Source organism: Paenibacillus sp. FSL K6-1217, from assembly GCF_045040735.1.
Classification (GTDB): Bacteria; Bacillota; Bacilli; order Paenibacillales; family Paenibacillaceae; genus Paenibacillus_AQ.
Genome location: NZ_CP150271.1, coordinates 5,646,294 through 5,703,964 on the forward strand (window position 1 = coordinate 5,646,294; position 57,671 = coordinate 5,703,964).

46 protein-coding genes, 1 tRNA gene and 2 riboswitches (1 of these 49 only partly in view) are annotated in these 57,671 nt (G+C 54.2%); of the genes, 34 read left to right on the forward strand and 13 right to left on the reverse strand.

The genetic code is table 11. The annotated features are described in order from the left end of the window. The 7 genes from MHH28_RS24965 to MHH28_RS24995 all read left to right on the forward strand — a co-directional run. A protein-coding gene (locus tag MHH28_RS24965) for a cellobiose phosphorylase (protein WP_405106510.1) crosses the window boundary here: on the forward strand, positions 1-166 show its 3' end. Its footprint begins 3,062 nt before the window's first position; the window shows 166 of its 3,228 coding nt (coding positions 3,063-3,228); the start codon falls outside the window, past its left edge; it ends in the stop codon at positions 164-166. A gap of 270 nt (positions 167-436) precedes the next feature. Continuing rightward, on the forward strand, positions 437-1,102 hold the full coding sequence (locus tag MHH28_RS24970; RefSeq protein ID WP_405106512.1) for a hypothetical protein: 666 nt from the start codon (positions 437-439) through the stop codon (positions 1,100-1,102). Between the two features lie 205 nt (positions 1,103-1,307). Beyond that, complete coding sequence (locus tag MHH28_RS24975; protein WP_405106514.1) at positions 1,308-2,297, forward strand: ABC transporter permease; 990 nt, start codon at positions 1,308-1,310, stop codon at positions 2,295-2,297. Positions 2,298-2,315: 18 nt separating this feature from the next. Then, positions 2,316-3,206, forward strand: a complete 891-nt coding sequence (locus tag MHH28_RS24980) for a carbohydrate ABC transporter permease (protein ID WP_405106516.1) — start codon at positions 2,316-2,318, stop codon at positions 3,204-3,206. A 99-nt stretch (positions 3,207-3,305) separates the two neighbouring features. Continuing rightward, the gene (locus MHH28_RS24985; RefSeq protein ID WP_405106518.1) at positions 3,306-4,988 is read left to right on the forward strand and encodes an ABC transporter substrate-binding protein; all 1,683 of its coding nucleotides are present in this window, start codon (positions 3,306-3,308) and stop codon (positions 4,986-4,988) included. Positions 4,989-5,054: 66 nt separating this feature from the next. After that, a complete protein-coding gene (locus tag MHH28_RS24990; protein ID WP_405106520.1) occupies positions 5,055-6,953 on the forward strand; it encodes a sensor histidine kinase in 1,899 nt (632 codons plus the stop codon). Continuing rightward, positions 6,950-8,533 carry a response regulator gene (locus tag MHH28_RS24995; protein ID WP_405106522.1) on the forward strand — a complete coding sequence of 528 codons (1,584 nt, stop codon included), beginning with the start codon at positions 6,950-6,952 and terminating at the stop codon, positions 8,531-8,533. Before MHH28_RS24990 ends, MHH28_RS24995 begins: the two co-directional genes overlap by 4 nt. On the opposite strand, the gene MHH28_RS25000 is transcribed toward MHH28_RS24995, so the two are convergent. Beyond that, entirely contained in the window at positions 8,530-8,745 is a 216-nt protein-coding gene (locus MHH28_RS25000) for a hypothetical protein (protein WP_405106524.1), read from the reverse strand. The two genes, MHH28_RS24995 and MHH28_RS25000, sit on opposite strands and share 4 nt — an antisense overlap. 82 nt (positions 8,746-8,827) lie before the next feature. On the opposite strand from MHH28_RS25000, the gene MHH28_RS25005 reads away from it, so the two are divergent. The 4 genes from MHH28_RS25005 (at position 8,828) to MHH28_RS25020 (ending at position 11,182) form a co-directional block, all read left to right on the forward strand. Next, positions 8,828-9,631 (forward strand): aminoglycoside N(3)-acetyltransferase, encoded by an 804-nt coding sequence (locus MHH28_RS25005; RefSeq protein ID WP_405106525.1) that lies wholly within the window; start codon positions 8,828-8,830, stop codon positions 9,629-9,631. A gap of 96 nt (positions 9,632-9,727) precedes the next feature. After that, complete coding sequence (locus tag MHH28_RS25010; protein ID WP_405106527.1) at positions 9,728-10,363, forward strand: histidine phosphatase family protein; 636 nt, start codon at positions 9,728-9,730, stop codon at positions 10,361-10,363. A gap of 75 nt (positions 10,364-10,438) precedes the next feature. Then, positions 10,439-10,720 carry a hypothetical protein gene (locus MHH28_RS25015; RefSeq protein WP_405106529.1) on the forward strand — a complete coding sequence of 94 codons (282 nt, stop codon included), beginning with the start codon at positions 10,439-10,441 and terminating at the stop codon, positions 10,718-10,720. 225 nt (positions 10,721-10,945) lie between these two features. After that, positions 10,946-11,182: a hypothetical protein gene (locus tag MHH28_RS25020; RefSeq protein ID WP_405106531.1), complete on the forward strand. Its 237-nt coding sequence runs from the start codon at positions 10,946-10,948 to the stop codon at positions 11,180-11,182. Positions 11,183-11,478: 296 nt separating this feature from the next. Here MHH28_RS25020 and MHH28_RS25025 read toward each other — a convergent pair whose 3' ends face one another. Together MHH28_RS25025 and MHH28_RS25030 are read right to left on the reverse strand one after the other, a co-directional pair. Further along, positions 11,479-12,750 (reverse strand): MFS transporter, encoded by a 1,272-nt coding sequence (locus MHH28_RS25025; protein WP_405106533.1) that lies wholly within the window; start codon positions 12,748-12,750, stop codon positions 11,479-11,481. 5 nt (positions 12,751-12,755) lie between these two features. Continuing rightward, positions 12,756-13,661 carry an ArsR/SmtB family transcription factor gene (locus tag MHH28_RS25030; RefSeq protein WP_405106535.1) on the reverse strand — a complete coding sequence of 302 codons (906 nt, stop codon included), beginning with the start codon at positions 13,659-13,661 and terminating at the stop codon, positions 12,756-12,758. A gap of 205 nt (positions 13,662-13,866) precedes the next feature. Here MHH28_RS25030 and MHH28_RS25035 point away from each other — a divergent pair, with 205 nt between their 5' ends. Then, positions 13,867-14,466 carry an RNA polymerase sigma factor gene (locus MHH28_RS25035; RefSeq protein WP_405106537.1) on the forward strand — a complete coding sequence of 200 codons (600 nt, stop codon included), beginning with the start codon at positions 13,867-13,869 and terminating at the stop codon, positions 14,464-14,466. Beyond that, positions 14,453-15,598, forward strand: coding sequence for a DUF4179 domain-containing protein (locus tag MHH28_RS25040; RefSeq protein WP_405106539.1), 1,146 nt, complete (start codon positions 14,453-14,455; stop codon positions 15,596-15,598). The genes MHH28_RS25035 and MHH28_RS25040 overlap by 14 nt, the downstream gene beginning before the upstream one ends. Before the next feature lie 95 nt (positions 15,599-15,693). On the opposite strand, the gene MHH28_RS25045 is transcribed toward MHH28_RS25040, so the two are convergent. Continuing rightward, the gene (locus MHH28_RS25045; RefSeq protein WP_405106541.1) at positions 15,694-21,996 is read right to left on the reverse strand and encodes an S-layer homology domain-containing protein; all 6,303 of its coding nucleotides are present in this window, start codon (positions 21,994-21,996) and stop codon (positions 15,694-15,696) included. A gap of 253 nt (positions 21,997-22,249) precedes the next feature. Then, complete coding sequence (serS, locus tag MHH28_RS25050; RefSeq protein WP_405106543.1) at positions 22,250-23,545, reverse strand: serine--tRNA ligase; 1,296 nt, start codon at positions 23,543-23,545, stop codon at positions 22,250-22,252. A gap of 408 nt (positions 23,546-23,953) precedes the next feature. On the opposite strand from serS, the gene ssuE reads away from it, so the two are divergent. Further along, positions 23,954-24,523 (forward strand): NADPH-dependent FMN reductase, encoded by a 570-nt coding sequence (gene ssuE / locus MHH28_RS25055; protein WP_405106545.1) that lies wholly within the window; start codon positions 23,954-23,956, stop codon positions 24,521-24,523. Positions 24,524-24,710: 187 nt separating this feature from the next. Here the strand turns inward: ssuE and nrdG are convergent, their stop codons facing one another. Then, positions 24,711-25,238, reverse strand: a complete 528-nt coding sequence (gene nrdG / locus MHH28_RS25060; RefSeq protein ID WP_405106547.1) for an anaerobic ribonucleoside-triphosphate reductase activating protein — start codon at positions 25,236-25,238, stop codon at positions 24,711-24,713. Next, positions 25,235-27,220 carry an anaerobic ribonucleoside triphosphate reductase gene (locus MHH28_RS25065; RefSeq protein WP_405106548.1) on the reverse strand — a complete coding sequence of 662 codons (1,986 nt, stop codon included), beginning with the start codon at positions 27,218-27,220 and terminating at the stop codon, positions 25,235-25,237. The genes nrdG and MHH28_RS25065 overlap by 4 nt, the downstream gene beginning before the upstream one ends. Positions 27,221-27,558: 338 nt before the next feature. Then, positions 27,559-27,790: riboswitch (cobalamin riboswitch) on the reverse strand. A gap of 340 nt (positions 27,791-28,130) precedes the next feature. Here MHH28_RS25065 and MHH28_RS25070 point away from each other — a divergent pair. The 3 genes from MHH28_RS25070 (at position 28,131) to MHH28_RS25080 (ending at position 29,978) form a co-directional block, all read left to right on the forward strand. Continuing rightward, positions 28,131-28,436 carry an MTH1187 family thiamine-binding protein gene (locus MHH28_RS25070; protein ID WP_405106550.1) on the forward strand — a complete coding sequence of 102 codons (306 nt, stop codon included), beginning with the start codon at positions 28,131-28,133 and terminating at the stop codon, positions 28,434-28,436. Between the two features lie 173 nt (positions 28,437-28,609). Then, positions 28,610-28,681: transfer RNA gene (locus MHH28_RS25075), tRNA-Thr, on the forward strand. 148 nt (positions 28,682-28,829) lie between these two features. Beyond that, a complete protein-coding gene (locus MHH28_RS25080; RefSeq protein WP_405106552.1) occupies positions 28,830-29,978 on the forward strand; it encodes a hypothetical protein in 1,149 nt (382 codons plus the stop codon). Here MHH28_RS25080 and MHH28_RS25085 read toward each other — a convergent pair. Next, a complete protein-coding gene (locus tag MHH28_RS25085) occupies positions 29,957-30,706 on the reverse strand; it encodes a DUF2278 family protein (RefSeq protein WP_405106554.1) in 750 nt (249 codons plus the stop codon). The two genes, MHH28_RS25080 and MHH28_RS25085, sit on opposite strands and share 22 nt — an antisense overlap. Before the next feature lie 97 nt (positions 30,707-30,803). Between MHH28_RS25085 and MHH28_RS25090 the strand changes: the two genes are divergently transcribed. Further along, the gene (locus tag MHH28_RS25090; RefSeq protein ID WP_405106556.1) at positions 30,804-31,226 is read left to right on the forward strand and encodes an ASCH domain-containing protein; all 423 of its coding nucleotides are present in this window, start codon (positions 30,804-30,806) and stop codon (positions 31,224-31,226) included. A 416-nt stretch (positions 31,227-31,642) separates the two neighbouring features. Here MHH28_RS25090 and MHH28_RS25095 read toward each other — a convergent pair whose 3' ends face one another. Further along, complete coding sequence (locus MHH28_RS25095) at positions 31,643-32,020, reverse strand: hypothetical protein (protein WP_405106558.1); 378 nt, start codon at positions 32,018-32,020, stop codon at positions 31,643-31,645. Positions 32,021-32,742: 722 nt separating this feature from the next. After that, a riboswitch (cyclic di-GMP riboswitch) is annotated at positions 32,743-32,835 on the forward strand. 81 nt (positions 32,836-32,916) lie between these two features. Between MHH28_RS25095 and MHH28_RS25100 the strand changes: the two genes are divergently transcribed. From MHH28_RS25100 to MHH28_RS25150, 11 genes are all read left to right on the forward strand, one after another. After that, positions 32,917-35,808, forward strand: a complete 2,892-nt coding sequence (locus MHH28_RS25100) for a collagen-binding domain-containing protein (protein ID WP_405106560.1) — start codon at positions 32,917-32,919, stop codon at positions 35,806-35,808. A gap of 859 nt (positions 35,809-36,667) precedes the next feature. Further along, the gene (locus MHH28_RS25105; RefSeq protein WP_405117243.1) at positions 36,668-37,633 is read left to right on the forward strand and encodes an alpha/beta hydrolase; all 966 of its coding nucleotides are present in this window, start codon (positions 36,668-36,670) and stop codon (positions 37,631-37,633) included. A gap of 495 nt (positions 37,634-38,128) precedes the next feature. After that, positions 38,129-39,664: an HD-GYP domain-containing protein gene (locus MHH28_RS25110; RefSeq protein WP_405106562.1), complete on the forward strand. Its 1,536-nt coding sequence runs from the start codon at positions 38,129-38,131 to the stop codon at positions 39,662-39,664. Between the two features lie 203 nt (positions 39,665-39,867). After that, positions 39,868-40,257: a NusG domain II-containing protein gene (locus MHH28_RS25115; protein ID WP_340757413.1), complete on the forward strand. Its 390-nt coding sequence runs from the start codon at positions 39,868-39,870 to the stop codon at positions 40,255-40,257. Next, a complete protein-coding gene (locus tag MHH28_RS25120) occupies positions 40,241-40,804 on the forward strand; it encodes a Gx transporter family protein (RefSeq protein WP_036700635.1) in 564 nt (187 codons plus the stop codon). The genes MHH28_RS25115 and MHH28_RS25120 overlap by 17 nt, the downstream gene beginning before the upstream one ends. A gap of 19 nt (positions 40,805-40,823) precedes the next feature. Beyond that, the gene (locus tag MHH28_RS25125) at positions 40,824-41,690 is read left to right on the forward strand and encodes an ATP-binding cassette domain-containing protein (protein ID WP_405106565.1); all 867 of its coding nucleotides are present in this window, start codon (positions 40,824-40,826) and stop codon (positions 41,688-41,690) included. Next, a complete protein-coding gene (locus tag MHH28_RS25130; RefSeq protein ID WP_405106567.1) occupies positions 41,666-42,574 on the forward strand; it encodes an energy-coupling factor transporter ATPase in 909 nt (302 codons plus the stop codon). Before MHH28_RS25125 ends, MHH28_RS25130 begins: the two co-directional genes overlap by 25 nt. After that, positions 42,561-43,358, forward strand: coding sequence for an energy-coupling factor transporter transmembrane component T family protein (locus tag MHH28_RS25135; RefSeq protein WP_405106569.1), 798 nt, complete (start codon positions 42,561-42,563; stop codon positions 43,356-43,358). Before MHH28_RS25130 ends, MHH28_RS25135 begins: the two co-directional genes overlap by 14 nt. Positions 43,359-43,379: 21 nt before the next feature. Continuing rightward, complete coding sequence (locus tag MHH28_RS25140; protein WP_405106571.1) at positions 43,380-45,305, forward strand: peptidase U32 family protein; 1,926 nt, start codon at positions 43,380-43,382, stop codon at positions 45,303-45,305. A gap of 168 nt (positions 45,306-45,473) precedes the next feature. Next, on the forward strand, positions 45,474-46,763 hold the full coding sequence (locus MHH28_RS25145) for an aspartate aminotransferase family protein (protein WP_405117245.1): 1,290 nt from the start codon (positions 45,474-45,476) through the stop codon (positions 46,761-46,763). Positions 46,764-46,781: 18 nt separating this feature from the next. Next, a complete protein-coding gene (locus tag MHH28_RS25150) occupies positions 46,782-47,666 on the forward strand; it encodes a UbiA-like polyprenyltransferase (RefSeq protein ID WP_405106573.1) in 885 nt (294 codons plus the stop codon). A gap of 580 nt (positions 47,667-48,246) precedes the next feature. Here MHH28_RS25150 and MHH28_RS25155 read toward each other — a convergent pair. The 4 genes from MHH28_RS25155 to MHH28_RS25170 all read right to left on the reverse strand — a co-directional run bounded on the left by MHH28_RS25155 (position 48,247) and on the right by MHH28_RS25170 (position 52,767). Next, on the reverse strand, positions 48,247-49,227 hold the full coding sequence (locus tag MHH28_RS25155; RefSeq protein WP_405106575.1) for a polyprenyl synthetase family protein: 981 nt from the start codon (positions 49,225-49,227) through the stop codon (positions 48,247-48,249). 18 nt (positions 49,228-49,245) lie between these two features. Further along, entirely contained in the window at positions 49,246-49,695 is a 450-nt protein-coding gene (locus tag MHH28_RS25160; RefSeq protein WP_405106577.1) for a hypothetical protein, read from the reverse strand. Positions 49,696-49,934: 239 nt separating this feature from the next. Continuing rightward, positions 49,935-51,812, reverse strand: coding sequence for an FAD-dependent oxidoreductase (locus MHH28_RS25165; RefSeq protein ID WP_405106579.1), 1,878 nt, complete (start codon positions 51,810-51,812; stop codon positions 49,935-49,937). A 49-nt stretch (positions 51,813-51,861) separates the two neighbouring features. Then, positions 51,862-52,767: an FMN-binding protein gene (locus tag MHH28_RS25170; RefSeq protein WP_405106581.1), complete on the reverse strand. Its 906-nt coding sequence runs from the start codon at positions 52,765-52,767 to the stop codon at positions 51,862-51,864. A gap of 482 nt (positions 52,768-53,249) precedes the next feature. Here MHH28_RS25170 and MHH28_RS25175 point away from each other — a divergent pair, with 482 nt between their 5' ends. The 5 genes from MHH28_RS25175 (at position 53,250) to MHH28_RS25195 (ending at position 57,661) form a co-directional block, all read left to right on the forward strand. Next, entirely contained in the window at positions 53,250-53,453 is a 204-nt protein-coding gene (locus MHH28_RS25175) for a CsbD family protein (RefSeq protein ID WP_173140837.1), read from the forward strand. 230 nt (positions 53,454-53,683) lie between these two features. Beyond that, complete coding sequence (locus tag MHH28_RS25180; protein WP_405106583.1) at positions 53,684-55,099, forward strand: ATP-binding protein; 1,416 nt, start codon at positions 53,684-53,686, stop codon at positions 55,097-55,099. 102 nt (positions 55,100-55,201) lie between these two features. Continuing rightward, complete coding sequence (locus tag MHH28_RS25185) at positions 55,202-56,476, forward strand: MFS transporter (RefSeq protein ID WP_405106585.1); 1,275 nt, start codon at positions 55,202-55,204, stop codon at positions 56,474-56,476. Positions 56,477-56,501: 25 nt separating this feature from the next. Then, on the forward strand, positions 56,502-57,164 hold the full coding sequence (locus MHH28_RS25190; protein ID WP_405106587.1) for an NAD(P)H-binding protein: 663 nt from the start codon (positions 56,502-56,504) through the stop codon (positions 57,162-57,164). Between the two features lie 116 nt (positions 57,165-57,280). Next, positions 57,281-57,661, forward strand: coding sequence for a RidA family protein (locus MHH28_RS25195; RefSeq protein WP_341014872.1), 381 nt, complete (start codon positions 57,281-57,283; stop codon positions 57,659-57,661). Positions 57,662-57,671 lie beyond the last annotated feature (10 nt).

Consider the following 57,671-nt stretch of genomic DNA (forward strand, 5'->3'; position numbering starts at 1 on the left):
GCGTCATGCGGACACCTTCGGCGGCAGCAAGGCGCTTATTCAGCAGATGAAGCTGGAATTCCGCAGCGGCGAAGAGCGTAGTGTATCCGGCGGCTTGCTGCGCGGCGCGGATGCCGAGGCCTTACGGCGCGGGGAGATTGCCGCGATCCGTGCGGTGATGGAATAACGTAACTGGCGTAGATAGTGGTGGAGAGGAGGTCCTTGGGGGCCTCCTTTCTGATTGTCTGTTGTGAATAAGGCGAGTAGGCCGAATGTACGTGGGAAACTGATCACATTGGGCGGGCGGAGGGTCTACGGACCAAATGTAATCGAAAAACCGAACACAATCGCAATGTGCTGACGCGGAGGCCTGCATAAGCGCAAATCCTGTCGAACAGTAAATTAGCTTATAATAATGGGTATAGATCTGTTAAACAGGAAAGGAGCATCATTAAGAATGAGTGAGCTGAAAATGGGACTGATTGAGAAATACTCCATGATTGTTCCGGCCGCGCAGCGGGAGGCGTGGGAGTCCAAAGGCTGGATTGAAGAAAGTACATTCAGGGACTTCCACTATGAGGCGGAAGAAGGCGAGGCGATGATGACCGCCAGGCCGCAGACTATGAAAGAGGTGGACACGGACTCGCTGATGGGCAGCCGGGTGGCCGGATTTCACCGCCATTTGGGGACTTACGGGATGGGCGGCCCCGGGTTCTTCGGACTGCTGTTGGAGAAGGAAGGCAGGAGACAGTATCTTGTGTATGCCGTCTGGGCATCGGGCCAATATATTCTGCTGGACGGCAGGGTTATTGAATGTCATCTGAATTACAACCGGAGCCACCGGCCTTGGGTATCCAGCTGGGCCGGGGAGCCTGAGGAAGAACAGTGGGATGAGCTGACAGCAGCGGTAACGGGTAGCCTTATTACCGCTGTCCATCTGGCCGATGAAGCGCTGCAATTGGAGCTGACGCGGGAGGGTGTAAGACGTCAGCTTGTTTTCTACCGGTACCATGAAGATCTGCCGCCGATGGGGAGCGGCCAGCCGCGCAAGCCTGCCTTCGAGGACGGTGTGATCGGTGACTATCTTGTATTGTCGGAGGAACATGCCGTTCTGCATGTGTAACCGGCTCCGGCAGATGATCTAAGGCGCATTCCGCGAAGGAGGCGGAGTGTGCCCGGGGAGGGGGATGCGAAGAGTCCCCCAGCCGAAATATGAGCCCCTAAATACGAAATATGAGGCCTTTTACCGGGAACCTAAAACACATACAATACATACATAGAGATGAAAACGCTTCACAATAAAGATAGGTATTTTGGAGGTCCATACGATGGAGAACAAACGTAATACCAAGCCGGACCCGGCAATGGGGCCGCTAATTCCGGCGTCAATCGAAACCGGTTCAGGTCGCAAAAACGTACTGTGGAGAAAGTTTGTAGCCCAGCGTCATCTGCAGACCATGGCCCTGCTCGGCGTAGTCTGGATGATTATATTCAACTACATCCCGATTTATGGCTTGATTATTTCCTTCAAGGAATATAACATCGTCAAGTCGATTGCCGAAGCCCCGTGGGTAGGGCTGGAGCATTTCAGGGAGCTGTTCGCGGATGAGGATCTGCCGAATGTTATCCGCAATACGCTCGGGATCAGCTTGATTAAGCTGTTCATCGGTTTTCCGCTGCCGATTATATTCGCCCTGTTTCTCAATGAGGTCCGTTCCATCAGGTACAAGAAGGCGATTCAGACGATCTCCTATCTGCCGCATTTCCTGTCCTGGGTAGTGCTTGGCGGGATTCTGGCCACCTGGCTGGCTGATGTAGGGATTATCAATAATATTCTGCTTGCACTCAATCTGATTGACAAGCCGATTACGTATCTGGCTGAGCCCAGTTACTTCTGGACGATTATCATTACTTCCGACATTTGGAAGGAGCTTGGCTGGTCCGCCATTATCTATCTCGCGGCCATCGCCGGCGTATCTCCGGAAATGTACGAAGCGGCAACGATTGACGGAGCGGGACGCTTCCAGAAAATGTGGTTTGTCACACTGCCGGCTATCCGGGCCACGATCAGCATTCTGTTCGTTCTGGCCGTCAGCGGGGTGCTGAATTCCAACTTCGACCAGATTCTGGTCCTGCGGAACTCGCTCAATGACAGTGCTTCTAATGTAATCGACTACTATATCTATCAGACGGGTATTGTCTCCAACCGCTTCTCCTATTCTGCGGCGGTCACCCTGGTCAAAGCGGTTATAGCCCTGATTCTGCTGCTGATTGCCAACCAGGTATCCAAAAAAATCAACGACACGTCGCTGTTCTAGGACAAGGAGGACCTATATATGTTTGCTCTAAAACGTAAAACCAAAGGTGAAGCCATCTTTGATATCGTCAATAATCTGGTTATGCTCTGCGTCTGCTTCCTGACGCTCTATCCGATCTGGTATGTGCTGGTCAATTCCTTCAATGACGGGAACGACGCCATGCTGGGCGGCATCTACTGGTGGCCGCGGATGATCACGCTGAAGAATTTCGAGGCGGTATTCGCAAGCCCGGGCATTATGCTCGCCATGGGGATCACGGTAGCCAAGACACTGATTGGTGTCGTTGTCCATGTATTCTTCACCGCAATGGTGGCGTACGCTTTATCCCGCAGGGATCTGGTAGGCGGCAAAATCTACATCCTGATCGGCACCATTACGCTGTTCTTCAACGGCGGTCTGATTCCGACCTTCCTGCTGAACCGCGATCTTCATCTGCTGGATAACTTCCTGGTCTATATCATCCCGGTGATGTTCAGCTTCTTCGATCTCATTATCTTCATGACCTTCTTCCGGGAGATTCCCGAGGGTCTGGAAGAGGCAGCCCGGATTGACGGGGCCAACGACTGGTCCATCTTCCTGCGGATCGTTCTTCCGGTCTCCATGCCGGTCATTGCTACCATTGCGCTGTTCCACGGCGTGTATCAATGGAATGATTATTTTGCGGGGATTATCTACATCAACAATGTGGACCTGCAGCCGATTCAGACGTATCTGTTCCGTGTAGTCGCCCAGTCCAGCTCCAATACTATGATGGTCGCTGTCCAGGGCAGCGCGGCAACAAGGTCGGTAACGTCCCAGTCCATCAAGCTGGCAACCATGGTTGTCACTACGCTGCCTATCGTATTCGTCTATCCGTTCCTGCAGCGTTATTTCGTCAAAGGCATGATGATCGGTTCCATCAAGGGCTGATGATCTGCATGTTATCAGGTAACTCCTCCAGCGCCCGGGTGTCTTATGGGCAACGGGGTTGAGCTTATAATTATTATTTTCTAGAAAAGGGGTAAACAAATGGGCATGAAACATAAGCCAAAGAAAACGGGACTGCTGCTCGCGGGACTATTGCTGACCTCCTTGGCGGCAGGCTGCTCCAGCAGCAATAACGCAACGGGAAGCAACACACCGGCAAATACGGAAGCTACCAAAGCACCAGCCACAGAAACAACAGCACCTGCAGTGAACGCAGATGAGCCGGGCTGGAAAAGCGATACTTCACCGATCACCTTCGACTGGTATCTGAACTTTGCCTGGTTCGCCAACAAGTGGGGCGTTGACCCGACTTCGCAATATATTACCAAGAAGACCGGCGTTAACGTGAACTTCATCGTTCCTGCCGGCAATGAGAATGAAAAGCTGAATACGCTGATTGCTTCCGGCAAGCTGCCTGACTTTATCACGCTCGGCTACTGGGAAGATGCGATCAAAAAAATGGTGGAAGGCGAGCTGGTGCTTCCGCTGAACAAGCTGGCTGAGGAATATGACCCGTACTTCTTCAAGGTCTCGGATAAAGATAAGCTGGGCTGGTACACACAGCCGGACGGCAATGTATACGGCTATCCTAACTCCTCCTCTTCTCCTGCCGACTACGAAAAGTATGGCGACACTTATGTTTCGAACCAGACCTTCGCGGTCCGCAAGGATATCTATGAAGCGATCGGCAGTCCGGATATGCGCACACCGGAAGGCTTCCTCGGCGCCCTGAAGGCAGCCCAGGAGAAATTCCCTGAAGTGAACGGACAGCCGCTGATTCCGCTCGGCCTGCATGAATTCACCGAGAACGGAAATGATTCCCTTGAAGGCTACATCCAGAACTTCCTGAACATTCCTTGGGAAAAAGACGGCAAGGTCTATGACCGTGAGACGGACCCTGAGTATGTCCGCTGGATGAAGACTCTCCGCCAGGCGAATCAGGACGGCCTGCTTGCGAAGGATATCTTCATTGACAAGCGTGCGCAGATGGAAGAAAAAATCGTACAGGGCCGCTACTTCGCAATGCTCTATCAACGTACAGACTTTGCTTCCCAGCTCGGTACGATTTTCCAGAAGAACCCTGAGCAGGTGTACATTGCTGTAGACGGTCCGGCTAACACCAAGATGGATCAGCCTGCACTGAACGGCCCTGGGATCTCCGGCTGGACCGTAACCCTCATCTCGAAGGATGTTAAGGATAAGGCGCGTGCGATCAAGTTCCTCAGCTATCTGAACAGTGAGGAAGGCAACAAGGATCTTTATCTGGGCGAAAAAGGGGTCAGCTATGATACAATTGACGGCAAGGACCAATTCTTGCCTGAAGCGTTGAAGCTCATGAACTCCGACCGCGGAGCCTTCGATAAGCAATACGGCTCCTCCTTCACCTTCTGGATGCTGCAAAATACGAATATTACCGACCAGTGGAAGCCGGAATCCGTTGAGCCGTTCAAGCAACTGGAAGACTGGACCAAAGGCAAATCGATCAATACTTCGGAGTTCCAGTTAATTGATCCTACGGGCAACTCACCGGAAGGCATTATTGCCACCAAGCTGAAACAGCTTCGCGGCAAGACGATGCCGAAGCTGCTGATGGCCGATTCCGATGCGGAATTCGACAAGATCTGGTCGGATTATATCGCCAAGAAGGAAAAGGAAGGTCAAGCAACCTTCGACGCCTACCGCCAGACGAAATATGAAGAGAACAAGAAAAAACTCGGAATGTAAGTGTTAAAATAAAAGACCCAATGGCCCGCATACTGCGGGCTTTTGGGCTATTTTCAAGAGGTGAGCATGCGCGAGAGAACAGGAGCATTATGGCACTCCTTCCACTACTGGTGGGGGCGGAGGTCACTGCAGAGCCGGCTGATTGCGGCCTATATCTTCATTATTCTGGGACCCAGCCTGCTGGTGTCCTTCTATTCGTATAAGGAAATCAACAACACCTATATGCGGGATTCGATCGAGAAGAACAGCTATCTGCTGCAAATGGAGCGGCTGCATGTACTCAATCAGATTGAGGCGATGGAGCGGGCCCTGCAGATGGCGTATAATGATAAAAGTGTAAGGGATTACCTGATCAGTGAGGATGATCCGACCCTCGGCGAGCTGATTGATTTCAATACGACTACCTTTTTGAATTTCAGCCAGATTCAGTTCAATAATCCGAATATCGAGCATCTGTATCTGTTCTCTGCCAGTCCGAATGTGTATGAGATATGGCCGGTTATTTTCCGTGAATCCCGGGTGTCGATGGAGCCGTGGTTCCAGCAGGCCATGAAGCTGGAAGGAAGGCGGAATCTCTGGTCCTTCCAGAATTCGGACATAGATCTGATGCAGCGCTCCTCGGGGGGAGCCGGGCAAGGCCAGCCGAAGGTATCCGTGTTGCGTGAGATCAGCATTCCGGCAGGGAATCATATCGGGATGGTCCAGGTAGATATGCTGCTGAGTAAGTTCACGCCCAAGACCTATACCTCTGTGCAGGATAACGAATCCCAGATGGTGATTGTGGATGATGCGCTGAATCTGTTCACGCGTACCGATAACTCCTTCCTGACCCTTGATTCCGGGCTGAGCGCAGCGATCAAGGAGCGGCTGGCCGTCTACCGCAAGACCGGGGAATGGGAGATGGATTACAAGGAGAACGGGAATTCGTTCCTGCTGATTCAGGCGCCGGTGGAGCAGATTGATGCCTCCCTGGTTACTGTGGTCTCCATGAAGGGCTTAATGAAGGATATTTCGCGGACCCGTAATTTGATTATCGGGGTGAATATCGGGTTTATCTTCCTGGTTACAGCGATTACTTATGTGCTGAATGCGTTCATTCTGAAGAATCTCCGCCGCCTGACAGAGACGATGAAGAAGGTGCGCCGGGGCGAGCCGTACGGCAGCATCCGGGTCAGCGGGGGCGGCGAGGTCGGGGAGCTGGCGCATCATTTCTCCAAGCTCATGAATACGATCAATACGCTGGTTGCCCAGGCGGTCTATAAGCAGGCGCTATCCAAGGAAGCGGAGCTAAGGACCCTGCATAATCAGATCGATGCCCATTTCCTCTACAATACACTGGAGAATATCAAGATGCTGGCCGAAATTGAGAACCAGCGGACGATCTCGGATGCACTGACCCGGCTGGGCGGGATGATGCGTTATAATTTCAAGTGGACCGGGGAATATGTGAAGCTGAGAGACGAGCTGCGCCACATCGAGAACTATATCGAGGTCATGAATATCAGGTTCGAACACACCATCCAATTGGAGCTCCATATTGACAGCGCTTATCTGGAAGTGGAGGTGCTTAAGATGTCCTTGCAGCCGATTGTAGAGAACAGCGTGAAGCATGCCTGGAATGCAGACGGCGTGGAGTTAACGGACCGGACGATAAGGATTGAGCTTACGGAGGCAGAGGGCGATATCTTCATTGTCCTGCGCGATAACGGGCTGGGGCTGACTCAGGAGCGGCTGATGGAGCTGCATGAGGCGATCTATGCGAAGGAGGAGCCTGGAGCGGATGCTTCCGGGATCAGCAGCGGAGGCTATAAGGCGGGCGGCGTTGGGCTGCGCAATGTGCATCAGCGCCTGCAGCTCTTTTACGGGGAAGCCTATGGACTGGAAGTGCAGAGCGAAGCAGGAAAGTGGACAGCGGTGTATATGTCTCTGCCCAAAGTTCTATTAACGGGGGATAACCAGCGATGACAAATCTGATGATTGTAGATGATGAGAGAATGATCCGTCAAGGTCTGAAGGCGATGATCGAACGGGAATATCCGTCGGTCTACAATATATCGATGGCGGGCAACGGTGCGGAGGCACTGGAGCAGTACAAGCAGGAGCGGCAGGATGTGATTATCACCGATATAAGGATGCCGATCATGGACGGGATTACGCTGCTGGCGCGGCTGTCTGCGGAAGCAGGGGCGGGTGCCGCTCCGGCTGTCATTATACTCAGCGGCCATGATGACTTCGAATATGCCAAAAGCGCGATCCGCTACCGCGTCAAGGATTATCTGCTGAAGCCGATCCGCCGCGAGGAGCTGTTCGAGATTCTGGAGCGGATAGCTAAGGAGGGGGCAGAGCAGGAATCCAGCAGCCACAAGCAGCTGCAGGAAGCAGAGGGTTACCGCCGCGAGCTGCGGGCGGCCCGCCTGCGCAGCCTCCTGATGCAGCAGGAGGGCGAGATATCGGCGGTGCAGGAGGAGGAGCTTGCCGGGCTTGCGCTGCCTTTTACCGTAGGGGTGCTGAGCTATTATCACAGTGACGGTACGCGGATGAAGCCCGGTGAAGTGCAGGGACTGCTGGAGCAGCTTATCGGACCGCTGGAGCACAAATTCACGGAGATCCTGACAGACGGGGAAGGAAAGCTGGTGCTGGTTGGCGGCGGGGAGAGCTTCCTGGAGCTGGCAAGGAAGGCCGAGGCCAAGGAGCTTACACGGCTGCTGCTTGGAATCAGCAGGGAGAGCCGCAGTGCGGAGCAGTTCCGCGCCTGTTATCTGGAAGCCTGCCGGGCGCTGCAATATACCTTCCTGTCGCCGCAGGCCAGCTTCGTGGACTACACGGATATTCAGGCTGGGCGGCTGAGCTTCCCGCTCCCGGAGGAGGAGCTGCGTAAGCTGCTCAATATGCTGGGGACCGGGCGGGAGAAGGAGATCAAGGCGCTGCTTGGCGTTGTTTTTCAGACGGAGCACTTGTTGAGGCTGGATCTGAGTTACCTGGAGAATGTGGGACGGAGTATGAATGAACGTGTGCTGGATGAGGTGTTCCGTACGCATGGCGAAGCTTCGGTGGAGGTGCTGAAGCTCTACCGCCAAGTGGGCAACCTGCACAACTTCCGCCATTTCCACGACTATTACCGTGCGCTTGAGCATCTGCTCCTGAGCGTCAACGATTATATTATAGGCATCAAATCCGCCCACACGGAGCATGCCGATATGGAGGAAGCGCTGGCGTATATCGAGGCGAATTATGCCCGTCCGCTGAATATGGCGATGGTCAGTAATTATGTGTCGCTCAACTACTCTTATTTCAGTGAAGCGTTCAAGGCCTATACCGGGGAGAGTTTCGTGCTGTATCTCAAAAAAGTCCGCATCCGCCACGCCAAAGAGCTGCTGGCCGATAACCGGGTCAAGCTGGCCTCCGTCTCCGAGTCCGTCGGCTTCGAGAACAGCAAGCAGTTCGCCCGGGTATTCAAGGAGCTGGAGGGCATCTCTCCCGGGGAATACAGGGCGAAGCTGCTGATGGGGCGTTATCCCGGCCAGGCCGAGGATAAGGAGTCTTAACGCTGGTGCAGGTGCAAGTGCAGAGCAGGTGCAGGTGTAGGAGCAGGAGCAGGTGCAGGAGCCTGTGAAGGTGCAGGTGCAGGAGCAGGTGCAGGTTCAAGTGCAGGAGCGGGTGCTAGTGCAGGTGTAAGTGCAAGTGCAGGTGCAAGTGCAGGTTCAAGTGCAGGAGCAGGTGCTAGTGCAGGTACAAGTGCAAGTGCAGTAGTAATCACGGGCGCAAGGTGTGGGCAGGGTGGCAAGGCTGCCGGTTCTGGTCTATGATAGGAGAGATGAACGGCTGGGAGGTGACTTACAATGGAGGAAGTACAAGGAACACTGATTACAGTAGACAGGCTTGCCGCCGACTTCAGGCGATTGGGCGTGCAGGAGGGGATGACGCTGCTGCTGCACTCCTCCTTCAAGTCACTCGGGCAGTGGGTGGCCGGCGGACCGGTTGCTGTGATTCTGGCGCTGGAGCAGGTGCTGGGTGAAGCAGGCACGCTGGTGATGCCGACGCAATCCTCGGATCTGACCGATCCGTCAGGCTGGAGCAGACCGCCGGTGCCGGAGGACTGGTGGCAGGGCATCCGGGAGCATATGCCGGCGTACGACCCGGACCTCACGCCGATTCGCGGCATGGGGATTATCCCGGACTGCTTCCGTAAGCAGCGGGGGGTGCGGCGCAGCGGCCATCCGATTGACTCTTTTGCTGCCTGGGGGAAGCACCGGGACGTCATTATTGACGGCCATAGCCTGGAGTATGCGTTCGGGGAGCAGTCACCGCTGGCCCGGATCTATGAGCTGGGAGGAAGCGTGCTGCTGCTCGGTGTAGACCATGGGAACAACACCTCGCTGCATCTGGCGGAGCACTGGGCTGACTATGCCGGGAAGCAGGAGGTTATCGCAGGCGCTCCGATGCTGGTGGACGGTGCCCGGCAATGGGTGGAATTCAGGGATTACAACTGGAATTCGGATGATTTTGCTGAGCTTGGCGCGGACTTTGACAAGGAGACCGGACGGATTGCCAGGGGCTTCATTGCAGCATCGGCAGCACAACTGGTCCCGCAGCGGGAGATAGTCGATTATGGGGTACAGTGGCTGGAGCGCAGCCGCAGGTAGACCCTGCGGGAGACGATGGGCACATGCTTGTGTCATAGCGTTGCCGGGATGATCTAATCTATCGATACATACTTGGGTGAAGGGGAATCGGAATTCATGACTACTACGGTGTATATTACAAGACACGGGCAGACGGAATGGAATGTGCAGAAGCGGATGCAGGGCCATCAGGATTCGCCGCTTACGCCGCTTGGGGTTCAGCAGGCGGAGTGGTTAAGAGAGGCTATGCAGGAGGTCCATCTGGACGCGGTATACGCCAGCTCCAGCCCCCGGGCGCTGCGGACGGCAGAGATTATCCGGGGAGAGCGGGAGATTCCGCTTACCGCCTATGACGAATTCAAAGAGATTAACCTCGGCGTCTGGGAAGGCCGTGAGGCAGGTGAGCTGGAGGAGCAGTACCCGGAGCAGCACCAGCTATTCTGGGGCGACCCGGCGCTGTTCAGCATCAAGGGCGGGGAGACCTTCGCCGCCGTGCAGGAGCGTGCGCTCGGCAAGCTGCGTGAGCTCATCGACCGGCATGAAGGCGGCACGATCCTCATTGCCACCCATACAGTAGTGGTGAAGGTGCTGATGGCTTATTTTGAAGACCGGGCGATGGACAAGCTATGGGATCTGCCCTACATCCACCCTACCTGCCTATGCAGAATTGACATTACAGACGGCGTGCCGGAGATTGTGCTGCACGGGGACACTAGTCATTATGTGACCACCGAGGGCGGGCTGGAGTCCTAAGCATTCCGGGATAGCAGCACAGCAGGTACGGCAGGGTTACAATAAACAGGCGATGCGCATGTTGGCATCGCCTGTTTGGCGTGGGGCTTCGTGCGGCGTGTATCGTGCGAGGGAATCCTGCACGAAATGCAGCACTGCGGCTCGATAGGGGCTGCCTGGGCGGAAATGCTGCATGAAATGCAACACTGCGGCTCGGCAGGAGCGGCGTGTGCGGAAATCCTGCACGAAATGCAACATTGTGGCTCGATAGGGGCGGTGTGTGCGGAAATCCTGCACGAAATGCAACAATCCAGCTCCGGCCAGCGCCGAATCGCCGGAATTCCTGCAAAAGTTGCAACAATGTGCCATAAACAGTAACAAATTTAGTGAAATCCTGCAAAATATGCAACACTGTGGCTCGATAGGGGCGGCGTGTGCGGAAATGCTGCACGAACTGCAACAATCCAGCTCCAGCCTGGGCGGAATCGCCGGAATTCCTGAAAAAGTTGCAACAATTCGCCATAACCAGTAACAAATTTAGTGAAATCCTGCAAAATGTGCAACACTGCGGCTCGTTAGGAGTGGCGCGTGTGGAAATGCTGCATGAATTGCAACAATCCAGCTCCGGCCAGCGCCGAATCGCCGGAATTCCTGAAAAAGTTGCAACAATTCGCCATAATCAGTAACAAATTTAGTGAAATCCTGAAAAATATGCAACATTGTGGCTCGATAGGGGCGGCGTGTGCGGAAATCCTGCATGAATTGCAACAATCCAGCTCCGGCCAGCGTCGAATCGCCAGAATTCCTGCAAAAGTTGCAACAATGTGCCATAAACAGTAACAAATTTAGTGGAATCCTGCAAAATATGCAGCACTGCGGCTCGATAGGGGCGGCGTGTGTAGAAATACTGCATGAATTGCAACAATCCAGCTCCAGCCTGGGCGGAATCGCCGGAATTCCTGCAAAAGTTGCAACAATCCAGCTCTCACCAGCGCAGAATCGTCGGACTTCCTGCAAAATGTGCAACAATGCGCGATAACCACCAGCCGCAAAAGGTAATCCCCGTAGAATCCCATCCGCAGACGCGTTCTCAGCGCGCCGCCCCAAGCCCATAACCCCTAATAAGTGTGTTTAATTTACAAAGAGATGTCGCCTGCCAGCGCAGCGTCCTTCCGCAGCAGGTCCCGCTGCTCGATTACAGACAGATCGCCGTCCAGCGACTTCAGCCCGGGCAGGCGCAGGGCCACTCCGGCGTACAGCGCCGGAAGAAGGCCTGCGGCAAGCAAAAGAACAGGAACGCCATACAGCTCGGCGACCGCACCGGCTGCCAGAGCGCCAATCGGCGACAGGCTCCCGCCAATCAGGAAGCGGACCGAATTCACCCGGCCCTGAAGCTGACCGGGTACGAGCCGCCCGTGCAGGGAGGAGCTTAGGGAACTGAAGAACGGCCCCATCAGTCCGGCGGTGAATACGGCGAACAAGGCGAAGCTATAGCTGGGGATGAAGCCCCACAGCATGGTAACGATGCCCGACAGGCCCAGGCTGCCGAGCATGACGGAACGCCGCTGCTTAATCTCGCCCATGATGGAGATGGCCCCGAGTCCGGCAAGGTAGCCCAGCGCAGAAGCTGTGGACAGCGTGCCCACGGCCGCTGCATCGCGGCGCAGCACCTCGCGGACATACGGGACCATCATCGTCCATATGGCTGTGGAGCTAAGATTGCTGACGGCGGCCATCATCATGATCGTCAGCATGGCGGGGAACCGGCGGTAGAACGAGAAGCCTTCGGCTACCTCCCGCAGATAGCCGGGGACCGAGAAGGCTGCGGGAGGCGGTCCAGCCGGCTTGCCCAGCCGGGGCAGCCACAGCAGCATGGCAATTGCAGCCATATAACAGACGGCGTTGACCCCGAGCGCCGGCAAGGCCCCGCTGGCCGCGGTCAGGATACCGGCTAGCGCCGGGCCAAGCAGCGCGGCAGCGCCCTTGCAACCGTCAATGATGGCGAAGGCGCGCATCAGCTTGCCGGTCCCGGCGATCCCTGGGATGACGGCCATGGCCGTCGGCAGGAACAGCGCGGAGCAGGCACCGCTCAGGCTGGCAGCTGCGAACAGCTGCCAGAGCTGGAGGTGGCCGGCGAGGCCCATGCCGAGCGGAAGCAGGAGCGCCAGCAGGCGCAGCACGGCGAGGCAGGCCATGAACCGCACGCGGGGCAGCCGGTCGGACAGCGGCGAGCCGAGCAGGCGCAGCACCAGCTCGGGAATCATGGAGCTGAGCGCAAGCGCACCCATCGCCACCTTGGAGCCGGTCAGCTCATAGACCAGCCACTCCATGGCCAGCAGTCCAAAGGCATCGCCGAAGGCGCTGAGTGAAACCGTGGATAACAATCCGTAATAGCTCCGTTTCTGCAATCCTCTCACCCCTTCAGGTAGTCCTCAATTTGCCCGGTCAGATCGCTCAGCGCCTCCAGCCGCAGGCTATAGGAGACACTTTTGCCGCTGGTGTGAACGATGATCAGACCTGCGGCGCGCAGCGTGATCAGGTGGTAGTGGATCGTGCTTTTGGACAGCTGAACCGCCTTCACAATCTCTGTGAAATTCATCTGGCTGCCGGTCAGCTGCCGGAGAATGAACAGCCGGGTCTCATCCGACAACGCCCGGGTAAGCCGCAGCAGCGCGGCAGCGGGACGTCCTTCTCCGGGAGGAAGCGCATCGCAGGAGTAGCTGGTGAACACAAACTCATCATATTGGGAGGAGATGACCAGCGGACGGGCATGATACTGCGGAGTGATAATAACCTGCTTCAGCGTCTTGGACGGATAGAGCCGCATCCCTTCGGTGGCTGCTTCATAGATGGCCCTATCATTCGTGCCGTCCAGCAGCGCCGCCCTCGCATCGGCCTCCTGCCGCAGCCCTTCAATGATGGCCGGATCAATGCTGCTGAAATAGCCGTCATTCCACACCCGGATCACTTCAGCCGCAGCATCCCGCAGCCCGGCAAGATTCGCAGGGACACTCTGCCCGAACCGCCCGGCAATGTCGTACAGTTCTCCCGGAGACAGCTCCTCGAACCAATGCAGGAATTCTTCCGCCGTACGCTCCCCGGGGCAGCTCCAGATGTAAGGAGAGAGACTGAAATTGTCCGTGAGCTTCAGCACTTCCTTCATGCGCTGGAGCATGACCGGGGCGAACTGCGTCTGTACCTGGCGGACCCAGGAGGTCCCGGCATCCATAGCTGTATGATTTTGCTTGCCGATAAAAGCGTTCAGGCTGGTAATACATTCATAGACAGGCGCGAAGTCTACGGTTACTTTATAATCCATAAGAAATTCCTGCTTTCTGGTGTAGTAGAGTTAGGCAAGAGAGATAATAGACAATGATGATATCTGTTTTTGTTCTATAAATATAGAACTTTTATTAGTTTTATAATAAACGAAAAATTTTAATTTGGCAAATGATTCTTTTTTGGCGGGTTTGTCACAAAACACAGCTTTTTGCAGTTATACAGGCAGAGGGGAGAGAGTAGCTGTGGATAAAGCAGAAATCAGCGGGCCGGGTAACCGGCCAGAGCAGGAAGCGGCACCGGAGCAGACGGTAAAGCAGGTGCAGCAGGGCGATGTACAGGCCTACACCCTGCTCATCAGACATTTTCAGCGGCCGATCTACTTGTACTGCTATTACTTGCTGGGGAACCGGGAAGAGGCGGAGGATGCGGCGCAGGATATTTTTATCAGGGCATTGGAGCGGCTGCAGCAGTATTCGGAGATAGTCTCTTTCTCGGCTTGGCTGTACACTATTGCGCGCAACCATTGCCTCGACCGGATTAAGCGCAGGAATAAGAGCTTCAAGCTGCTCAGTCTCTACAGGCAACATCATCAGCAGGAGCAGGAGGAAGAGCAGGCCGGAGACACAAGATATACAGAGGTTGTCCACGGTCTGCTGGAGAAGCTGAGTATGGAGGAACGGCAGATACTGCTGCTGCGGGCGCTGGAGGAGCATAGCTTCGAGGAGATAGGGATCATCATGGACATGAAGGCAGGGACGGTCCGCAAAAAATATGAACGGCTGCGCAAAAAGCTCGGACGCCGTCAAAATAGTGGAAGGAGAATCGCACATGAACCAAGTTGAACGGGAGGAAGCCGAACTGGAGCGGATTGGACGCATGATCCGGGAGACCCCGGTTCAGATTGATCTGGAGGAACGCATCATGCGCCGGGCGCATGGCGGACAACTGTCAGGCGTTAAGGCAGAGCCTGCAAAGCTAAGAAGAACAGGCCGGATGCTGCGGAAAAGCGCGGGGATCGCAGCGGCTGTACTCCTGCTTACCCTGCTGATTGCAAGCACTGAATGGATCTCGCCTACGCTGGCGGCATCCATTAAGCAAATTCCGGGGATGAATTCGATCTTCCGGCTTGCCGGGGATCTGGGGCTCCGGAGTGCGGATGAGCAGGGGCTCGCAGCAGTGCCGGAGCGCAGCGATACCCACGGCGGGTTAACGCTCAAGGTGTCTGAGGTAATGTATGACGGAATTCGCGTATCCCTGGGAATCGAGCGCCATACGGATGTGGAGAAGCTGGGGCGAGGCGATATCAGCGACCTGATGACAGATATCAAGCTATCGGTGGACGGTGAAGATATTAGTAACTATGGTCCGCTTGGCGGCAGCGGCGGCGGTTCCTTTGGTCCGTTCTTGCTGCGCGGGAAAGATGCCGATTCGAGGATCATTCAGTTCACGGATCTGCAGAATCAGGGCGGGCGGGCCTTCCCGGATACCTTCGAGCTGACGCTGACCGTTGATATCCAGGGCATCGCGGAGCCTTTTGAAATCACGCTGCCTGTGGTCAAGAAGACCTATCGTAACAGCATTGCGGAGCCCATTGTCCGCAGCAGCTCCGGCATGACCTTCACGCTGGAGACGCTGGAGCTTACGCCGATCACTACAAGACTCACCACACGGGTTGAACAGCCTGCGGGGCAGCCTGTCGATGCGGTGAAGGACTTCTTGGGCTATGACCTTGTAGATGATGAGGGCCACATATTGCAGGAGATTAATGGGGGTACCGGCTGGAGCGCCTCGGGAGGAAATACTCTGCTGTCAGCAGCCCTATTCGAACCGCTGAAGCATCCGGGCGGACAGCTTACGGTCAAGCCCTTCCGGACACTGTCCATCAACAAGGACGGAGTGCGGGAGAAGGAGTATATCCCGGAATTTGAAGTGAAGGTGCCGGTATCTGTGCCAGTACCAGTGACCGAGAAGTAATCTTATGTTTACAAAAAAGGCGGTTCCCGTCAGCGCATCATGCGCCTTGGGAACCGCCTTTTTGGACTTAAACCTTCTATAACACTGGGCGTGAGTTAGTTAATGAATTGCAGAGACTTCAAGGTCTTCTCCAGCATCGTAGCCGCTTCCGCGCGGGTAGCCAGCTTCGCCGGAGCAAACGCACCGTCAGGGGTTCCCTGGATGATGCCTGCGGCGGCAATCTCTGCTACCGCTGCCTTGGACCAGGCCGGGATGCTTGCGGCATCGCGGAATTTGGCCAGTACAGCCGGATCGGCCGTCAGGGTTGTGCCGGTGTATTTCATGGCTTTGGACAGGACGGCTGCCATCTCCTGACGGGTAATCGGACTGCCCGGTTTGAAGCTGCCATCCGTATACCCGGTAATCAGACCTGCGGCAGCGGCTGTCTGTACAGCATCCGTGTACCATGCGCCTGTACGGACGTCACTGAAGGCCGTTCCTGTTGCTGCTGGTGCAAGCCCGAGGGAACGGGTGATCAATGCCGCGAACTCCGCCCGTGTGATGGACTGTGCAGGCGAGAAAGCCGTGCTGCTGGTGCCGGTAATCACCAGCTTCGAGGCCAGCTGTTCAATGGCGGATTGTGCCCAGTGCCCGGCAGTGTCACCGAAGGTCTTGGACGATTTCACCACAGTATAATAGCTGTTGCTGTTGCGCTTGATCGTTACTTCCGTATGGCCGCCAGCAGGACTTGCGAAGACCGAGGGCACGAAGGACAGCTTGCCTGTGGCCGGGTCAAAGGCGACACCTGTCGCACCCTTGGCATCAAGTGCACCAGTGGCCGTGATTGTCCGCTTCACATAAGTGCTGCCGAAGCTGTTCAGCGGCACGCTGGTGGTGCCTGCCTGGGCACTGATGCTGAATTCAATGACAGGCGCAGCAACAGCGATCGTACCGGCCTGTGCGGCGATGGCCTTGTTCAGGCTGTCCAGTATAGCAGTATCTGCCTGAAGCAATGAGACGGTAATTGTGAAATCACTGGTGCCAAGCCGGGCGGCCAGGGCCGTTCCGTTAATAAGATTCAGCGGCAGAGAATAGGAAGCACCGCCGGTAGAGATGAGGGTCAACACTGTATCCGGATGTGCCGCTGCCTGCTGCACCAGCACACTGCCTGGCAGCACAGCCTGTGCGCCGCCTGCTGAAGCCGTGAGCGGGAGCTTCAGCTCATTCGTGCCGGCAGGCAAGGCTGCAAACTGAGCGGTGAGATCCGCTGTAGTAAACGTGGTAACCTGTGGCGCTGCCGCACTGGAAGCAGGAGTCGGACTTGGTGCAGGCGTTGCCGTAGGAGTCACACCCCCGGTTCCCCCCGGATTAGATCCGCCCGGATTGGTGGTTGGTGCTGGTGTTGTAGTCGGACTTGGGTTTGGAGCGGCACCCTTCAGATCCGTGATCCGTCCTTCAACGCTCGAAGTCACCGGTTTATGGTTCTTCAGGTAAGCCAGCAGCACCTCGAAGTCAGGGAGGCCCAGCTCATAATAACGCCCGTCTGCCTTGGCTGAGGCTAGAGCGCGGTAGAAGTCCCCGCCGCCAGCCATGAAGGAATTCGTAGACAGAATGTAATAGCCTGCCGGATCAATCGGCAGATAAGACCCGTCTGCCTGCTTGATCTCTACAGAGATGATCCGTTCCCCGGCCTGGGTCACCTGACCGGTCAAAGAACTCACAATCTCCGGCTTTTTGGTCGAATCATACGTATACTTCATCCCCGAGACATGGGCGAACCGTCCCTGGTCGGACTCCAACCCGCTGACTGCATTCTCCAGGGAGGAGATGATCTCTGCGCCAGTGACCTTCAGGGCTGCCAGGCTGTTATTGAATGGGAGTGTGGTCAACACCTCACCCATCGTAATATCGCCCTTGTCAATCGCTGCACGAATGCCTCCGCCGTTCTGGATGGCGACGACGCCTTTGATCGTACTTTGGTCCTCCTTGGATACGAAGTTAGGCATTAGCTCGGTTACTTTCTCCGCAATACTGTCAGCAATCATATTGCCGATTGGCGTCTCTTCCTTACGCACCACACGGACGGATTTCCCGTCAATGTCGCGGTTGGTGTAAAGGTCAACGTCCGAGTAGCCTACCTTCTCAGCCCGAACGGCGGAGAGCTTAGAATCGTATTCAGAAGCCAGCTTGGCTTTGGCCGCCGGATCTTCAGCGTATTTGGCTACATCCAGCAGCTTACCGTTATACGATACAATGTCGCCGTTCTTGTCAAAGACAACGTTCAGCTCACCCAGATTTTGACCGTATTCTCCCGTCTGGACCACCAGTACGGGCTTACCTGTACCAACGTTCGTAACCGGCTCAGGAGGGTTGTCAATTTTGGTATGAGAATGCCCGCCCACAATGATGTCAATGCCTGAGGCGGCTGCAGCGAGATTCTTGTCTACGGTATACCCCAGATGGGTTACCGCGATGATTTTATTAACCCCTTTGGCTTCGAGCATCGCTACAGTGTTCTTCGCGCTCTCTACATGGTCCTTGAAGCTGATCTTATCCCCCGGAGAAGATAAGCCGACCGTATCCTCAGTGGTCAGGCCGAAGATACCGACCTTCTCCCCGTAGACGTCTTTGATTACAGCCGGATAGATGTTGCCGTTATACGCGGTGTCACCTCCGGCGGTGGTAACGATATCGTTGTGGTACCGGTCCGCCAGCTCGCTGTTCTTGGTAGTGAAGTCAATATTGGCACTGGCGAACGGGAACTTAGCTGCTTCCACGAAATTTCTCAGGTACTCAGGATGCTCCTTATTCTGGTCAAATTCATGGTTGCCGAAGGTCATCGCATCATAGCCGAGGTCGTTCATGAAATCGACATCCGCCATGCCTTTAAAAGTGGTGGAATACAGTGTCCCCGAGAACACATCTCCCGCATCCAGCAGCAGCGTATTGGGATTGCGTTCCTGCTTGATCGCTGTAGCACGCTTGGCAATGGTCTCCAAATGTCCGTGCGTGTCATTCGTGTGCAGCACACGCAGAGCGAAATCGGACAGATCGAACTGGGCGACCACCGGATCATGGTCGGATGCCCGTCCACGCGATGCCGGGAAATCTGCATTCAGATGGACAACGTCCACTTCTGCGGATTCTGCAATATTTTTACTCGCTAAAATATGGTCCAGTACCTGTGAATTTCCGTCATACGTATAGGTGTACTGCTCATTAAGCGGCAGCTTGTCAATCAGATTGTCCAGCTCATTGCCTTTGAGAATCTCTGCGGTCCTGGTGAATTGGAAATCATTCAAGTCGCCCATGGCAATAATATTCGCCGACGGGTTGGCTGCGAGTACATCCTTGACGAAGCCGTTCACGATGGCGGCAATCTGATGGCGTTGTGTTTCACTGGATAATACCGGAGGCTGAACGTTCTCAAACGGGCCGTTGTCCCCCGACTTGGAATTGAAGTGATTCGCAATTACAATGACCTTCTTGCCTTTGAACTCGAATTGTGCGGCAAGCGGCTTGCGGGAAGCGTCAAAAGCCTTGTTCGCCGGATCAATTCTTCCCGGATTATAGGTGAGCTTGTCCGCAGCCGCATTGTAGCTGACCGCTTGCAGCGCGGAACCCTTCTGTCCGCTGATGCTGTCCGACAGCTTGACTCTGGCCGGATTATAGAAGAACCCGACCCGGATATTGCCGCCGGGAGCACCGCCGTCTGCTTTATCCGATGGAGCAATATCAATATACTTGTAAGCCGGGCCTCCGGCGGTCTGAATCGCTTCGATCAGTTCGGCGGCATTGGCTTCCACGATACCGTTGTCAGTCTCGCCGTTGCTGTCCTGCATTTCAACGACGCTGATAATATCCGGTTGTTTGAGATTCACAGCGATGGACTGAGCCAGCTTCTGAATCTTCGCAGCCCCTACGCCAGGGTAATAGTTCTCAATATTGTAGGAGGCCACCAGCAGCTTGTCCTCAGCTACAGCAATCGTAGAGGTCTCCTGTGTGAAGCTGCTTTGGGTAATGCTTGGCAGGCTTTCATTCGCCGGAATAACCTTGAAATTCCCATTGTTGTAGCCGATTACTCCGGTAACATCGCCATTGAATTTATCGCCTGTACCGACCTCCTGGCCGGGATTGCCATAGGCGATCAGCAGCCGCTGCGGGTTAAGGTTCTTTGCGTCCTTTAGAACAAGTCCCCCAGCCGGTGTAATAACATCGTCCATCGCATTGTCCACTCTCGTAGGAATGTTGTATACGGTAGAGGTACCGCCGCCGCTGGTCCAGTACGGACTGAGAATCACAGGGGTTGGCAGCGTGACGAGCATCCCCTCAAGCGATTCATAGAAGTCCATAGCATCCTCAGCGGGCTGGAATTCGGTTAGCTTATCATCGTCGATAACGGAGGAAGGGATGATCCTCCCGCCCTTGCCCAGCACAACAGGTTCAGGCAGTTTCACGTTTTTGGCAACCGTTTTAAGTGTACTGAGTGTAATTTGGGTGGAGGTCAGATTCTTGCTGCTGCCTTCATTGTATTCGGACACCGTGCCCGATACAGTCACATGATCTCCGATATCAGGCTTCAGGCTGGCATTCGTGCTGTATACGAATATGCCCTCAGAGGTATTGTCATTGGTATCGGGATTAGGGTCCTGTATGAAAAAGCCTTTATAATTGCCGTTCGCAAATGTATATCCATATTGGGTAACAATCCCCTCGACATCCGTAACGGTCTGGCCGGCATATTCAGAGGCATGGGATTCCCCTTGAATATCATGGATACGCGGCGGCGCGGCAGCCGTATAGGTGAAGGTGTATACTTTGCTGGTCTGCTCCGGAATGGAGGCGATTGCCTTAATTACAGTATCCTTGGTGATTGTAATTGGAGCTGTATACGGTGTGCTGGATAGGGTTGGCTCTGATCCGTCGAGCGTATAATAAATCGCTGCTCCATCTGTGGGACTCGACAGCGTGACTGTGCCTCCAGTGATAATCCGGCCGGAGCCGGGGCTGGCGGTGACAGAGAAGAGCTCTTCTACCAGACTCTCTGCATTCAGCGGAACGAATTGATAGACATTATTAAACTGTTCAATCACACCTGTGATTCTATCAAAATGCTTGCCTGCAATCAGTTGAGGCAGATCGGAGTAGATTATGAAGGTCTGGCCGCCTTGGCTGGCAATGACGTTCTTTCCTTCCTTACTGTTGATCGTTACATCCTCAAGGGTAACCAGCCGCGCCTCGTAAGCTTCGCCTTTGGCTGCCGTCAGATCTGCAGCGGTAATGAGCTTAGGGGCGGGGACGCCGGCATTCGGGGTAGCTACACTGTAGTTAAGCCCGGCAGACGGCTTCAGTTCCTGCAGGTTGCTGTAAATATCCATAACCCCTTGCACATTAACGGTATCCCCGACCTTGGCGAAATCCGGGAATCCGTACAGCACGATTGCTGACGCGGCATCCTGAATGTACATTTTTGCACCGTCGATGTGTGTAACCGTTCCGTCCGTCCATACGTTCTGGCCCTTAGGTGCCGGGCGGACGGAGGCAATATCCTGTTGCTCAAGCAGGGTGTAATCATAACTCGATACCGTACTGTACACTGAATCTGATACGGCAGCATAGGTCTTGATGGTTGTGGGTGCATTCAGCAGAATGGGTCCGCTGTATGGCTTAAATTCCGTTTCTGCGCCGTTTGTGTAAACTGCGGCGTACACGGATGCGCCTACGGTTGATGTACTAAGGGAGATGACGGTGCCTGCGGGCCAGGCATTTGCCGCCGGTGAGGCAGTGACCGGTTCTACAGCCTGAGTCTGGCCATAGCTGCTGTTGCGGGGGTCAGGGGGCTGGACGGTGAAGTCCGTGGTGTTATTATCGGTATCCAAGGCGCGGTTATCGGCAGGGGCGCCTGGTAGAGCAAGGCGGATCGCTGCCGTGGAGTTGGAGAGAGCGGGTACGGCTGCAGTCTCATAGGCATTCGCTGTTCCGTATCCTACCAAGTCGATGACTTGATCTGAGCTGTTTATCAAATCAACTTTGCCGCTAGTACCACTTAAAGCTAATGTGCCCGTCCAGTCAGGAGCAGGCAGGCTGACTCCGTTACCGTTATCTCCGGCCATTTGTTGAATAAGGAAATAACCGCCTGGCTGAATCGTTCCATTCAGCGCGGTAACGTTGGAGCCAAAACCGCCTGTGGCACTGGCATAACGCACCTTCCATCCGGTCAGATCAACCGGCTGCTCCGTGGGATTGTATAATTCAATGAAGTCGTTTTTGTATTGAGCGCCGCCGTTGCCGCCGCCCCCGTAGACTTGTGAGATTACAATATTACTGTTATCCGCTGTTGCCTGAGCACTTTGTCCGGCAGGCGTTACCAGTCCGAGCAGCATCAGCACGGATAGTCCTGCAGACAGCCATCTTCGCATACTGTGAGAAATAAACATTATCCTAAACCCACTCCTCTCAAAACTATGATAGACACTCCCCATTATTCTACCATTTAATTGTTAAATAAAGGGTTGCTTCATATAAATATATATTAAATTAAGACCAATTCAACATAAATTAAGAGGATTTCATTCATAGAAACAAAAATAGCAGATTTATTTAGTAGAAACGCTAGACAAACAGCCATGTCCCCAAGTAACAAGGAATGGCTGTTTGATGATCCGTATAGAGTTATTCCGCTGGGAGACTTCTGGCTTCAATCCGCTCCGCCCCGCCCATATAAGGCCGCAGCGCCTGCGGAATATAGATCGATCCGTCCTCCTGCTGGTGGTTCTCCAGCAGCGGGATCAGGATGCGTGGCGTGGCTACCGCCGTGTTGTTCAGGGTATGGCAGTACTGCAGCCGTCCGTCTTCATCACGGTAACGGATGCCCGAGCGGCGGGCCTGGAAGTCGAGCAGGTTGGAAGCCGAATGGGTCTCCCCGTAGGCCTCTCTGCCAGGCATCCAGGTCTCGATGTCATACTGCTTGTGGGTCTTCATCGCCATGTCCCCGCTACAGACGGCGACTACCCGGTAAGGCAGTTCCAGCAGTTGAAGAATATGCTCGGCATTGCCGAGAATCTCCTGAAGCATCTGCTCCGATTCTGCAGCATCGCTGCGGCACATGACCACCTGCTCAATCTTCGAGAACTGGTGGACGCGGTAGAGTCCGCGCACATCGCGGCCGGCCGAGCCGACTTCGCGGCGGAAGCAGGCCGACATCCCGGCCAGCCGCAGCGGCTGATCCAGCTCCAGGATCTCATCGCTGTACAACGAGACCAGCGACACCTCCGAGGTCCCGGCCAGCCAGCGCTTCTCGCCCGTCAGCTCGTAGGTCTGATCCCGGCCGCCGGGGAAAAACCCGGTCCGCTCCAGCGCCTCCGGGCGGACGATCACGGGCACGTCCATCGCGGTGAAGCCGCGCTGCATCAGTACATCCAGGGCCAGCCGCTGCACGGCGAGGTGCAGGAGCACCCCGGTCCCCTTCAGCACATAGCTGCGGGGTCCGCCTGCCTTGACGCCGCGCGGAAGGTCCATCATGTCGTGCAGCTCTCCGAGCTCGACATGGTCCCGTGCGCGGAACCCGAAGACCGGCGGCGCGCCATGCCGCCGCAGCTCCACATTCGCGCTGTTATCCGGTCCGATCGGCGTATCCGCCGACACGGGATTCGGCGCAAGCAGCAGCAGCTCTCCGCAGCGGCGTTCTGCCTCCAGCAGCTCCGCCTCCAGCAGAGTCAGCTGGCCGTTGATCACCCGCACCTGCTCCTTGGCCAGCTCGCCCCCCGAAACGTCGCCCCCGCGCAGCAGGCGCTCCACTTCCTTCGTCAGCGCATTGCGCTCCGCGCGGCGCTGCTCCGTCTCCCGGCGGGCCAGCCGCCGCCGGTCATCCCACTCCAGAAGTTCCTCGAGGGGGAACTTCAATCTTTTCCACTCGGCCGTCTTCCGTACAATGTCCTCATTCTCCCTGATCCAATTCATATCCAGCATCTGCATCCGCTCCTTAAGTTTGGGTAAAAAAACGCAAAAAACGCCCTCATCCATGGGACGAGGAGCGTCAGCTCGCGGTGCCACCCAGGTTGACCTCATTCGCGTTATAGCAGCTATGCAGCGCGGAATCAGGCCCTCTTTGGTCTTCGCGGTAACGGGCGAAACCCGGTAAACTTAGGGAACAGGAATCTGCTCCGGTCGCAGACGCCTCGCGGTTGGATGCCGGTCGTTGGCCTGGTCGGGATATAGGTTTGACGTTCATTATAACCAGAGCGGCAGCGGTTTGCAAGCATAAGAGGGGTTTGACAATATTCCTTGTACTCTGCTAGGATTATTACTAATTTAAAGTATTGATGCCCGGCGAAGCAGCCCGGTTTATCTTATTATGCGGACGGAAGAGGTGCGGAAATGGCCAAAATAGTCGTAATTAACGGAACACCCTCCCTGGTCTCACGGATTAATGCCGTGATTGAGTATGCAGAGAGTGCCCTGCGGGAGCGCGGGTATGAAGTGGAGCGGATCAATGTGGCGGAGCTTCCGGCGGAGGATCTGATTCACACCAAGTTCGAGAGTGAAGCCATCGTCAAGGCGAACGGGCTTGTGGCGGAAGCCGATGCGGTAATCGTAGTCAGCCCGGTGTATAAGGCCTCCTATACCGGAGTGCTGAAGACCTTCCTGGATCTGGTGCCGCAAAAAGGGCTGGCCGGCAAAATCGTGCTGCCGCTCTTCATGGGCGGAAGTCTCGCGCACTTGCTGGCGATTGACTATGCGCTGAAGCCGGTGCTGTCGGTGCTTGGCGCCCGCTACATTCTTGGCGGCGTCTACGCGGTAGACTCGCAGGCCGTGCGTAACGACCAGGGCGTGGTCGAGCTGGCGGAAGAACTCAAGCTGCGCCTGAACAGCGTGCTGGAGGAGCTGGCGGAAGAGACGGAGCATAAGGTGGCACGTAAGGCAGGGCAATCAACAGCCGTAGAATAACGTTAGGCTGCTGCCTCCATCTGCCCGGTACAATCAAAAGGCACTACTCTACCCGAATGCGGGAGTAGTGCCTTTTTGTAAAATAAAAGAATTTATATGTTTCACACGATAACTTATCCTTCTATTTCTCGCTGAAATGGTACCATCCTTTAAAAGGACGGCAATGCCGTTTCCACTTGTATGAATTTTATACCCCTTGAAAGCTCAGCTCCGGCTCCCACAGAACGACCCTATCTCCCGCCAGACTCGCCGGAATATCGATGATCCGCTGGTTGCTGCTGCCCCGGTAGGAGAGGGTAAGGTCTTTGAGCTCTTCGACGAACCGTCCGTCGATCACGACCTGGCACAAGGCCAGCAGATTCCATTCCGCAGAGCCCGGGGAAGCCGTAAGCTCCTCGTACGTATAGCCCGTATAGATCCAGACCGGGAAGCCCGGCAGCTCGGCGCGCAGCTCGTGAATGAAGTCTGCAGCCTCCCCAGCCGAGAAAAAAGGGTCCCCGCCCGCCAGCGTCAAGCCGTCCAGCAGCGGATTGCCTGCAATCTCTTCTATAATCTCCCGCCGCCGCTCCGGGGTGAAGACCTCCCCGTAGTTAAAGTTCCAGGTCTTCGGGTTGAAGCAGCCGGGGCAGCGGTGGCGGCAGCCGCTGAAGAAGAGGACGGCCCGCAGGCCTTCCCCTTCATTGATCGACTCCGGGTAATAGCCGCAAATGTTCATAGATGCTTAACACGGTCCCGGACTTCGGCTTGCTTGGCAGCATTGAAGCGGGTCTGATAGTCACCGGTCAGATACCCGGTAACCCGGCGCAGACGGCGGATATGGGTGGTATCCTCATGGGCATTGCAGGTCGGGCAATTCGTGCCGATGACCCCTTCATAGCCGCAGCCGGAGCAGCGGTCAATCGGATGGTTAATGCTGAAGTAGCTGATGTCCTGCTCCAGCGCGTATTTGATGATTTTGACGAAGGCTGACGGATTGCTCCGGGCATTGCCGTTCAGCTCGACATAAGAGATCGCTCCGGCGTTGCAGTATTCATGGAACGGCGCTTCCAGGCTGATCTTCTTGGCAGCGCTCAGCTCATGATAGACCGGAATATGGAACGAGTTCGTATAGTATTCCCGGTCGGTTACCCCAGGGATAGAGCCTAGCACCTTGCGGTCGATCTTGGTGAACTTGCCGGAAAGACCCTCGGCGGGCGTTGCGAACAAGGTGATGTTGAGGTTAAGCTCCTCGCTCTTACGGTCGCAATATTCACGCATGTGGCGGACGATGGCTACAGCCTTGGCGTGGATATCCATGTCTTCGCCATGGTGCTTGCCGTACATGGCTTTCATGCATTCCGCCATGCCGATGAAGCCCAGCGACAGGCTGCCGTGCTTCAGCAGTTCGCCTACGCTGTCATCGGGGGCAAGCTGCTCGCCGCCTTCCCACACGCCTTCGCGCATCATGAAATCGGAGGCTTTGGCCTTCTGGGCAGCCTGAATACGGAAGCGGTGCAGGAGACCGTCGAGCGCAATATCCATATAATGATTCAGGTCGTCGAAGAATCCTTCTTCGTCAGCGGCCAGTCGGCGGCCGGTTACTGTACCATGGGCCAGTCCAAGACGCACCAGGTTGAGCGTATTGAAGGACAGGTTGCCTTTGCCGGAGCAGTGGTTGCGTCCGAAGCGGTCGCCGAGCACACGGGTACGGCAGCCCATTGTAGCGAATTCGGTATCCGGGTCAGCCGGATCATAATATTGCATGTTCAGCGGAGCATCCAGATTGGCGAAGTTCGGATAGAGTCTGCGTGCAGAGCACTCAGCCGCCTTCAGGAACAGTTCATAGTTAGGGTCGCCCGGCTGCTGGTTGATGCCTTGCTTACATTTGAAGATCTGAATCGGGAACACCGGTGTCTCCCCGCTGCCCAGTCCGTTCATGGTGGCCGTCAGGAGCGAGCTGATCACAAGCTGGCCCTCCGGGGAGGTACAGGTGCCGTAGTTGATGCTGGTAAAAGGAATCTGTCCGCCGGAGCGGCTGGACATCGTATTCAGGTTATGTACCATACTCTCTGCGGCCTGCAGGGTCTCGCTCTGCGTCTCCTTCAGGGCAAAACGGAAGGCGCGCGGATACTGCTCAGCCAGATCGCTGCGGCTCATCGTAATCTCCCCAAGCTCAGACACTTCTGCATTTTCCTCGAAATACTCCAGTCCTTTGCGGAAGAGCTTGGAGAAGGATTTGGTCACATAAGGGGCCAGGTCATAATCCAGCTTGTTGGCGGATACGCCGCCGTATTGCGCATTTTGCTGTGACTGGAAAATAATCGCCACCAGCGACATCGCCGTCATAATCGAGTTGGGAGGCCGTACGCTGCCGTTGCCGGTGTTGAAGCCTTCACGGAGAAGCCGTTCAAACGGAATGAAGATGCAGTTCGTGGTTCCGATAGCATATTGATCCAGGTCATGTACATAGACGACATTATCCAGGGTAGCCTGTACCAGCTGCGGCGGCATGGTGAAGTTGCGGGCGTACCATTTGGAATATTCACTGCCGAACTTACTCATTTTGCCGGAGAAGCTCTCCCCGTTCAGGTTGGCATTCTCGCGCAGCAGATCCAGATCCCGGCTGTCGATAATATCCCGTCCCAGATGAATGACCTCTTCTAATAGAACCTCTTGTGCAGCTTGTCCTTCGTTATAACGTTTCTCCAGCAGCGTCATTATATAACTCTCTCCTCTCGGGTATTGTAAGCGTGATATGTAATATAGAACGGTCAGGACATCATTAAAAAAGCACCTCCGGCCGGGAAGGCCGGAAATGCCCGAATGCAGGATGCAAAGATCCGGGAAGCGGAAATTTGCCTGTGGTCTGGGTGGAATATACGAGCAGACAAGGGGCGAATAGCTGAAGCCCGTTCTGGTATATTCCGCAGAGCCGATACCTGAAGGTAATCACCGATCGTCCTCAGGTATCGGCAGCCTCTGGCCCGATTGACGGGAGGCTGACTCTGCTATTGCAGGCCGCATACGGACACCTCCCCTGTTCCTCGCAGGAGTCTAAGCGGTGCCGCGAAACAGGCAGGTCTCCTGGCTTCCGGCAACTCCTCCGGCGCCTTCCCGGGGGGCGTATTCAGCCCCTTAGTGGCAGTTAGCCGGAGAATGCCGCCCTGGGGCAGCTAGCCCGGGGAGCATCCGGTTACAGTGGCGGGACCGCAGCGGTTTTGCACCGCGCTTCCCTATTAAGTCTCCTCTCTATTGAGAGAGTGAAACACCTGTTTCTACTATATTTTGTTGTTATTCATTAAAGCTACCGCAATATATTGTGTTTGTAAATGATTTTTTGCAATCCCGCACGGGGAGCGGGTTCCGCGCTTTTACTCACAGCTGATCCACAGTTAGTCCACAGGTAATCCACAACTTTCCTATCGATTTGGCCGAAATGATTCATAAATTCTCCGAAAATACGCCACAAAGAATCCATAAATAGAGTGCGTCTAATCCTCGTAATCTTTGTAACGAATAGTAAGAAAATAACGGGGTGGGCAGGAGATTTGTGGGAAGCCTGCCGAAGCGGTACAATAAGAGGATAAGCAAGGGGCAGGCAGATCAGACAATCAGGAGGGTGATTACGATGGCAATTGGCGAAGTGACCGTTATTCCGGTTGGCACAGGCAGCACCAGTCTCAGCAGCTATGTGGCCGAGATGCAGCGCGTGCTGGAGACGGTGGAGGGCATAACCTATGAGCTTACTTCTATGGGAACGATTATTGAAGGACCGGTAACGCGGATTCTGGCTGCGGTAGAAGCGCTGCATGAGTCGCCGTTCACCGCCGGGGCGCAGAGAGTCTCAACCTCGCTCAAAATCGATGACCGGCGCGACAAGCCCTCCACCAGCCGCAGCAAGCTGGAATCCGTGGAGCGCAAGCTGCAAGGATAGTAACCACTTATAGTATCTTATCAGAATCAACCGATAAGGAGCAGATTCCTGCCGGGCATATGCTGGCTGAGTTTGATCTGGGCTGGGTATACAGCAACCAGCGGAAAAAGGGGTTGCGTTTTCCGCTGGAAGAGTTATAATATTTTTTGTTTGGCAGACACAGAGGTCTGTAGGCTGGTGTAGCTCAGGGGTAGAGCAACGCACTCGTAATGCGTAGGCCGGGGGTTCAATTCCCTTCACCAGCATATTTGTGAAGTCGATAGTGGCGCGGGTTTCCGGTTTTTTGGAACTGCGCCTTTTTTCTATGCAAGCATCAACATCTGCCATTCTTCTAACCTTTAGTTAAGTAAAGTGGGGAGCCTATGGTTGGATGCTAGGAGGCAAAGATCTTATATGGGAAACCGGACATTCCTGATTGTTACCAGTGCCGATTCAGATTTAATTGATTATGAGAATACAGCTTTCGAGACGAATAATTTTCTCGCTCCAGTATGGTTTTGTCTGGTCAGCCAAGACCAGTTCCAGCGCTATAGCAGGCAGCTAATGCAAGCTTGGAGCAAGATTCAACCCCATATGGGCCAACCGGATGTGGAGGATTTGGTGGAGTGGGAACATTTTTCCGAGGCCTTCCAATGGCAGATTCCATGGGCGGATGCTGCAGAGCAGTTGCGCCTGAGTTTACCGGGCACGCTGGCCCGTTTCCCGGCGCTTGCCACTCCTGTACAGGAGTGGCTGGAAACCTTATCGACCCATGTACAGCGTTATTCTGCTGCCGTTATTCATCTGGAGCTTTCGCAATATTTCTCGTTCACGGGCGATCCCGCCCTCTATCTGAGAGACATTCAAGAATACGTTACCCTCTGGCAGTCGCCGCATCCCTCGCAGGAGAAGGTCTGGCAGGGAGCAGCTGATAACTTTTATATGCTGAATGGGGAGCATTTGCCATGGAGGGAACGAACGGCAGCTCAACCGGAGCAAGCTGCCGATATTCAGCCAGCACAGTCCATTCCTCCAGCATCCGGGATGCGCCAGTCCAAATGGCGGCAGGAGCTCTACATCTGGTTGCTTGCGATTCTATCCGCAGCCCTCTTTTTTGCCGTCTATGTCAAGACCTCCAGTGGTTGGTTGGCGGTGCTCTGCTTCTTCATCCCCTCCCTGTGTATCGTTTTGTGGAATATAATTATCGGTCCTGCACGAACCTCCCGCCGTCAGCTGGAAGCGGCTAGGACTTTGAAGAGGAACAGTCCCCCTTCTGAGGCTGTGCTAAGGATTGAGTATTTCGACGGGCGTTCACCTATTGGGATGGATGGCATGGAAATGGGTCCTTCAGAGGATAAAGCGTTACCGGATCTTATCCCCTGGCTGCAAATCCTGCAAGCAAAGGTGCTTTCATCTCATGAGGTTGAGCTCATCGTTTCTGCTAACCACTCACCAGTCTCTACCTTACAACTTCATTTGAGGCTGGATGAACAGTTGGATGTCAAGGATATCGTATCAGCGGTTAATGCGATGGTGTTGGCTCATGACAAAGCATTGGTATGATTACATTCACTAACCGGCTTAGTGGCATCTCCCTGGTCGTTAGTGCACCAGGATTGGGACTGGAAGGCCAGGAAGATAGCCACCCATCTGTTCGCGTTCTGGAAATGAATAAGCACTCCGCCGTCCTGCCATGTACCATTTTCTCGGGAATACCCGCCGGCATTGCCTTGATTCATGTGGATATTATGAACGCCCTGTCCAGGAGAGAAGCCGAAGTATTTGTCGGGTTTATCCACAGGCCCCCAAGGTTCGCCGAACGCATACAGGGTGGCCTTCTGCTTGTGTGCTTCCTCGATGTAAGAGGTGATTTTGTCATAGAGATTGTTGTGGGGATCGTTGTCTTCCTTGTCATCTTGGTTCGTATTAGGCAGGGCTACCATCTTACTGGGAATCACCAGGTTTCCTCTGATATAATCTAGGGCAAGGCTCCGGTTCTCCCTGGTGATCTTCGTGAAGCCGGACTCAAGCTTGAGCCAGCGGGCTGTTTCTTCCGATTTTAAATCTTCACCCACATAATACAGCACCTGATTGGCAGTGTCTTCCGGTAAATGCTCGGCTTTATTGCTTGATCGGATGTTGATGGCCAATCTATACTTTTTGTGGTCATCGTCTTCAACGTCAACCAGCACCTGAATATGATTGTTTTTGTAACCTAGCTTATAGACATTATCCTCATTGGATATTTTGCATTTTAATACCCCATACCCTTGATCTAATCCGTTACCCATCGCTCATCAGTCCTCCTTCATAGCTATTATTCTTTCCCATAGGAGGCCGTAGTAATTCTGACTAGTAAGGTGTTCATCAGAGGAGGCAAGCTACATTATGAAGGTTCTGACGATTCGCCAGCCGTGGGCAACCTTAATTGCGCTGGGAGAAAAGCAAATCGAAACCCGCACCTGGCGGACCGCCCACCGGGGAGCATTGGCCATTCATGCCGGGATGCAGGTAAATAAGGCGATCTGCCGGACAGAGCCTATTCAGTCGTTGCTGGCCCGTCATGGCTTCACGGCGGACAATCTGCCAACCGGCCGGATCATTGCCGTCAGCCGAATTGCGGATTGCTGTGAAGTTACGCCTGAGCTTGTGCAGCAGGGCTGGCCGGGCGGGAATGAATATGTGTTCGGGAATTATACCGTAGGAAGGTACGCCTGGAAGCTGGAGGAAGTTGTGCCGCTGGTACATCCCATACCCGCGAAGGGACGTCTGGGATTCTGGGAATATCCTGTGCTGGAGAAGGAATTTTGAATCGCCTGATCGCATTTTGACTAAAAATTTGCTCCGGACTGGCACTCAGCTGGTATAATTGGGATATTCGGCGGGAAATCTTCCTATATATTAGGATAGTGTGCTCTACAGCGGTCAACGCTGGAGATGAAGCAGAATTGCCGGGAAGGAGCGTATGCATAATAGATGGGAAGCCTTCTAATTGCATGGCTTTGTATGCTTTGTTTGTTTCTTGTGTTCAGGGATCAGGTCAGCCGGAGAATCCTGTACCCGGTAGCTGTAGTGGTTATATGCGGGACGTTGGGGTATTGGACGTTGTTAATGTAACCGCATCCGGGTCATCGTGTAATGCAGAAGTCTGCCGCTTGCGGCAGGCTTCTTTTGTAGGTACTGCGCCCTGCATGAACAGGTTCAATAAAAGTACTTCTCCCGCTGGCTTATCCCTCCGCGCCGCCCTGCTCCGTCTTCTCCATCCCCAGATATCTGCGCATATGCACAGTGGCCTGGGCGGCAATCACATCATCCAGCAGCAGCATCCGCTCGTGATAACCCCTGCAGACGAATTTGGCTTCGACGCCAGCTTCCAGGCGCTGCTGTTCATAGACCTTCAGACCACGGGCCCGCATTCCGGCACGGACCTCCCGCAGATCGGCAGCGGCAGCCTGGACGGCAGTCTGGATCACCTCCAGATAAGGCGCAGGCGTGCGCAGCTCTAAGGACATCACGGATGCATCACGCTCGAAGGCGGATAGAATTAGCGGCAGCAAAATATAAGATTTGACCAGCAGGTTGTCCTGACTCTCTGCTCTATGCATCCCTCTCAACCCCTCTAAGAGAACGTATATTCGCATTGTAACTCATCATTCAAAAAATAATCAATGGGTATTATCAACTGACAGTAACAATGTGACATAATTCACAATAAAATTCGAAGAATTATTTTATATTAAAATTGAAATAATAAAGATTGAAAAAATAAATCAGCTCAAAGGAGAATGGCAATGAGTCATGAAGGAAGTCTCCGCCGCGGTGTGGTATTCGGGATCATTCTAAGTGTTCCGCTCTGGGTATCGATGATTGGTTGGGTTCAACTGTTCATGTCTGCTTAGGCGACATTTTATTTAATAATAGATGAATCCTTGTAGCGGGTGTCGTCCATCACGGGCGGCACTTTTTTTCGGAGCGGGGTGTCTGTGAATAGGTAAAATGGCATCGAATAGGAGCAAGCTAGGAGTTAAACAGGGAGGAACAGCGACGAAGTAGGCCATATGTATCAAATTTTAATAATGTAAATTAATATTATTATAGAGCCAGGTAGCCAATGACAGTTGTAGGGGTGAGAAGGATAGTATGCATAAACCCATGGGGGACAAGGGATTGTGGGATTGGGGTTCTGAGATTTTTTCAAAAATTATACTTGGAATGGATTGACAACAGGGCGGGGGAGCGGATAAACTGAAAATAGTACAAAAGTAACAAATGTCATAGACTCAACAACGAATATACATAAGCAAAATCAACAATTTCATACCGAAATCATGTACAAACGCAAACCGTATCGAAAGAACGGGACGCAAAGTCAGGAATCTACTGTCTCTAAAGTTGAGGCTATGGTCGTCCGGCCGCCGTGAAGCTAACCCTTCGTGGCGGTCTTTTTGTTGTTATAGTCGGGTGAAAGATTCATAGAATAGTAACTAGGAGGTGTGGACTATTGAACAAAAGAGTGCGTAAAACAGCCGCCATTCTTATGGCAGGCCTATTGACCGTATCCAGTGCCTTCACGTGGGGGATGGATGTTAGAGCAGCTTCAGGGGTGCCGTATACGCCAACACCAATTTTGGGGGTCGCAGGCAATTTTAATGCTTTTATCTTAGGGGATTTCACACAAGGCGGTGATCAGATCGAAGGCCGCCTTGCAGCGGCGGGGAATATTACCCTCTCTGGAGGTTACGGAGTTGCCAGAGCATATAGGGATGCTGCACCGACGGATGTACTTGTGGCCGGCAGGAATTTTGTACATTCAGGCAGCGGAGAGATCTACGGGAACGTGGTATACGGGGATAACATTACAGCCAATGAACCTAGTGTCAATATTAAAGGCACGAAGAAGAAAGGCAATCCGATAGATTTTACGGCCGAGCAGGAGGTTCTGATCTCGCGTTCTGCAGAGTATGGGGCCTTGGCCGACACGAATGAGATTGGGAATAATCATTATGGACAGCTTACGATAAATGCACCGGATCGCTTCAATGTGGTTCATCTGGATGCCTCGACACTGGCGAGTACGAATTATATTCAGTTCAACATTGCCCAGAACGCTACGTTGATTATTAATATAAGCGGGTCTACAGTCAATGTGCCAAGCTTTTCAATGAATAACGGCAGAGCAAGCCAGGTATTATTCAATTTCTACGAAGCAACTAAGGTAGATATCGCTTATACCTCATTCTTCGGGACGATCCTCGCACCTAGAGCGGATGTCCATTATTCCGGAGCGGAGCTGTATGGGACTCTGATTGCAAAATCTTTTAGCGGCGGGGTTGAGATGCACCTTGGAATGTACGAGGGAGAGGGGCCGCCGCCGAGTCCGACACCAACGGCAACACCGACGCCGACTGTGAAGCCGACACCGACGGTAACGCCGACACCGACAGTGAAGCCGACACCGACGGTAACGCCGACACCGACTGTGAAGCCGACACCGACGGTAACGCCGACGCCGACGGTAAAACCAACACCGACGGTAACACCGACACCGACAGCAACGCCGACACCGACGGTAACGCCGACACCTACGGTAAAACCAACACCGACCATAAAACCGTCACCTACACCTGTGTGTACTCCAACTCCAAAGCCAACACCGACCGTGAAGCCAACACCGACGCCGACCGTAAAGCCGACGCCAACTGTGAAGCCAACGCCGACGCCGACCGTAAAGCCGACGCCAACGCCGACTGTGAAGCCGACGCCAACGCCGACTGTGAAGCCGACGCCAACGCCAACCGTGAAGCCGACGCCGACACCAACCGTGAAGCCGACGCCAACGCCAACCGTGAAGCCGACGCCGACACCAACTGTGAAGCCGACACCAACGCCGACTGTGAAGCCGACGCCGACGCCAACCGTGAAGCCAACACCGACGCCAACCGTGAAGCCGACGCCAACGCCAACGGCGGTGCCAACACCAACGCCGACTGTGAAGCCGACGCCGACACCAACGGCAGTACCGACGCCAACGCCAACGGCAGTACCAACACCTACACCAACGGCAGAACCGACACCAACACCAACGGTAGAGCCAACACCAACACCGACGGCAGGGCCGACACCAACACCAACGGTTGAGCCAACACCAACACCGACGGCAGTACCAACACCGACACCAACGGCAGAGCCGACACCAACACCGACGGCAGGGCCAACACCGACACCAACGGTAGAGCCAACACCAACACCGACGGCAGTACCAACACCGACACCAACGGCAGAGCCGACACCAACACCGACGGCAGGGCCAACACCGACACCAACGGCAGAGCCGACACCAACACCGACGGCAGGGCCAACACCAACGCCGACGGCAGAGCCAACACCAACACCGACACCAACGGCAGAGCCGACACCAACGCCGACGTCGACACCGACACCAACGCCAACGGTAGAACCAACACCAACACCAACGCCAACGGCAGTACCAACACCGACACCAACGGCAGAGCCGACACCAACGCCGACGGCAGTACCAACACCGACACCAGATCCAACACCGACACCAACGCCAACGGCAGTACCGACGCCAACGCCAACGGTAGAGCCGACACCAACGCCAACGGCAGAGCCAACACCAACGCCAACGGCAGTACCGACGCCAACGCCAACGGTAGAGCCGACACCAACGCCAACGGCAGAGCCAACACCAACGCCAACGGCAGTACCGACGCCAACGCCAACGGCAGAGCCGACACCAACGCCAACGGCAGAGCCGACACCAACGCCAACGGCAGAGCCGACACCAACGCCAACGGCAGAGCCGACACCGACGGCAACGCCGACACCAACACCGACGGCAACACCGACACCAACGCCAACACCGACACCGACGGCAACACCGACACCAACGCCGACGCCGACATCGACACCAGATCCGACGGCAGCGCCAACACCGACACCAACACCAGCGCCGACACCAGTAACAACGCCAGATCCAATATCGCCGCCGTTCAGTTTCCCGCCAGTGCCAACGCCGACTCCGATTATCGGATTTATCGTGAGCAATGATGTGGTTGTAGATGATGACCCGCTGCCGCTTGGACCTGTAGCAACTCCAACAGCTACCACAGTACCGGCACCATCGCCGACAACGGCTGTAGCGGTTGGGCCATTAGTAGCGACACCGGCGCCAACGCCGTTGCCATCGGCAGAACCGGCACCCGATGTAGTCGTTATCGATGATGAAGTTCCTCTAGGCGGTGTGCCTGCGGATGGAACCCTGCCTAAGACGGGCGAGTCCAGTCCTGCTCCATATTATTTTGCCGGTTTGGCACTCGCTGGTCTGGGCTTGATTCTTAGAAGAACCACCAGAAACGGCAAACGTAAGTGAGTCACCCGAACTGAGATGTATGCAAACAAACAATGATCCTGTGATTTGACAAGGGCTGCTTTCGGAGAAGACGTTCTCCTGGAAGCAGCTCTTTTTTCGTTGTTTAGGAAATTTTGGTTCCCGTCTATTGTGTATAAGATGTGTATAGATTTGTGTATAAGTGTTCTTAGAATGATTCGTAGAGTGAATTTGTTGCTGAACATGGCTGAAGGGTGGCCCCTGAGGAGCCTGGACCTGATATTAATGGTCAAAGGCTGGGTGTTTGCGAAAAACCGAATACAAATTGAGGAAAAGGGATATTAGGATTTGATACTCCTACTCTTAAACAGCGGAGCGGGCGGAATGATTGTGGAGAAGCGGAGCGGTCGCCTTTGTATCCGGATTTTCACCGACTAGGGGAATGAAAAAATCTGGATACAAGAGCGATTGGAACAACGTTCCGTTTGCGGAGCGTGCTCCCAAGCGTCGCCGTAATTCATACTCCATCCGTACACAGACTGAATGAGAACGAGAGTGGATTAATGTATGCTAAAAAGCGAACACAATGTGCTGCGAGAAGGCGATAGGAGCAAATGTATGCGAAAACCGAACACAACACAAGCGAGAAGGCGAGTGTACTAATTGGAGGGAAGTAACCACCTAGAGAAAGCGGATAGCGTCTTCGCCCTAGAGTAGAGCAGGACGCACGAGCCGTTAATGTTACTGTAGAGAAAGAGCTTCATGCTGAATCTTGCCTTAGCCCCAGCTGTATTTTTAGTTGGCCTTGCTCCCGTGCTATACTAGGCTCAAATTACGCTAAGCAAAAGATCCTATTCCCTGGCTGGAAGGGTTGCTTGCGGAAGGAGGAACGTTGATGTGGATGATATACCTGCTTGTGGTGGTGATTGTGGCTGCCGGTGGGGTGGGATATGCCGGATTCTATTTTTATGGAGTAGCCATTAAGCGGGCCCCTAAGGAATTCCTGGCCAAGACTCCTGATCTTAAAATTGATCCGCCGCCGGTGGCCGGAGCCTCGTGGGGAGAAGGGGCGGAGTGGGTGTCCCGGCAGAGCTTCCGCGAGGTGGAGCTGGTGTCTGAGGATGGGCTCAAGCTGCAAGGCTATTATCTGGCGTCGGGGCGCGCTGCCGGCCGAACCGTCATTGTGGCCCACGGGTATTCCGGGAAGGCCAAGGATATGGGAGCCACCGCCAAAAACTACTATGAGAACCTGGGGTACAATGTGCTGCTGCCAGATGCCAGAGGACATGGGAAAAGTGAAGGTGATTATATCGGCTTTGGCTGGCCGGAGCGCCGGGATTATCTGAAATGGATCGGATTCGTCCTGCAGGAGAACGGTCCGGACGCGCAGATTGTGCTGCATGGCGTATCGATGGGCGGAGCCACGGTGCTGATGACGGCCGGGGAGGAGCTTCCTCCGCAGGTCAAGGCAGTTGTCGCCGATTGCGGCTACACCTCCGTCCAGGCGCAGCTATCCTATCAGCTGAAGCGGATGTACCATCTGCCAAGCTTCCCGTTTGTGCCGGTGGCCAGTCTGGTGACCCGGATGAAGGCCGGTTATTTCTTTGGCGAGGCGTCTGCGCTGAAGCAGGTACGCAAGGCCAAGGTGCCGATTCTGTTCATCCATGGGGATGCGGATACGTTCGTACCTTATGCGATGATGAATGAGCTGTATGAGGCCTGCAGGAGTCCGAAGGAGCAGCTGGTGGTGCATGGAGCGGGGCATGGTCTGTCCTATGATACGGATAAAAGCACATATATCCGCACAGTCGGCGAATTCGTGGAACGTTATGTACACAGTCCGGCTAAGGCTGAATTCGTCCGGTAAAAAAGTCCCCGGAACGTAGACGCGCCCGATATCCGCAAACAGCGGGTATCGGGCGCTAATTATGTTCCACACATGGGGCCTTTCCCTGAACAACAGAGAAGCAGCAAACCATGTCTTATCGGTATATTAATCCCCCGCCGTCTGTGAGCAAGACGGGTGTCGTTATTCCTTGTTATTTCCAGCAGCCGTGTGGCGAGAGAAATCCTTCCAATACGACAAAAGCCCTACCTCTCTTTTGTCCTTGCGGCTCCGTGGCCGCGCCAGTGTGAATCGGAATGCTATGTTCGAATTTAGTCTCATAAAAAGGAAAAGTACTGCAAGAAAACGTAAGATATTGTGTCCAAACCGCCGATAATAAAGAGAAGTGATCCATCGGCCTGACATCTTCTTGATGGGGATAAACATACTCGAAAACAAATATTCTTTTATTATAGCACGGTGTTTACATAAATACAACTGTATATTCGGCTGAGGCCGGACGGGAATGAGGGACAGATGAGACTATACAGAAGCTTTTTGAGAATTCAGATCCGGAACTATATCTTCGGCTCTGTTGTAGCGGTGCTGGCAGTCGGGAGTCTGCTGATGCTATCTTCCCTGGAGATCAGCCGGGGTGAATATTACCGCCTCTTGCTGGTGCTTATGATTTCCTTTGTGATTATGGCGTCCATAGAGATTACTGTCTTTCTCAGACAGATCAAGCCCATCCGGGCTGCGCTGGTTCAGGAGAATGCCGCGTTGCCGATGCTGGAAGAAGCGTATCTGCACACGCACCAGCTGCCCAAACGGGCCATTCAGCGGATCATGGGGCCGCATCTGCTTGGATTATCCGTTCCGGCCCTGATGCTTACGTCATGGATGATTTCTAAGGACTGGGTTACGTTCCCTTATTTCTACCTGGTTCTTGCTACGTGCTGCGCTGTGCTGGTGGCCTGTATGCACTCCCTGATTGAATTCTTCCTGACCTGCACTGCCATTATTCCGCTGATCAAGGAATTCAGGAACCGTGCGCTGGAGCGGTATGGCGTGGATTTTTCCCTGGAGGGTCATGTGTTCGTGCCTATCCGCCCCAAATTCCTGGTGAGCTGTATGCTGATCGGCACCTTCCCGCTGTTCCTGTTCATTATGGCTACACATATCCGTATGAACGGCGGAGGGGATTCTACAGTCGTCGTCGGATTTCAGAGCTATTGGGCCTGGGCGGGGATGGTCCTGCTGATCGGGACGCTGTTCTCCTCCATTGCGGCCTGGCTGTTGACGAACAGTGTACGGCATCCGATCCATGAGCTGTATCAAGCGATGAACCAGGTGAAGGACGGCCATCTGGTGCAGGTGCAGGATGAGTACTCCGATGAATTCTCGAAGGTGGTTGCCGGCTTTAACATGATGGTCCGCGGGCTCCAGGCCCGGGAGCAGCAGAGCCGCCAATTGCTGGACAGCTATTTCTCCACCCTTGCCGTGGCACTGGATGCCCGGGATTCCTATACTGCAGGACACTCGCTCCGTGTAGCGGAGTATTCGGTAATTATCGGACAGCTGGCCGGACTGAGGGGGCAGGAGCTGGATGATCTGCGCAAGTCGGCACTGCTGCATGATATTGGCAAGATCGGGGTCAGAGACAGCATCCTGTTCAAGGAAGGAGCATTTACGGATGAGGAATTCCTCCAGATTCAGAGCCATACGGTGCTGGGAGAGAATATTCTGCGGCAGATTGAACCGGCGGAGAAAATGGCACCCTATCTGGGCGGCGTCCGCTCGCATCATGAGCGTTACGACGGCCTGGGCTACCCGGATGGTCTTGCCGGTACGGATATCCCTCTGCACGGCCGGATTATCGCGGTGGCGGATGCCTATGATGCGATGACGTCTGACCGGCCTTACCGCAAGGGCATGGATCATGAACGGGCGCTGAACATACTGGAGCAGGGCAGGGGCAGCCAGTGGGACCCTGAGTTCGCCGGATTGTTCCTAAGGTATTATGGCCGGAAGCTGGAAGCCCGTAAGGATACCAAGCCAATTCAAGCCGGGTAATTCCCTGTTATATGCCTTATCCTTATATTTCTTGCCGAAGCGGATACTATCCAATTCATGGAGGTTCCGCTTCGTCTTTGCGTGCCTATTTTGTGAACTGACATGGAAATGCGACAATTAACGACTACATTCATTGAAGGATTGAGAGCGGACCGTTATAATTATTAAGTCTGGATTTTAATTAAAAAATAAGGGAGATTTCTATGAAACGCGCAGATGTGCTGCTGATTTCTATCGTCCTGATTGCTGCGCTCGCTTTTCTCGTGCCAAGATGGCTGTCAAACGATGCTGATAAAGGTGGGCCGGGCAAAGAACTCAAGGCCAATATAACGGTGGATGGCAAGTTATTCAAAACGATAACCCTGACCAAAGAAGAGCAGACTATTGAGGTCCGCACCGAGCGGGGCTATAACATTCTGAAGGTGCATGATTACGGGGTTGAGATGTTCGACGCGGATTGTCCCGATAAGGTCTGCCTCGGCTTCGGATTCATTACCCTGCCCAAGCAGACGATCGTCTGTCTTCCGCACCGCGTATTGGTTGAGATTGCAAGTGGGGCCGGGGAGGATGAAGTAGATGGCTATGTCCAGTAGTGAGTCGGCTACAGCGCTGAAGCGGACCGTAATTATTGCTATATTCGCTGCCGTTGCTGTAGTGCTGAGTATTGTGGAGGCGCAGATCCCGCTGGCTGGAGTGGGGCTGATGCCCGGGGCGAAGCTGGGCTTCGCCAATATTATGATTTTGACCTGTATTTACTTTTTGCGCGGACGCGATGTGCTGGTGCTGGTGATTCTCAAGACGCTGCTGACCGCCTTCCTGCTTGGTACACTGTCCAGCCTGCTATTTAGCCTGTTCGGCTCCCTGTTCAGCTTCATCGTGATGTTCGCGCTGGTCAAGCTCGGCCGCCGAAAGTTCAGTGTCATCGGTATCAGCATTGCGGGCGGACTGGCTCACAACACGGGACAGCTGCTGGCGGCATCGTTCGTGTTCAATTCAACCAGTATTTTCTATTACCTGCCGGTGCTGCTGATTACGGGTATTATTACGGGCATTGCTGTCGGCTTCGCCGTCCGGTATGTGGTGGACTCGCTATCCAAAATATCCTTATTTGAAGAGTTCCTGAACGGACCGGGTCACTAGCTGCGGAAGGATGAGTAACATGAATCAAGCGTACAACGATACTAAGGCCGGTGAGGAACCGGCGGTGATTGCCCTTGAGGGAGTATCCTTCGGCTATGATCCGGAGCATCCGATTCTCCATGATATCAACGTGTCGATCCCGCAGGGCCAGTGGGTGAGCATTGTCGGGCCGAACGGCTGCGGCAAATCGACCCTGGTCAAGCTGCTGAATGCGCTGCTCCCGAAGAGCGCCGGCCATATCTCCGTCTGCGGGCATACGCTCCAGGAAGAGACGGTCCAGTCGATCCGGCAATGCATCGGAATGGTCTTTCAGAACCCTGATAACCAGTTCATCGGGCAGACGGTAGAAGAGGATATTCTCTTCGGCCTGGAGGGCCTGTGCCTGCCCTATGAAGAGATGCACGAGCGGCTTGAATTCTATACCGGGAAGCTCGGGATCGGGCATCTGCTGTCCAAGCATCCCGGAGAGCTGTCGGGAGGGCAGAAGCAGCGTGTGGCCATCGCCTCGATCCTCGCCATGAAGCCAGGCATCGTCATCTTCGACGAGGCCTCTTCTATGTTGGACGAAGGCAGCCGCGACGAGCTGATGGAGATTCTGCGCGACATGCAGGCAGAGGGCAGCTATACGATTCTGCTGATTACCCATGACGCCGATGAGATTCTGGCTTCGGACCGGGTGCTTGCGCTGCACGGCGGAAGCATAGCGGCGGATGTAACGCCTGCGGAGCTGTTCCGTGATGCAGCACTGCTGGAGAAATGCCATTTGCGGGAGCCTTATACATGGCAGCTGGCCCGTGAACTGGAGAGCCGGGGAATTACGGTGGATGTACCCGCCGGCGAAAAGGAGCTTATAGACACACTATGGCTATACAACTACAGCAAGTAAGCTACACGTATGCCGACCGCAGTATGTGGAGCCAGACGGCGCTGCACGGGATTAATCTGCAGATTGCCGGAGGTTCGCTGACCGGGATTGCCGGAGCCACCGGCTCCGGCAAATCTACGCTGCTCCAGCTGTTCAACGGCATTCTTAAGCCGACGGAAGGCACGGTGCAGGTACTGGATGTAACGATAACCGCAGGGGAGAAATCACCGAGGCTGCTTCCGCTGCGCCGGAGGGTAGGCCTTGTCTTTCAATTCCCGGAGCAGCAGATGTTCGAAGACACGGTGGAGAAGGATCTGTGCTTCGGGCCGCTGAACTTCGGACTCAGCCTGGAGGAGGCCAAGGAGCGGGCGCGCAAGTCGATGACGGACATGGGGCTGGATCTGGCTTTGCTGGAGCGGAATCCGTTCCGGCTCAGCGGAGGCCAGATGCGCAAGGCGGCCATCGCCTCCGTGCTGGCGATGGACCCGGACATTGTCGTGCTGGATGAGCCGACAGCCACGCTGGACCCGGTAAGCCGCGCGGAGCTGATCGCGCTTTTGGAGCGGCTGTGCCGCGAGCAGGGCCGGACGATCATCATCGTGACGCACCGGATGGATGAACTGCTGCCGGTTGCCGACAACTGGGTCCTGCTGAAGGACGGGGAGCTCGCCTTCCAGGGCAGCGGCCGCGAGCTGGCCGCCGATCCGGCGGTTCTTGCGCGCTGCGGACTGCGGGTTCCGCAGTCTTTGCGGTACTGGCAGGCCGCCGCAGAGCGCTTCGGCCTGGAAGGCGAGAAGCCGCTCCTTACAGCGGAGGGCCTCGCCGGACGGCTTGCAGCCCTGCTCGCGGAGCGCCGCACGCTGAATGCCTCCAGCCAGGAAGAAATGGGGAATGGCCATGAATGAGCGGCTGCTGCTGGGACGCAGCATCGATACGGGCTCCTGGGTTCACAAGCTGGATGCCCGGTCCAAAATCACCGGGATGCTGCTCTATGTAGCTATCATCCTGTTGTCCACTTCCTGGATATCAATCGGGCTGGTTGCGGTCTTCTCCATCGCGGTGATGGCGACGACACGCATTCCGCTGAAATATTTCATCAAGGCTGCGAAGCCTTTGCGTTATCTGATGTTGTTCATCTTCATCGTACAAGCGCTGTCCGTGAAAGAGGGGGAGGTGCTGTGGTCGCTGGGCTCGTTCTCGCTGCATGAGGGCGGCCTGCGGATGGGGGCATTCTCGGTGATCCGCATGCTGTTCCTGCTGACCTTCACAGCGCTGCTGACCTTCACAACGACGCCCGCCAAGCTGAACCAGGGGCTTGAGGGAGTGCTTGCCCCGCTTAAGAAGCTCAGGCTGTCACCGGACCGGATCACGCTGATGATCAGCATCGCGCTGCGCTTCATCCCGACAATTCTGGATGAGGCGCAGATTATCCTGAAGGCGCAGGCCTCGCGCGGAGCTGATCTGAAGGAGCTGCCGCTGAAGGAGAAGGCGCGGATGCTTGTCTCGCTGCTGGTTCCGGTCATCGCCAGTGCGTTCCGGCGGGCCCAGGACCTGATCTACTCGATGGAAGCCCGTGGCTTCCGCATGGATGCGCCGCGCAGCCGGTATCACCGGCTCAGGTGGGGCGCGGCGGATACGCTGTTTGTGGCAATGTTCGTAGTACTGGGAGTTGCAGTAGCATTATTGTAAGACATTTAGGGGGATACGGAAATGGCACGTTATTTTAATGGTAAAGAAGTAGAGTTACTGGCACCTGCGGGAACCTTCGAGATCTTCAAGGCGGTTATTGAGTCGAAGTGCGATGCGGTGTATTTCGGCGGTCCGGTGCTGAATATGAGAATGATGCGCAAGGGCTACAACTTAAGTCATGAAGAGATTATCGAAGCCTTGAATATCGCCCATACTCTGGACAAAAAGGTATATATCACGGTAAACAATCTGTTCAGCGAAGAGGATCTGGAAGAGGCCAGAGCGTACCTGCGCTTCCTGGACACAGCCCGCCCCGATGCGCTGATCGTGCAGGATATGGCTGTGCTGGAATTGATCCGCGAGATGGGGCTGAGCCTGCCGGTTCACGCTTCAGTCATGATGAATGTGCATAATCTGGAGATGATCCATGCGCTGAAGGAGCTGGGCGTCAGCCGGGTCGTTACCTCGCGTGAGATGGATCTGCAGACCGCGAAGCTGCTGGGCTCAAGAAGCGGGATGGAGCTGGAGTATTTCATCCATGGCGACATGTGCTCCGTGCACGGGGCGAATTGTTATTTCAGCTCCCAGGTGTTCGGAATGAGCAGCAACCGGGGCAAGTGCATGAAGCCCTGCCGCTGGGATTACCGGATCAAGCGTGACGGCTTTGTCTTCCCTGCGGAATATCCGCTGGCGGTGAAGGATATGTTCATGTATGAGCATCTCCCGGAGCTGATTGAATCGGGCATTACCTCCTTCAAAATCGAAGGCCGTATGCGCGACAAAGACTTCATGGTGATGCTGTCCAACAGCTATGGCGATGCGATTGACCGCTATATCGATGATCCGCTGGGCTTCGACCGGACTCAGGATTCCAAGGAGCTGTATAACAACCGCAAGCGTGATTTCTCCACGGCGTATGCTTTTGGCAAGCCGGGACTGACGAATATCAACCGCCGTTATGAGGGCACAGGCAAGTTCTACAGCACCGGCAAAGTATTCAGTACGCCGACTGCGGAGCGTGAGCTGTCGGAGGAGCGGGTGATGCAGCTGCGCGGACGTCTGGCCGAAGACAAACGCAGCCGGCAGACCAAGCCTGAGCTGGCAGTGCGCGTGAACAATATGGAGCAGGCCCGTCTCGTGCTGGAGATGGGGGTAGACAGCTTGTATCTGCCGGGCGATGTGTTTGAGCCGGACCGTCCTTTTACGAAGCAGGATATTAAAGAGCTTGGAGCGGTAAAAGGCCAGACCAAGCTGTATCTTGGACTGCCGCGGATGATGAATGAGCTGCATTTCGACCAATATGATCATCTGCTCAGCGGAGAGCGGCTGCCGATTGACGGCCTGATCATTACTAACCTCGGAGCGATCCGCCGTTACCGGAATACCGGTTATCCGATGATGGGCGATGCCAATCTGAATGTCTACAACCATCTGTCAGCCGGACTGTATGCCGGACTGGGCCTTACGAAGCTGACCGTCTCACCGGAGATGACGCTGGAGCATTTCGCCTCCTTCACCTCACGCAGCGACCTGCCGCTGGAGGTTGTGGTTCACGGAACGCCTGCGCTGATGTATATGGAGCATGATCTGTTCGAGAATACGGAGGTGATGGAGCCGATTGGGGAGGAAGACAACCAGTATGTCCGCAATGAAGTGCTGGTGCTCAAGACCGACAAGGGCGAGAATCCGGTCTACCGTGACCAATACGGCCGCTGCCATCTGCTGTTCGCCAAGGAGCTGTGTTATCTCCCGATGCTGGACGAAATGAACGGACTGGGAATTGCCAGCTTCCGGATTGAAGGTGCAACATACAGCATAGAAGAGCTGCGGAAGATTATTGCTGCTTATCAGGCGGCGATGGATGGAACGAAGCCGGAGGACGATCTGCTGGGCGGGCTGAAGCCGGTATATGCGGGATACACCCTCGGTTCGCTGCAATTTAACTGAAGCTAATAATTCAATTTTAAAATAACGCTGCGGCGAGTATAATAAGGGCATATGGCGCAATTATAAGTACCTTTTTTCACAAACTAATAGACAGGTGTGCCTGGTTTGGCATCCGCCTTCTGGGCCATCTTCTTGGAATCATCAGCAGTTGAAAGCGAGGGAAGCTTCATGGAATTGGAACAGAGCAACTATATTGGAAGAGAAGCAGTAGCCGCCAAAAGAAAGCAGTATTTCTACCCGTGCACCGCACATTTTTACCGGGATGCCCCGCAATTGGTGCGCGGAAGCATGCAGTATGTCTACGATGAGAACGGCAAGGAGTATACCGACTTCTTCGCCGGGGTCTCGGTGGTTGCCTGCGGCCACTGCAATCCGGCTATTACCTCCCGTACGATAGCACAGCTGCAGCAATTGCAGCACACTTCGCCGATCTACCTGACCCAGCCGAATGTAGATTTGGCGGAACGTCTGGAAGAAGTGCTGCCGGGCGCGCTGCGCCGGACGTTCTTCGTCAACAGCGGCTCGGAGGCCAATGAAGGGGCGCTGCTGCTGGCGCGGATGCATACCGGCCGCAAAGGCTTCATCGCTCTGGACGCCGGGCTGCACGGCCGGACCAATCTCACCATGAGCGTGACCGGGCTGCAAATGTGGCGGACCGATGCCTACCTGGATGAGGATGTAACGTTCATACAGCGCCCGTATCATCCGGAATTGACGCTGGAGGAAGCTGCGGCGCAGTCCATTCAGCATCTGAAGGAGGTGCTCGCTGCCAAGGGGGATACCATCGCCGCAATGATCGTGGAACCGATTCAAGGGAACGGCGGGATGATTATGCCTGCGTTGTCCTACTTCCGTGAAGTGAAGGCGCTGCTTGAGCAGTACGGCGTACTGCTCATTGACGACGAAATCCAGACCGGCTATGGCCGGACGGGAGCAATGTTTGCGATGGAGCATTTCGGCGTCGTGCCGGACATTATCAGCATGGCTAAAGCGCTGGGGAACGGAGTGCCTATTGCTGCTTTTTCCACGACAGATGAGATTGCAGCTTCGCTGAACAAGCCTTCCGCTTCAACGTTCGGAGGGAATCCGGTCTCTGCGGCTACGGCGCTGGCGGTACTGGATTACATCCGTGATGAACGGCTGCCGGAACGGGCGGCTGAGCTGGGCGGGAAGCTGAAGCAAGGCTTACTGGCGCTCCAGGAGCGTTACCCTGCGCTGATTACCGATGTACGGGGCAGCGGACTCATGCTGGGGGCCGAGCTGGCCGGTTCCGAGACGGAGGATGCCGCCGGCTTGACCGATCATGTGCTGGAAGAGCTGAAGGACCGCGGATTCCTGATCGGCAAAAACGGCATAGGCCGCAACGTCCTCGCCTTCCAGCCGCCGCTTGTTGTGACTTCCGGGAATATCGATGCCCTGCTGGATGCACTCCATGAAGTGCTGCAAGCGATCCACTGAAGAAAGAGGCCTAACAATATGGTTATCCTTAATGCTTTTAAACATACGGCACTTAAAATGAAAATGTTCAGCGAGCTGGTCATGTTCTCTCATACGCTGTTCTCGCTGCCTTTTGCCATCATCTCGATGGTGTGGGCGGCGGGCGGCTGGCCTTCCGGCCATATGATGCTGTGGGGGCTGATCGCTCTGATCGGCGCGCGCAACGGGGCGAATGCGTTCAACCGTCTGGTGGACCGTACCTTCGACGGCAACAATCCGCGTACCGCCCACCGGCATCTGCCGCAGCGTCTGCTCGCCGAGAAGGAAGTCATTCTGTTCATTATCATCAATTATGCCCTGTTCATTGTGGCCTCCGGGATGCTGAATCTGCTCTGTCTGATCCTGTCCCCGGTAGCCATCGTCCTGATCTCATCCTACTCTTATACGAAGCGCTTCACCTTCCTCAGCCATCTGTATCTGGGCTTCGTGATTGCTTCGGCACCGATCGGCGCCTGGTTTGCGGTTACCGGGAACATCGCGTTCACGCCGTTCGTGATCGGAACTGTGGTAATGCTCTGGATTGCCGGGTTTGATATCATCTACGGCACCCAGGACATTGAGTTCGACCGGAAGAACGGCTTATGGTCCATCCCGAGCTTCTTCGGCCTGGAGAACGCGCTGCGGATCTCTAAGGGGCTGCATTTCATTATGGTAATGCTGCTGCTGTTCCTGTACCTCTGGCGTGATCTGGGCTGGATGTATCTGGTCGGCATCGGAATCGCAACGGTGCTGCTGATGACGGAGCACAAGATCATCAAGCCGGCTAACCGCAAGCTGATGAAGGTGGCTTCTTATAATTTGAATCAGGTGATCAGTATGGTGATATTGCTGTGTACGCTGATTGATTATTTTTACGTTAATTAGGGGTGGGGAGCGGCGCGTTGGGTACGCTGGAGGTTGGGGGAGCTGCACTGCGCGGAATATTTGGACTTCCGGTCGCTGTTAACTTCGGATTCCCTGATTGTAACCGCTGGCCGCGGTAGGAATCCGAAGTTAAAGGCGAACGCTCCGCTCCTCCAGTTCCAAAATTCCTCTCCGTTCCGTCCTAACCTCCCCCAGGCAAGATTAACTTCAAAAAGACAACAGGCCTACCCAGGAGGGGCAGGCGGCAAAAAAGCGCGAAAAGCTTAGAGGCTTCGCGCTTTTCTTTTTGGGCAGAAACCGTAAAACCGAGACCGAGACCCCAACCTCAACCCCCAGACCTGTAACGTCTATTTAGCTAAACACGTTCACGTTCGCTTCGCTGCGTTCACTTGTTTAGCGAAGAGGCAATAATCATTGCAATTGCACTCCGTACAATAGATCTATTGTACAAAGTACAATCATCAGCATTAGATTCCAATGGTCCATCCCGGTGAATCCGACAAGGCAACAAAAAAAGAGCCTGATTAAAGGCTCTAATGGGGGAATTATTACATATGAAGTGCCGGCGGGCAAGGCGGGATCAGCGGTCACGCCCGGCGAAGTATTGCAGCAGGGTCGTAAGATCCGCATGCGCCGGGAAGCCGGAGAGCTGCTCTACAATCGCAGCAGCCTGGGCCAGATAGTCCTGGCTGACGGCCTCTGAGCGGGCAAGGGCACCGCTGCCCTTAACCAGCTCCAAGACCTGCTCGATGTCCGCAGGAGATGAGGCAGGGCCTATTCTGCGGATGACAGGAGCAAGCTCCGCATCCTGGAGGGCGAAGATCACCGGCAGGGTAACCTGGCCGTGACGGAGATCGCTGCCGGCCGGCTTGCCGAGGACATCCGCCGATTGCGTGAAGTCCAGGATGTCATCCTGAATCTGGAATGACATGCCCAGTGCTTCGCCGAAATCATAGAGGAGCTGGGCAGTCTCTGCGCTGCTCTCCGCTGACAGCGCGCCTACCCGCAAGCAGGTGGCCATTAGCAGCGCGGTTTTGTTACGGGACTTCTCCAGATACTGCTCCAGCGTAAGATCATAATCGAAGGCATGCTCCAATTGCTGGTATTCCCCGAGACATAGCTGGCCCGTAGCGACAGAGGACAGATCGTGAACGTAACGGTCCTTATCCCCGGTGTACTTGCTGAGCAGTTCAATGACGCGGGCAGACATATAATTACCGATATGGACAGCGGATAGAACGCCGGTCTTGGTGTGCAGCGCAGGCTCACCCCGCCGCAGCGCGGCGTTATCAATAATATCATCATGAATCAACGAGGCCACGTGGATAAATTCGGCCGCAGCAGATAATTGCAGGGTTCGGCGTCCGGCGGGTTTCAGTCCAAACCGGCTGCCCACAATGACCATCAGCGGACGGAGCCGTTTGCCTCCGGAGCTTGTCAGTTCGAGAATGCTCTGCGCGAGCTGCGACTTTTTGGGAACATCCTTATCGCGGGCTACGAGATTCTTAATTTCATGGTTAATTTCTTTCAGATCGATATTCAAGGCTTCATGCAGCTTCATTGTTCCTGTTCCCACCTGTCAAATGGCTTTGCTGGTACGGCTTCGTTGTCTGCGCTCCTGAATGAGGAATTCATCGAGCTCCCTGGCCGGATTATGTTCCGTGAATTCTCCATTTGAACGTTCGATCTGCATTTTTTTGATGGAGGGGGCCAGATAGGCAACCAGATCCAGCTCCCGGTATTTCACTGCAAACTGCAAGTAGAAGCTGTACAGGTAATCTCCATCCAAAATGTTGCGGGTCAGGTCAGGATGATGTGGGACACATTCCATATGGCGCTGTGCAGCCACGGTAAGAATGGTATAAATGCCTAGCAAATGGATTTTGCGGTCATGTTCCAGATCATGGCGTTCCAGTACCGAGAGCAACTGCTCGCATTCTGCCGGAGAGAGAGACAACTGAATTCCGGCGATCGTTGACATTTCAGCCTGAAGCAACCGGAACGTATCTTCAATGATTTTTTGATTCACAAGCTTCTCTCCTTCTAATCGGTTTTGCCGGAAGAAACCACATCCCTGATTATCCCTACAAAACCACATGTTGAAAACGCACGACATCAATATACTTTCACCTGATTAAACAAGGAGAGTAATGTGTCCGAGGGACACATTACTCTTAAGAATATCATATTCAGCTTGCAGCAGCGCAGTCTGTGGATACGCAGCTGTTATTAATGAATGTAGTTCTTAACCACCAGTTACCCGGTTTATCAGTCGGTATACAGATACCAGCGCCGGACGAGAGGAATCCTCTTCCACTGCTTCTTGAGCCAAGGAAGAACATAGTAATCCAGGCTGAACACGGTGCCGGAACCGCCGATGCAGGCAATCGCTGCCCCAACATACCAGAGCATTTCTGTTGCTGCCATCTTGGTGGTCCAGATCATAACCGCCATACCTATCGTAGCTATAGCAGAGATAGCTGTGAACAGACCGACGATCAGCATTACACCGAAGACGATTTCGGCACAGACCATACCGATTTGGAACCATTTCGCCAGGAAGGTATAAGAACCATCCGGGTTATAGAACATGAGATCCATGAACCAGTTAGAGATATCATAAATGAAGCCTGGAACCGGAAGCGCCGATACAGCTTCTTTGGCAGTGGATACTGCGGAAGCGGCAGACTGGGCATCTACGGTAGTTTTGACTGCATCCACAGCCTGACTTGCTGCTGATGTCGCGTCTGCATAAGGAGCCGCAGGGATCAGGAAAATCTTGTTCGGATCAACCCAGATTTTGCGGATCTTCTCTATACCTTCATATAACCACATTCCCCCGAGAAGCATACGGAGCGGAACGAGCCAGAAGTTCGGCGAACGCTTGGAGAAGTAGCCTCCGACGAAGCTCTTGCGGTTCTCCACATGGAAGAACTCGTGCATCATGTAAGTCCAGACCTTGTTGAAGCCTACAACCTGGGACAGATAGAACATATTGATGAAATGTTTGGACAACATAGCCATGAAGCCGGTAAGCATAAAGAACTTGCCTGGAAGCCCAACGTTCGCTACACCGTAGCGGCTGCCGATCGAAACCATGGTGCCGTGGAAGCCTGGTTTGTATGCTTTTTTAGGCGTACCCTTGATATCGGCAGTGATATTGCCTGCGATAACCGGAGCAGCTTGTTCAGCATTCTCAACCATTTGCGGAACTGGACGTTCTTCTCCTTCAGGGATGAAGAAAATGTTATCCCCTACAACGTATACGTTCTTATGGTCAACACTTTCCAGGTGTTCATTGGTAACAATACGTTTGCGGCCTTGCTGCTGAACATCAAGGTTGCCGACAATTTCGGAGCCTTCCACACCGGCGGTCCAGACGATGGTCTGTGCATCCACGATGTTCTTCTCGCCGAGGGCAACAGAGCCTTCGCCTACTTCGGTGATTTTGGCGCCGGTAACGATTTCTACCTTCAGCTTCCGCAGACGGGCTTCGGCTTTCTGGATCAGCTTATCCGGAAGGATAGGCAGGATCTTAGGTGCCATGTCAGCCACGACCAGTCTCACTTCGGAAGGGTCGATGAAGAATTCCTTGCACAGCTCCTCGCGCTGCTCAGCCATTTCACCTACAAGCTCAACGCCGGTGAAGCCGGCACCGATGATTACGAAGGTCAGCATAGCGCGGCGTGTAGCCGGGTTCTTTTCCTTCGCAGCTTTGGTGTACATGTCGCGGATCTGGCGCTTCAGGGCAACTGCATCATCGTAAGACCAGAAGGAGAAGGTATTCTCTTCCGCTCCGGGGATTCCGAAGAAGGTTGGCTTGCTTCCTGTGCCGATGACCAGATAATCATAAGCATAGGTGGCTTTGTCGGACTTCAGCTTCTTGTTCTTGAAATCAATGTTGCTGATTTCGTCCAGAACAACATCTACCTTCAGCCCGGCAAAGATTTTCTTCAAGTCGATTTTGATCGAATCCTCTGGTGCGCGATTCGCAGAAACCTCATGCAGCTCAGTCAAAAGAGTGTGGTATGGATTTCGGTCGATCAGTTTAATTTCTACATCTTTGTCGTTCTTAAATTTCTTTGCCAGTTTCTTAGCCGTTAGTACGCCGCCGTAGCCGCCGCCCAAAATGACTATTTTCTTCAAGAGAAACTCACCTCATTCATCTGATTAGCTGCAAAAGGGTAGCGAATAATTATTTCGCGCCTTCAAGTGCTTTTTGTGCAAGTGTGAAATATTCACCAACGTGGATGGATACGCCGGAAATTGCATCTGTTTTGCCTTCAGCGTCCATGGCAGGAGCTGTGCCTTTATTCTCAAGGAAGTATTTCTCGGCAAGGGCGATTTCTTCATGCCATTCAGCAGCTGCGCCGCCGGCTTTCATGCCGTATTTGCCGTCTACAGAATATTGTTTCTTATCATCGCCAGCAGCATTCACACCGCTGAAATTAACAGCTACAACGTTACCGTTAGCAACGGTAAGAGCTACAGTGGACTTCCAGCCGGATTTTGCATCCATTTCGCCTTCAGCTTTGTAACCGCCGTCTTTGTATGGACCAGCCTGAGCAGGGCCGGCAGCAAGTGCAGCCTGAGCCGCGCCAACGAAATCACTAACGTGTACGGATACACCGGAGATTGCATCGGTTTTGCCTTCAGCATTTACAGTAAGAGCCGCTGGATCTTGTTTCTCGATCAGGTAAGCTTCAGCTTTGGCTGCTTGCTCGTGCCATTCGGATTGAGCGCCGCCGATTTTCACCAGACCGTAGTTACCGTCTTCGGATACTTTTTTCTTCAAGTCGCCCGCTTTGTTAACATTGAAAGCATTCCAGTCAGCTTTGGTGATTTTGCCGCCTTCTACAGTAAGCAGAACGAAAGTCTGCCAGCCAGTTTCTTTATCAACATCCACTGTTCCGTAGTAGGTTCCGTCCTGGTACTTGCCTGTTTCGGCTGCAGGTGCAGTAGTTGCTTCAGTTGTAGCAGCAGCAGTTGCCGCAGGTGCTGTTGTTGCAGCTGCGTTCTCCGCCTTGTTACTGTTGCCACAACCTGCGAGTAAAGTACCCAGTACCAGAGCGCTTGACAAGATTACAGAAGCTTTTTTCATTTTAATATGACCCCCAAGAAAATAGTTTAAAATATATATATTAAAATGTAAAACATTTTAATAGCTGAGGAAGTGATAAAAATCACTTTATAAATGATAAATGTCACTTGCGAATCGGTCTTTAGTCCCTTTTTGTAGCAGGCATACGACATATATCGGCAGGCAATAAGAAAAAATTTAATCATATCGTTTCTTGTTCGATGGCATTTTAGCACAAGCAGTAGATATGTCATGTGAAAATAATCACTTAAATCATAAATAAATTTACTTCTGAAGTATATCAAATTTTAAAATACTTGAATAGGCTTTTAAAAAGACTTTTATGTGACAAAAGCTGAGTTTTTCTGCATGATTTTCCCGGGGTGTAGAGAAAGCCCCCGCACTTCCAGCCGATTCAGCAAAAACGGATAAGGGTAATAGGTCACAAGCAATTATAAGCTTTCGCCAGACTATAATTAGACAACTAAGGAGATGAGCTTGTAGTGGATAACAATGTGATCAAAGGCAAATGGCTGCAGTTTAAAGGTGAAGCCAAAAAGCAATGGGGCAAGTTGACGGATGACGATCTGGATGTCATTGACGGCGAAAAAGACAAGCTGGTAGGCAAGCTGCAGGAGCGTTACGGCCATTCCAAGGATGAAGCCGAAGCGGAATATCATAAATGGGAGCAATCCCACCGCAGCTAATCAGCAGTTAACGATAAGCAGGGCAGCGGAAGGGCGCAAATCGCATCTGATTTGCGCTCTTTTGCTGCATGCAGACATCCCGCATCCGATGGATGGAAAAAAATGCTTACATCGGTCTTCGCTCACATACATATACATATGCAATAGCTCTGATGCTTCATGTTTTCATTCCTCTGGTATGATAGTATAAATATAATTGTTATCTTATTTTTAGCTGCAGGAGTGAAGCCATGGAATATGTCAAAATCTTTTTTGTAAATACAGCTTTATTAATCACTCTGTCCTATCTGGCAAATTTAATATACAAGTACACTGTAACCCATGCATCCGAGCCTGTAAAAAGAGTAAGCTGGGTGCTGCTCGCGGTTTTCGCCGGGTGGATCAGCACCTTTTTCGGCTACAGACTGCATGAGCATGTGATTTTTGACCTGCGGTATGTCCCGCTGATCATTTCAACACTGGCGTACCCTCAGCCCCTGGTGCTGATTATTATCGGAATAGCAACCGGGCTTACGCGCCTAACCTTCGGAGTGACCCAGGCAGCATTGGTTGGCGTGCTGAATCTGACCCTCCTGGGCTTCGTCTGTGCCGCTCTGAGCCTCTGGATGAAGCGTTCGTCCTCCTCGATGATGTTCAAGGGGATCGTTACGATTCTGATCGTAAATGTAGTGAATGTGCTGAATATCGCCGTATTTGGGGTCATTCCCACCCATGAATACATAACGAAGATTCTGCCGGTTACCTTTGCTGCAGGCCTTGTCCTCAGTGCTCTGTTCGCGCTGATTATCCGCGACTTCCATCTGGACCTGATGCGTACCGGACAGATCATTAGAGCCAATAAGCTCTTGTCCGAGCAGACGGAGGAGCTGCATAAGAATAAAATCGTGCTGGAGGAAAGAGCCAAGCAGCTTATGCTCGCCTCACAGTTCAAATCGGAATTCCTGGCGAACATGTCCCATGAATTAAGAACTCCGCTGAACAGCATTATCAACCTGTCCCAGATGATTGAAGAAGGTGATGAATCCCTCAGTGCCAGCGAACTGTCCGAATATGGCGGGATTATTCACCGCTCCGGGGAGGATCTTCTGGCGCTCATCAATGATATTCTTGATCTGTCCAAGGTGGAGGCCGGGAAGCTGGATATCATTATTGAGGATATGAATACCAGCGAGGTCCCTGAACTGCTGCTCCAGCAGTTCGGCGTCGTAGCCAGACAGAAACAGCTGACCTTCAGTGTCTCCCTGGACGAAGAGGTGCCGGCGGTGATCTACACGGACCCCCAGCGGGTGCAGCAAATTCTGCGTAATCTGCTCTCGAATGCCTTCAAATTCACGATGACCGGCGGGGTCTCCATGAATATCCGCGTGGTGGAACGGCAGGAAGGGCCTGCCTTGCGGAAGTGGATTGCCTTCGAGGTGGAGGATACCGGAATCGGCATTCCCCCGGAGAAGCATGATCTGATCTTCGAAGCCTTTGAGCAGGCGGATATGAATGTCAGCCGCAAGTATGGCGGGACGGGGCTGGGCCTGTCCATCAGCAACGATCTGGCGAGACTGCTGGGCGGCTTCATTACCCTGCATAGCCGGGAAGGCCAGGGAAGCATATTCTCCCTGCATTTACCTCTGGATTCAAGCGCGTCCGTATAATCCCCTCAGGTCCAACATTATTTGTGATTTCGGTGTATTGACAGGAACCTGGTGCTGAGTAGAATGAAGCAAAAGCCGCATCAAAGGAGAGTCAACACCCGAATGAACATCATGAGAAGCCGGCCGCTGCGGAACCGTTCCAAGGATTTACGCAAAGCGTCCCTACACCGCAAGAATCTGCAGATCGCTACCTTTGAGGGGATACCGTCCACTATATTCCAGGTGCTGCTGCAAGGCCAATTTCTAACAGGCTTTCTGTTATACCTGGGTGCCAGCTCCAGTCAGATCGGATTTGTCCTGGCGCTTACTACGCTGGTGAATGTCGCACAGATTGGTGTGGCCTTCCTGATCCAGAAGCTGCCGAGCCGCAAGTGGGCGCTCGTGACTTTTATCGGCTTACACCGGCTGCTATGGGGATCTACGGGCCTGGTCCCGTTTATATTTCCGCAGGAGCACTGGGTTACCGCCTTCATCGTTCTATACACCATTGCCTTCATTGCCAATACCGCCGGCGGTGTGCTCTGGAACTCGGTCATCAGTGACCTGGTGCCTGCAAGGGTCCGGGGCCGGTATTTCGGCATTCGTAATACATTCCTTAATGCACTGGGAAGCCTGGTGATGTACGGGGGCGGTATTGTTCTTGACCGTTATCCGGGCGGACACGGATTCCTGATCCTGTATATTGTAGTGTGGATTTTCTCCATCTCGAACATCGTGGTGTTCTTCTTCTACCCGGATGTGCCGTTTGAGAAATCCGAAGAGAAGGCCTTCCTGCCGATGCTCAGGAAGCCGCTTCAGGACAAGCTGTTCATGAAATCCACGCTGTTCCTGTCGGCATGGCTGCTGCTGCAGAACCTGACTGTCCCGCTGTATTCGTATGTCATGCTGCAGCTGCTGAATATCAATTATGAGAAGCTGTCCCTGCTGAATGTCGCGCAGACGGTCTTCATGATGGCCAGCTTCTATGTATGGGGCAATCTGAACGCAAGGCACAGCAACAAGAAGCTGCTGCTCTGGACACTGCCGATTATCGCAGTCTCCTCCCTGATCTGGGGACTCTTGTCCGTGCTGCCGATGCTTCCGGTATTATTTGCGGCCCATATTGTGTTCGGCGTAGGCGTGGGCGGCTTCAACCAGCTCGCCTTCAACTTCATTATTGGAGATACGCCGAAGCGCGAACGGCCGATGTATATGGCGATGTATGCGGCGCTTACCGGTCTGGCGGCCTTCTTCGGCCCGCTGCTTGGAGGGCGTATCTATGAATGGATTAAGGATTGGCCCCATTGGATGCAAATCTACGGCATGCAGCTAGTTGTCGGAGTGCTGATGATTCTCCTGGCACTGCTGCTGGGCCGGCGTATTCTAAGGGATGAATAGGGAGGAAGATAAGGAGGCTATTCCGGTGACAAGAATTGCATTGGTACTGGGAGCTACAGGTCTGGTCGGCAGTGCGCTGACCCGGGACCTGCTGGGCGGGAATTGGGATGAGGTCCGTGTACTGGTCCGCCGCCCGCTTGAGCTTGAGCATCCCAAGCTGAGACAGATTCAAGTGGATTGGGACCGGCTTACGCAATACAGCGACGAATTCGCCGGTGTGTATGCAGTGTTCTGCTGTCTGGGAACCACGATTAAGCAGGCGGGCTCGCAGAAGCAGTTTGAACGGGTGGATCTGGAGTATCCGCTTGCCGCTGCCGCCCTGGCCAAGGCGCACAAGGTCAAGCAGTTCCTGGCCGTGTCCTCAATGGGGGCAAGCGCCAAATCGCGCACCTTCTACAGCCGGACCAAAGGGCGGACGGAGGAGGGCCTGATTGCTGCCGGATTCCATGGCCTGCATCTGTTCCGGCCTTCCCTGCTGCTGGGCGAGCGGGCTGAGTTCAGGCTGGGTGAACGTGCCGCGGCTGTGCTGATGAAGGCGCTGGACTTCGCCATGGTCGGCAAAGCCGCGAAGTTCAGGGCAATTCCTGCGGCCACGGTGGCCCGGGCCATGATGAACATCGCCCAGGCCGATACCGGCGGCGTTCATATCTACACGAATGATGTCATCCATGTCATCGGCAAGCATTAAGGGCACAGCAACAGCAGGTTTGCAAACCACGGACTCAAGGACTTACAATGAGCATACTAAATTAGGATGTACACAGCGGTCTAGGGGCCGCGTGCAGCATACAGGAGGCGTTCACTATGACTAAGAAACAAGTAGCTACAAGCAAAGCACCAGGAGCGATCGGCCCTTACAGCCAGGCCATTGTTGCGGGCAACTGGGTCTACACTTCAGGCCAGCTCGGAATGGACCCGCAGACGGCGGAACTGCCGGGCAGTGTGCAGGAGCAGGCACGCCAGTCGCTTAACAATGTGAAGGCCATTCTCGAAGAGGCCGGAGCTGCAATGGATCAGGTGGTGAAGACAACCGTGTATCTGAAGGACATGAATGATTTCGCGGCGGTCAACGAGGTGTACAGTACCTTCTTCACCGAGCCTTACCCGGCCCGCAGTGCCGTTGAGGTAGCCCGTCTGCCGAAAGACGCGCTGGTCGAGATCGAAGCGGTAGCGCGCAAGAAATAAGTCAGGCCGG

Coding starts and splice junctions, on each gene's coding strand:
- MHH28_RS24970 (WP_405106512.1), top strand. CDS start 437: ATGAGTGAGCTGAAAATGGGACTGATTGAGAAATACTCCATGATTGTT.
- MHH28_RS24975 (WP_405106514.1), top strand. CDS start 1,308: ATGGAGAACAAACGTAATACCAAGCCGGACCCGGCAATGGGGCCGCTA.
- MHH28_RS24980 (WP_405106516.1), top strand. CDS start 2,316: ATGTTTGCTCTAAAACGTAAAACCAAAGGTGAAGCCATCTTTGATATC.
- MHH28_RS24985 (WP_405106518.1), top strand. CDS start 3,306: ATGGGCATGAAACATAAGCCAAAGAAAACGGGACTGCTGCTCGCGGGA.
- MHH28_RS24990 (WP_405106520.1), top strand. CDS start 5,055: ATGCGCGAGAGAACAGGAGCATTATGGCACTCCTTCCACTACTGGTGG.
- MHH28_RS24995 (WP_405106522.1), top strand. CDS start 6,950: ATGACAAATCTGATGATTGTAGATGATGAGAGAATGATCCGTCAAGGT.
- MHH28_RS25005 (WP_405106525.1), top strand. CDS start 8,828: ATGGAGGAAGTACAAGGAACACTGATTACAGTAGACAGGCTTGCCGCC.
- MHH28_RS25010 (WP_405106527.1), top strand. CDS start 9,728: ATGACTACTACGGTGTATATTACAAGACACGGGCAGACGGAATGGAAT.
- MHH28_RS25020 (WP_405106531.1), top strand. CDS start 10,946: ATGAATTGCAACAATCCAGCTCCGGCCAGCGCCGAATCGCCGGAATTC.
- MHH28_RS25030 (WP_405106535.1), bottom strand. CDS start 13,661: ATGGATTATAAAGTAACCGTAGACTTCGCGCCTGTCTATGAATGTATT.
- MHH28_RS25040 (WP_405106539.1), top strand. CDS start 14,453: ATGAACCAAGTTGAACGGGAGGAAGCCGAACTGGAGCGGATTGGACGC.
- MHH28_RS25045 (WP_405106541.1), bottom strand. CDS start 21,996: ATGCGAAGATGGCTGTCTGCAGGACTATCCGTGCTGATGCTGCTCGGA.
- serS (WP_405106543.1), bottom strand. CDS start 23,545: ATGCTGGATATGAATTGGATCAGGGAGAATGAGGACATTGTACGGAAG.
- ssuE (WP_405106545.1), top strand. CDS start 23,954: ATGGCCAAAATAGTCGTAATTAACGGAACACCCTCCCTGGTCTCACGG.
- nrdG (WP_405106547.1), bottom strand. CDS start 25,238: ATGAACATTTGCGGCTATTACCCGGAGTCGATCAATGAAGGGGAAGGC.
- MHH28_RS25065 (WP_405106548.1), bottom strand. CDS start 27,220: ATGACGCTGCTGGAGAAACGTTATAACGAAGGACAAGCTGCACAAGAG.
- MHH28_RS25070 (WP_405106550.1), top strand. CDS start 28,131: ATGGCAATTGGCGAAGTGACCGTTATTCCGGTTGGCACAGGCAGCACC.
- MHH28_RS25080 (WP_405106552.1), top strand. CDS start 28,830: ATGGGAAACCGGACATTCCTGATTGTTACCAGTGCCGATTCAGATTTA.
- MHH28_RS25085 (WP_405106554.1), bottom strand. CDS start 30,706: ATGGGTAACGGATTAGATCAAGGGTATGGGGTATTAAAATGCAAAATA.
- MHH28_RS25090 (WP_405106556.1), top strand. CDS start 30,804: ATGAAGGTTCTGACGATTCGCCAGCCGTGGGCAACCTTAATTGCGCTG.
- MHH28_RS25095 (WP_405106558.1), bottom strand. CDS start 32,020: ATGCATAGAGCAGAGAGTCAGGACAACCTGCTGGTCAAATCTTATATT.
- MHH28_RS25105 (WP_405117243.1), top strand. CDS start 36,668: ATGATATACCTGCTTGTGGTGGTGATTGTGGCTGCCGGTGGGGTGGGA.
- MHH28_RS25110 (WP_405106562.1), top strand. CDS start 38,129: ATGAGACTATACAGAAGCTTTTTGAGAATTCAGATCCGGAACTATATC.
- MHH28_RS25115 (WP_340757413.1), top strand. CDS start 39,868: ATGAAACGCGCAGATGTGCTGCTGATTTCTATCGTCCTGATTGCTGCG.
- MHH28_RS25120 (WP_036700635.1), top strand. CDS start 40,241: ATGGCTATGTCCAGTAGTGAGTCGGCTACAGCGCTGAAGCGGACCGTA.
- MHH28_RS25125 (WP_405106565.1), top strand. CDS start 40,824: ATGAATCAAGCGTACAACGATACTAAGGCCGGTGAGGAACCGGCGGTG.
- MHH28_RS25130 (WP_405106567.1), top strand. CDS start 41,666: ATGGCTATACAACTACAGCAAGTAAGCTACACGTATGCCGACCGCAGT.
- MHH28_RS25135 (WP_405106569.1), top strand. CDS start 42,561: ATGGCCATGAATGAGCGGCTGCTGCTGGGACGCAGCATCGATACGGGC.
- MHH28_RS25140 (WP_405106571.1), top strand. CDS start 43,380: ATGGCACGTTATTTTAATGGTAAAGAAGTAGAGTTACTGGCACCTGCG.
- MHH28_RS25145 (WP_405117245.1), top strand. CDS start 45,474: ATGGAATTGGAACAGAGCAACTATATTGGAAGAGAAGCAGTAGCCGCC.
- MHH28_RS25150 (WP_405106573.1), top strand. CDS start 46,782: ATGGTTATCCTTAATGCTTTTAAACATACGGCACTTAAAATGAAAATG.
- MHH28_RS25155 (WP_405106575.1), bottom strand. CDS start 49,227: ATGAAGCTGCATGAAGCCTTGAATATCGATCTGAAAGAAATTAACCAT.
- MHH28_RS25170 (WP_405106581.1), bottom strand. CDS start 52,767: ATGAAAAAAGCTTCTGTAATCTTGTCAAGCGCTCTGGTACTGGGTACT.
- MHH28_RS25180 (WP_405106583.1), top strand. CDS start 53,684: ATGGAATATGTCAAAATCTTTTTTGTAAATACAGCTTTATTAATCACT.
- MHH28_RS25185 (WP_405106585.1), top strand. CDS start 55,202: ATGAACATCATGAGAAGCCGGCCGCTGCGGAACCGTTCCAAGGATTTA.
- MHH28_RS25195 (WP_341014872.1), top strand. CDS start 57,281: ATGACTAAGAAACAAGTAGCTACAAGCAAAGCACCAGGAGCGATCGGC.